This is a genomic window from Dactylosporangium sp. NPDC051541, assembly GCF_044454505.1.
Taxonomy (GTDB): Bacteria; Actinomycetota; Actinomycetes; order Mycobacteriales; family Micromonosporaceae; genus Dactylosporangium.
Window position 1 is genome coordinate 762723 of record NZ_JBITDU010000003.1, and the last position, 53831, is coordinate 816553.

Genomic DNA, 53831 nt, shown 5'->3' on the forward strand with positions numbered 1-53831 from the left:
TCGACCCGGACTTCTACCCGTACAGCTCCCGGCACGTGATGACCGAGGGCCTGGTCGTCTTCGACGACGTGTTCGTCCCCAACGAGCGGCTCTTCCTGGCCGGGGAGCTCGAGCACTCGGCGACGTTCGTGCACTCGCTCGGCCTGTGGGAGCGGCTCGGCAGCGTCGGCAGCTACGTGCGCCTGGCGGACACCCTGGTCGGCCTCGCGCAGCTGATCTCCGAGGCCAACGGCCTGACCCGGATCGGGCACATCAAGGACAAGATCGCCGAGATGATCATCTACGCGACGCTGATCCGGGCCGGCTTCGAGGCCGCGATGACCCACGCCACGTTCACGCCCGAGGGCTGGGCGTCGCCGGACGAGCTGTTCACCAACGCCGCGAAGTACCACGCGGCCGCGCAGTTCAGCACCATGGTGCGCAACCTGCACGACATCGCCGGCGGCTCGATCCTGACCGCGCCCTCCCTGCGCGACCTGAGCAACCCGGAGACGGAGGCCGACCTGCGCAAGTACATGCGCACCATGGACGGCGTCGACGCCGACTACCGGATGCGGCTGTTCCACACGATCCGCGACTTCACGGCCGACGCCTACGGCGGCTGGAAACACGTGACAGTCATCCAGGCCGGCGGCGGGCTCTACGCGCAGAAGGTGGTCGTCACCAACCACTTCGACATGGACACGGCGAAGGCCCTGGCCCGCGAGACGGCCGGCATCACCGAATCCGGCGAGGTCCTCTCCGGCCTGCACCGCTTCGGCCCGCACGGCTTCGGCGCATGAACTACGAGGACAACACCTTCGCCTGGGTGGACACGTCCGATGCGGTGCCGCCCGCGGCGCTCACGCGGCTGCTCTTCGAGGCTGACGACGGCGTCGCCACAGTGACGCTGAACCGGCCCGACAAGCTCAACGCGGTCGACGCCGTCCTGCGCCACGAACTCAGCGCCGTGCTGCGCTGGTGCGACGCCGCCGATGAGGTCCGGGCGGTCGTGCTCACCGGCGCCGGAAGGGCCTTCTGCGCCGGCTCGGAAATGACCCAGAGCGGCTTCGGGGGTACTGCCAACGCCCGCGCGGAGCCCGAATGGATCGCGCCGTACCAGGTCCGCAAGCCGGTCGTCGCCGCGATCCAGGGTGCCGCGGTGGGGCTCGGGCTCACCCTGGCCATGCAGTGCGACGTCCGGTTCGTCGCCTACGACGCCGTGCTGTCGCTGCCGTTCGTGCGCCTCGGCGTGACCGCGGAGCTGATGGGGCACTGGAACCTCGTCCGGCACGTCGGGCTGGGCCGGGCACAGGAGCTGCTGCTCACCGGGCGCCGCTTCACCGGGGCCGAGGCCGCGATGTGGGGGCTGGCCGTCTCGGCGCTGCCGACGGAGCAGGTCCTCCCGCGGGCGACGGCGCTGGCCCGGGAGATCGTCGAGCACGCCGCGCCCGTCGCGGTCGCCACGACCAAGCGCCTGCTGTGGGAGACCGGGGACCTGGGGCCGTTCGAGCACGCCCGCCGGGAGCGCCTCGTCATGGAGCGGCTCCTGGACCGCCCGGACGCCCACGAGGGAGTCACGGCGTTCCTGGAGAAGCGCACGCCCGCCTGGACCGGCCGCCCCTCGACCGACCTGCCCGCCTTTGGAGAGGACTCCGCGTGACAAGCATCGAGCAAGAGTTCATCGGGGTCCCCTCGCCGGCCGTGGGCCGGGCCGGCGCCGGTGGCCACCCGCTGCAGGGCAACTACTACACCCCGGCCGGGCGGCGGCCGCGCACGGCGTTCATCGCCGCGCACTACAACGTCGACTTCAGCGAGCACTACATGGCGACCCGGCTGGCCGAGCGGGGCTACGGGTTCCTCGGGTGGAACACGCGGTTCCGCGGGGCCGAGCACCTCTTCAGCCTCGACCACGCCCTCGCCGAGATCGGGGTCGGCGTGCGGTTGCTCCGCGACCGGGGCGTCGAGACGGTGGTGCTGCTCGGGAACTCGGGCGGCGGTTCGCTGATGGCGGCGTACCACTCCCAGTCCCGGGAACCGAACATCCGCCCCTCCTACGGCCGCTCGCAGGTGTTCGAGCCGGCCCTGCACCTGCCGCCCGGCGACCTCATGGTGTTCCTGGCCGCGCACCCCGGCCGCCCCGAGTGGATCACCCGGACCATGGACCCGTCGGTGACCGACGAGGCCGACCCGAACTCGATCGGTGTCGATCCGGGCCTGAACATGTACGACCCGAGCCACGGCGGGGTGTACTCGCCGGAGTTCCTGGAGCGGTACCGGGCCGCCCAGATCGAGCGCAACCACCGCCTGACCGCGTGGTGCAAGGCGAGCCTGGACGCGGCGCGGGACAAGCCGGCCCGCGACCGCATCTTCACGATGGCCCGCACGTGGGCCGACCCGCGGTACGTCGACGCCAGCATCGACCCGTCGAAGCGCCCCACGCCGCTGTGCTACTTCGGCGACCCGAAACGGGCCAACTACGGCATCCTGGGCGTCGGCATGGTGAACACGATGCGCACCTGGCTCAACATGTTCAGCCTGACGGAGTCCGACTGCGTCGCCGCGCCGCACCTGGCCCGCCTGGACCTGCCCACCCTCGTGATCCAGCCGGACGCGGACAGCGGCGTGTTCCCGGCCGACGCCCAGGGCCTCTACGACGGCGCGGCGACGACGGACAAGGAGTTCGTGACACTCCCCGGCGACCACTACTTCGCCGAGCCCGCGGACGCCCGCGACACGGTCGCCGACACCATCGCGGCCTGGATGTCCGGCCGCGGCTGAGCGGGTTGCCTGAAGGCCGAGATCGCCGCGGTCCTGCACGTCGAGCCCCGCACGGTGCGCCGATGGATCGCCCGGCATCACGGCTCCTGGGCACGCCGAAGGCCTGGACCACCGCCCGCATCCGGCGGGCGCTCGGGCGCCCGCCGCTGAGCCTGCGCACCGCCTACCCCCGGGTTCGGGAACAGGCCCGCTGGTCCCAAGCGCGACTGATCGCCACGAGCGACCCTGACCACGAGCAGATCTGCGCCGGCATCCAGGACCGGATCGCCGCCTGCCCGCCAGGGCGCTCGTCCTCACCGAGGACGAAACCCACCTCGACCCCCTCGCCCGCGTCCCTGCCGGCCGGATGGCGACCGGCCTGCACCACCAGATGATGACCCCGGCAAAAACCTCCGCCGCACCATCCACAGCGCTCATCGAAGGCGCCCACCGGGTCCGGCAAGCCCACGCGTTCCTCCACCACCGCACCAACAACCACAACCACACCACCGCCGCGCACTGGACCTCACCCTGACTCCCCGAGGGTTACGGACACGACTTCAGGCAGGGCGCTCAGCCTTCGCGGGCTTACCGGAGGCGGCATTCGCGTGCTGGCGCCTGACCGGTGGCCGTTCGGTGATGGTCACGGCGATCCGGCGGGCGTTCGACGACTCATGGTTCGTGCGGGCGGCCAACGGGCTGACGACGGCCGTCGGCGCTGCGGCCGCACCCCGGTCCCGGTCGCCAGGCAGGACCAGCACCGTCCGTCCGGCGAGCTGCTCCACCGGGTCGCCCTCCGGCAGCCACGGTGCGATCCCGACCACGCCGGTCACCGACGGGTCGCCCGCCTCCCAGCACGCGGCCCGCCCGCCCAGCGAATTGCCGACCAGTACGACCGGCACCGCGCCGTCATCGCCGAACCGGAACTGGCGGAGCTGCTCGGGTTGCGGCGGCCGGACGACGCGCCGCCCATGGTGCACCGGGGGCAGCTGCCCGTGAAGGACCCGCCGCCGCCTACGCCCGCAACCGCACGTCATGGCGTGGCGCGACGAAGCGGCGAGCGGCGAGCGGTGAGCGGCGGGCGCGGCGCTGGGCTGAGGGCACGGGCCGGTGCGGGCGGGGTCTGGCTATTCGCCGGACGGGGCCCGGGCGCTCAGCCCGAACCCGGCCACCAGCAGCACGTTGACCAGGACGGCCAGCCAGGCGATGTCGGCGATGTGGGCGACCGGCCACGCCAGGCCGGCCACGCCGACCAGGGCTGCGGCCACCGGCTGGAGCCGGCGCAGGGCCCAGGCGATGAGCAGCAGCGTCAGCGGGAACAGCAGGCCCAGCGGCTTGATGATGGTCGCCGCGCCCGTGGCGTCCACCAGGTCGGTGTCGCCGAGGGAGACGTGAATGGTGTTGAAGCCGTAGCCGACGTTGCCGGCCAGGCCGAGCACCCCTACGACCAGCAGGACGGCGCGGAGGACGCCGCCGGTCCAGGCGAGCGACCGGATCAGCAGGAGCCCGTAGGCGGTGGCGCCCAGGACGTGGACGGCGCCGGCGACCGGGTCGGCCCAGCCGTTGACGGCGTAGAGGACGTCCGCGAGGAGGTACAGCACCGGCGCGAAGTACAGCGACGCGTTGAGCACGCGGTCGGCAGGAGTCATGTCCTCCACGGTCGTGGCCGATGCCGAAGCGCGCATCGGGGCAGGCCCGGCCGTCGTCTGAGGGTCTGCACTGTTCCGGACGGCGGGACGCGGTGCGAGCATGGCGGGATGGGCAGGGTCTTGGCGGCGGTCACCGGGGTGGTGGTGGCGCTGCTGGTCGCCGGGGGAGCGGTTCTCGGCCTCCACGTCGGCAACCTGCACAACGGGCTCATCGCGGTGTCGTTCACGGCGGTCGGGCTGTATGTGGTGCGGCGGCTGCCGGGGCATCGCGAGGGGTGGCTGTTCGTGGCGACCGGGGCGGCCCATGCCGTCATGTACTTCGGGCGCCAGTACGGGCTCTACGAGCGGTCGCTGCCCGGCGCGGCCTGGGTCGGCTGGCTCGGGGTGTGGCCGTTGCCGCTGGTCCTGGTGCTCGTCGGGGTCACCATCATGGGCTTTCCCGACGGGCGGCTGCCGGGGCGGGGCTGGACGGCGATCGTCGCCGGGCTCACGGGCGGCGCCGCCGGGCTCGCCGTGGTGTCGGCCCTGTGGCCCGTGGAGTACACCCGGATCGGTTTGAACCAGCACCCGATCGACCTGCCGGGGCGCGAGGGCGCGATGGCGGTCTTCACCGTCGGGCGGGCCGTGCTGTATCCGGCGATCCAGGTCGTGTGGGCGGTTTGCGTGATCCTCCGGCTCCGCCGGGCCGAGGGGGACGAGGCCCGGCAGATCCGCGGGTTCGTGGCGGTGGTCGCGCTGACCGCGCTCGGGATGGTCGTCGGCGTCGCCGGGTGGGGCACGCCGGTGCCGGGGACGTTGATGGCGCCGCTGGTCGCGCTGGCGGCGGGGGCGGAGATCCTGCGCCATCGGCTGTACGACCTCGACCCGGTCATCAACAAGGCCCTGGTCTTCGGCGTGCTCGCGGGGCTGGTCACGGCCGGGTACGCGGCGATCGTCGTCGGGGTCGGGACCCTGCTCGGCGGGCATCAGACGGTGCTCGCGCTGCTCGCCGTGGCCGCCGTCGCGGTCGCGTTCGAGCCGGTCCGGCGGCTCGCGCAGCGGTGGGCCGACCGGCTGGTACACGGGCACCGGGCCACCCCGTACGAGTCGCTGGCCCGGATGTCGGCGTCGGCCAGCGCCGCCGGGCTCTGCACGACGATCGCGGAGGCGGTCGGGGCCCGCGAGGTCGTGCTGTGGCCGGCCACCGCGGAGCCGCCCGAGCCCGGGTTCCCGATCGTGCACAACGGGCAGCACCTGGGCGCGCTGACCGTGCACAAGGCGCCGGGGGAGCGGCTCAGCGCGGCCGAGCGGCGGCTCGTCGTCGACCTCGCCGCGCAGGCCGGGCTGATCCTGGCCCTGCAGGCCTCGGCCCAGCGCCTCGTGGCGGCCGGGGACGAGGCCCGGCGGCGACTCGAGCGCGACCTGCACGACGGGGCCCAGCAGCGGCTCGTCACGGTGGCCCTGGAGCTGGGCGGGCTCATTCGCCTCGCGGCGGGGCGGCCGGAGCTGGCCGAGCGGGCCGAGGCGGTGCGGGCCGAGCTGCTGCGGGCGACCGCCGAGCTGCGGGAGACGGCCCGCGGCATCCACCCCGCGGTCCTGACCCAGGACGGGCTCGAGGCCGCGCTCGGGTTTCTGGCCGACCGCTCGCCGATCCCGGTGCGGGTGCGGGTGCACGTCGGGCGCCGGCCCCCGGCCGAGGTCGAGTCGACGGCCTACTTCCTGGTCAGCGAGGCGCTGACGAACGCCGCGAAGCACTCCGGGGCGACCCTCGTCGAGGTCTGCTGCGCCCTGACCGACGACGGCCTCGACCTCGCAGTCGTCGACAACGGCGGCGGGGGTACTGCCCTGTCGCCCGGCGGCGGCCTGGAAGGCCTCGCGGACCGGCTCACCATGCTCGGCGCCCGCCTGGCCGTGGAGAGCTCGGCGGCCGGGACGACCCTGCGGACGGTGATCCCATGCGCGTGATGCTGGCCGACGACGGGCTGCTGTTCCGGGAGGGCATGGCCCGCATCCTGACCGAGGCCGGGTTCGCGGTGACGGCGGTGGCCGCGAACGGCGTCGAACTGCTGCACCAGGTCCGGGCCGACCCGCCCGACGCCGCCGTGCTGGACCTGCGGATGCCGCCGTCGTTCTCGGCCGAGGGCATCGAGGCGGCCGCGGCGATCCGGGCGTTCGCGCCGCGGGTCGGGCTGCTGCTGCTCTCGCAGTATGTGGAGGTGCATCACGCGCTGCGGCTGCTGACCGAGTTCGACGGCGGCGTCGGCTACCTGCTCAAGGACCGGGTTTCGGACCTGGCCGCGTTCGGCGGGGACATCCGCAAGGTTGCCGCCGGTGCGACCGTCATCGATCCGGAGCTGGTGACCCGCCTGGTCGCCCGCCGCCGGGAACACGATCCGTTGCAGGCGCTCACCGAACGGGAGCGGTCGGTCCTCGCGCTGATGGCGCAGGGCCGGTCCAACGCCGCCGTCGCGGCCGAGCTCCGGCTGGCCCTGAAGACGGTCGAGGCGCACGTCCGCGCGATCTTCCTGAAGCTGGACCTGCAGCCGGACGACCGCGAGCACCGCCGGGTCCGGGCCGTCCTGGCCTTCCTCAGGGCTTGAACTCCTAGCCGTCGACCGTCGCCTTGGCCGGGCAGCCGTTCTTGTTCTGCCAGGTCTGCAGCTCGGCGACCGGGGACTTCTCCTTGCCGGCCTTCCACGCGTCCAGGTAGGACCACGGCCAGATCACGCCGCGGCGGGTCCACCAGTCGCCGGTCTTCGCGCAGGCGGGGGAGAGGCCGAAGTGGATGTGGCAGGCGCTCGCGTCGCCGGTCCGGCCGACCTTCGCCACCGGCTGGCCGGCCGCGACCTTGGTGCCGGCCGCGATGCCGTCGTCGATCGACGCGAAGTGGGACATGTAGTAGCGGGCGCCGTCGTCGCCGAGGATCGACACGGACAGGCCGCCGCGGGAGGAGCCCTCGTTGACCTTCGCGGTCCAGGTGTCGGTCTTCTGGACCTCCAGGACGGTGCCGTCCACGGGGGAGAGGGCGTTGAGGCCGCAGTTGGCGATGATGTCGCTCGCCGGGTAGTCGTGGTGGTCGTGCGAGTAGGACCCCTTGCCCTGCAGCGGGAAGGCGTGCTTCGCGGTCCCGGCGGGCGCGGCCGCGGCGGAGGTGCCCGGGGCCAGGCCGGCGGCGTTGTCCGGACCGGCGGCCGACGGGTCGGTGCTCTGGACCTGGCGGCCCTGGGAGGTCTGCGGGGCCGGGGCCTGGGCCGCGGGGGCCGAGCCGTCGCCGCAGCCGGCCGCCGCGAGGGTGGCCAGGAGCGCGAACCCGAGGAGACTCACACGCATCGCGGACATCGCCCGCCACCCTACGCCGGTCAGTAGCGGGCGGCGTACCTGGTTGGCGGCTCACCGAACATGTTGGTGAAGTCGCGGGTCAAGTGGGCCTGATCGGCGTAGCCGAGGTCGGCCGCGAGTACCGCCCAGTCGACGGCCGAACGGGTGGCCAGGCGCTCGGTGACCTCGTGGAGGCGGAACCGGCGCAGCACCCACTTCGGGCCGACGCCGACGTGCTCGGCGAAGAGTCGCTGCAGGTGGCGTTCGCTGACGTTGTACCGGCTGGTCAGCTGGTCAACCCGCCGCAGTTCGCGGGTCGCGGTGATGTCGTCGACCCAGCCGGCCACTTCGTCGCCGACGGGGTCCTCATGTCCGATAAAGCTCGACAAAAGGGTATCCAGGGCGGCCGTGGACTCGGGTACGGGCAGTGCGGCGAAGATGCTGGCCGCCGGCACCGACAGGTCGGTGATCGAGTCGACCGGCGCGCCCAGGAACCGGCGGAAGACGCCCGGCCGGAAGGCCACGCCGAGGACCGAGTCCCGGCCGGACAGCGTGCGCGTCACCCGGCCCCGGCTCACGCCCCGGACCCAGCCGGTGCCGTCCGTGAACGTCAGCTGGACGTTCGGGTACGGCACCATCAGCTGCACGTAGTCCGGCTGGCCGCGCAGGTCCCAGCGGGCCCACCAGTAGCGCGACACCAGGGGGCGCAGCGCGGGCGCGGGCTCGGCGAACCCGTGGCTCTGGAACGAGGCCCAGGCCCCGGCCAGCGAGCGTCGGTCGCGCATGCACCGGATGATGCCACGCCACCGATGGGGGACTGTCGTCGCGATTTGTCCGAATTGAGCGAGATGTTGGGTTTTACTGATCCGGTCACGAGAACGACGCGGTGCCACCGCGATAACGGGGGACGGTGGAGGCCGCGGAGCGGCGGGTCCGGTCGGCAACGGCGCCGACCGGACCCGTTTCTGTACAGTTCCCTCCGTGACCGCGCACGACCCCGCAATCGACGGTATCGACCCCGAACGGCTGGCCATCTGCCTGGCCGTGTTCGAGGAGCTGCAGGACCTGCCACCCGAGCACCCCGACGTGCAGCGGGTCCGCCGCGCCACCTCGCACCTCTACAAGCACGTCAAGCGGCAGCGGCGCAGCGAGCGCCGGGCCGCCGTCACCGAGGCCGACCGCCAGGTGACCGCGGCCACCGCCACCGGCGCGCCCGGCCGCATCGACGACGAGACGCAGGGCATCCCCCTGGTGTCGCCGACCGACGGGGCGAGCGCGGGGACGCTGCGGCGGGCCCGGTCCTGCTACACGTGCAAGGACCGCTACGTCGACGTCGACGCGTTCTACCACCAGCTCTGCCCGCGCTGCGCGAAGCTCAACCGGGAGCGCCGCGACCAGCGCACCGACCTGACCGGGCGGCGGGCCCTGCTCACCGGCGGCCGCGCCAAGATCGGCATGTACATCGCGCTGCGGCTGCTGCGCGACGGCGCCCACACCACCATCACCACCCGGTTCCCTAACGACGCCGTGCGCCGGTTCGCGTCGATGCCCGACAGCGCCGACTGGCTGCACCGGCTGCGGATCGTCGGCATCGACCTGCGGGACCCGGGTCAGGTGGTGGCCCTCGCCGACGACATGGTCGCCCAGGGCCCGCTCGACATCCTGATCAACAACGCCGCCCAGACGGTGAAGCGGGCCGCCGGCTCCTACGCCCACCTGGTCGCGGCCGAGTCGGCGCCGCTCGTGCTGGACGGGCCGATGCCCGAGGTGGTGACGTTCCACAAAGCCGAGGAGAACCTGATCCTCGAGGCCGCCCGCACCCCGTCGCTGATCACGCCCGAGGTCCTCTCGGCGATGTCGCTCACCAGCCGCAACACGACGGCGGAGAAGGTCGCGGCGCTCGCCGCCATCGACGCCGGCGGCCTGGTCCCCGACCTCGCGCACACCAACAGCTGGGTGCAGACGGTCGAGGAGGTCGACCCGGTCGAGCTGCTCGAGGTGCAGCTGTGCAACGCGACCGCGCCGTTCATCCTGGTCTCGCGGCTGCGCTCGGCCATGAAGCGCTCCACCGCCCGGCGCAAGTACGTCGTGAACGTCTCCGCCATGGAGGGCCAGTTCAGCCGCCGGTACAAGGGCCCCGGGCACCCGCACACCAACATGGCGAAGGCCGCGCTCAACATGCTGACCCGCACGTCGGCCGAGGAGATGCTGACCGACGGCATCCTGATGACCGCGGTCGACACCGGCTGGATCACCGACGAGCGGCCCCACCCGCAGAAGATGCGCCTGCACGAGGAGGGGTTCCACGCCCCGCTGGATCTCTCCGACGGGGCGGCCCGCGTCTACGACCCGATCGTCCGCGGCGAGCGCGGCGAGGACCTGTACGGCTGCTTCCTGAAGGACTTCGAGCCGTCCGCCTGGTGAAGGTAGGAGCTACCGGAGCTGGTACATGAGCATGAACTTGCCGACCTGGACCTCGTCGCCGTCGTTCAGGTTGGCGCTCTTGACCCGCTCGCCGTTGACGTAGGTGCCGTTGAGGCTGCCCAGGTCCAGCATCGAGTAGCCGAAGCCGCCGCTGTTGCGGTGAAACTCGACGTGCTTGCGCGAGACGGTGTTGTCGTCGAGCACGATCTGGTTGGCCGAGTCGCGGCCGCAGTGCACGACGTCACCGTCGAGGGCGAACTCGGCCCCGGCCTCGGCGCCCTTGCGGATCAGCAGCGTGGCCCGGCCGGACGGCAGCTTCTCCATGTGCGCGGTCAGGTCGAGCGGCTGCGTCGGACCCTCGGGCGCCTGCACGGAGGCGGCGTTGAGCAGCTCTTCGGTCGTCAGGATGGGCACGCCCCAGTGCCGGGCGAGGGCGATCGCCTCCAGCGGGGCCGCCGGCACCCGGATGCCCGGGCCGAGCACCAGCTGGAACGGCCCGTGCGCGGCGACGACCTCGATCGCCCGCAGCGGGGCGTTCAGTGCCGTCAGCGCCCGCTGGAACAGCTCGGCGCTGATCGGTTCGTCCATGCTCCGCGGGCCGCCCTCGACGGGCAGCTGCAGGTGGCGCCCCGTTGGTTCGTCCTTGAGCAGGACCACGGGACGGCTTTGCCAGGTCTGCGCACGCACACCCACCACGACGAGCTCTCGCATGCCCCGCCTCCCGCGTCACTCCGTAGTCGACGGCTGTCAACCCCTGTGCGCCTAACGGTACCGTGCCGGGCGATCGGGGCCCTGGGCCGGTCAGGTGGACGTCTATCGCCGGATCTGCCCGAAGTTTGACGATTTCATCGCGGCCGGAGCGGCAATCGTCGCATCAGGTGGTCGACCTCGGCCGTCCAGTCGACCTTTTCGTCCCGGTTGTAGCGGGTACCAGCCATTTGGTTTACGCGGAGCTCGACAAAATCGGCTCCGGTCGTGAAGCCGACAGCGACCTCGGTGGCGATGTCCTGGTACTGCGGAGCGACCCAGAACTCGAACACCTGCGACACGTCGGCCGAGTGCAACCGGAACCCGAGGGTCTTGAGCGCCTCGAGGGCGGCGGCCTCGGCCGGCAGCGGGTGGATGGCGACGAAGTCCATGTCACCGGGGTCGTGAGCGAAGGCGACCTCGAGCTCGGTGCGCACCCCGACGGCCAGACCCGGGACCCGCTCGCCGTAGACGTGCGTGATCGGGGTCGCGAGCGGGACCTGGAGCTCGAGCGGCAGCTCGCGGGTGGTCGCCGCGGCCAGCCGGAAGTCGCCGGTCAGCTCCTGGCGGCCGAGCTCGCGGGCCGCGACGCCGTCCCGGGTCACCAGCGTCAGCACGATCCGCTCGATCTCGACGTCGCGCTCGCCGCCGGTCAGCCGGACGACACCGGTGATCGCCGCATTCGGGAAGCTCTCAGGATTGTCGAGTACGGTGTCGACGGCCGGACCGCCCACGCCCAGAGCGGCGCGGCGCAGGTTCCGGAAGACCATGGCGGGCACACTAGCACGCGGCACTGTAGGGTTGGGTCTGTGTCAAAGCTGCTGCGGATCGGGGAGCTCGCCAATCTCTCTGGCGTGTCGACCCGCACCGTCGACTTCTACACCGGCCTCGGGCTGATCGAGTCGACGGAGCGGACGGCCGGCAACTTCCGGCTCTACGACGCCTCCTGCATCGAGCGTATCGCCGCCATCAAGGCTCTCGAGGCCAACGGCGTCAGCCTGGCCGACATGGCCGAGGCCCTGGAGCGCGGCGCGGGCGTCGCCGACCTCACCGGGCAGCTCAGCCAGGTGCAGGGCGACATCGAGACCCTGCGCGAGGCCGCCTCCAACGCGGGCCCGGCCGCGCACCAGCTCCTGCTCGCCCTCACGGCGCGGCTCCAGTCGCTGGTGCACACGGCCATCGAGCTGACCCAGAACCTGCCCCCGCTCGGCTAGGCCGGACGGGGCCCAGGACAGGGCCTAAACGCCGGCCCGCACCTTCTGTGCCACCTGGCGGCCGTGGCCGGCGGCGGTCTCGTGGCCGGTCTTCAGCAGGTCCGCGGCGAGCCCGCGCAGCGGCTCCATCGCCGGCGTCACCGCGGCCAGGGTCAGCTCGGCCTCGGCCACGTGGACGTCGAGGTGCAGCACGTCGGCGAGCACCCGCACGATGTACGGGCTGTTGTGGTCCCAGCCGAACTTGGGCGTGCCCTCGCCGTAGCCACCGCCGCGGCTCATCGCGAGCACGGCCGGCCGCCCGGCCAGGGGCCGGCTCCCGTAGCCGCCGAAGTCCTGGTTGAGCAGGACCAGGTCGATCCAGGTCTTGAAGCTCGCGGGCACGCCCCAGTTGTAGAGCGGCACCGCGAAGATGTACGCGTCGGCCTCCAGCAGCTCCGCGGACAGTCGCTCGGTCAGCTCCAGCGCCTCCGGAGCGGCGGGCGCACCCGGTTCGCCGGCCGCCCGGGCCGCCTTCGCCCACAGTTCGGCCGGGAGTGGCTCGAGGCCGATGTCGCGGCGGGTGACGGTCGCGCCCGGGTGCTCGGCGAGCCAGGCCTGCTCGGCGGTGTCGGCGAGCGCGCGGCTCACGGACCCGGTCGTGCGGACGCTCGCGTCAAGACGGAACAGGTGCATGGCAGACCTCCACAGGACGCCGCACGAGGTTGCGCGGCTACGGAGAAAGTCTGCATCGCAGAACATCTGGTGGCAAGAGTGAGTGAGCTGCTTATCATTGCTGTCATGACGCAGGCGGCGCACACCCACGTCGACCACACCGAGCTCCAGGCCGACCTCGGCTGGGCGCTCGGCGTGCTCCTGCGCGGCTACGCCAAAGGGGCCCAGTCGGTGATCGCCGACGTGCCCGGCGGTCCGCGCGGCTACCAGGTCCTCACCTCGGCCGCCGACGGCGCGGCCACCACCCAGCTGGCCCTGGCCAACAAGCTCGGCATCGACCGGACCGTCATGACCTACCTGCTCGACGACCTCGAGAAGGCCGGCCTCATCGAACGCCGCCCCGACCCCGCCGACCGCCGCGCCCGCCACATCCTGGCCACCGACGCCGGCCGCGCGACCCTCTGCGCGCTGCAGCGCAAACTCGCCCACATCGAAGACCGGGTCCTCGGCGCCCTCACCGACGACGACCGCGCCCAGTTCCGCACGATGCTGCGCACGGTCGCCGTCAACATCGACGCCCAGGACCCGCTGCACGACGCCTGCTCCGTGGTCGAGCAGGTGACCGGCGCCGACCCGACCCCACGCCCCCGCCGCCGCCGCGCGACGCCCTAGGGCTTCCAGCCGGGGTCTCGGCCGCTCAGGCCAAGCACGCGGTCGAGCCCGGGCGCGTCCGCGGGCACGACGACCTCGGGGCCGTAGACGCCCATCGCGCGGCCCTGCTCGGCGGAGCGGGCCACCTCGTCGTACATGAGGCGCAGCACGTCGTCGGTGAACGCGATCGGCACGTCGAGCGCCCGGGCGAGATCCCACCCGTGCAGCACGAACTCGCCGAGCACCATCCCGCCGACCAGGTCCGCGGGCAGCTCCATCCCGGCCATGACCGTGCCGCCCACCCAGGCCTCCGGCGCCGACCAGGCCGCGGTGAGGCGCTCGAACTGCGCGTGGAGGTCCTCCGTCACCGCACCGGGCGGCACCGACTCCTTGCGGGCCGCACCCTCCAGCGAAGGGCCCCACTCCAGCAGGTGCGAGGCGAGTTCGCGCACGGTCCACTCGGCGCACGGCGTGGGTCGATCCAGGTCGCCGGGCTGCACGAGGTCGACGACGGCGAGGGTGGTCGGCGCGGCGGCCGGCAGGAGCACGTGGTTCTTCATGCCTGCGAGGGTTTCGTGTCAGTACCCCCGGAGTCTTGGACTTTTCCGCCAGGCGCGTGCCGGGCCACCGGTCGCAGCCACGGCACCGCCAGCAGGATGACGACCGGCGACAGGACAAAACCGGCGCGCGTGGACGTGACCGCGTCGAGGATCGCGCCGTCGACCGCCGCGCCCACCGCCGCCCCGACCGAGAATGCGGTGGCGACCCAGGCAAAAGCTTCGGCGGCGGTACCGGCCGGGGCCACGCGATCCACGGTGAGGAAAGCGGCGGTCAGCAGGACCGGCAGGCAGAGTCCGCACAGCACGGCGAGCGGCAGCATCAGCACCGCATTGCCGGGCGTGAGCAGCAGCGGGACATATCCCAGCCCCAGCAGCAGGCCCAACCACGGCAACCGACGCGCGTCAATGTTCAGCCGGGTGTTGGCCAGCCCGCCGATCAGCGCGCCGAACGCCTGCGCGGCCAGCAGCCAGCTGGAGAACGACCGGTGCCCGACCGACTCGGCGTAGTCCAGCATCGCTACCGGCAGCGACCCGACCCCGGCCCCGACCAGCACCACCGCCGTCAGCAGCAGCCGCAGCGCCCTCGACTGCAACGCTCCCGCCCAGTGCCGCTCGGCCCGCTCACCCCGCCACCCCCGCACGACCGGCGTCGTCACGAACCAGACGGTCCCGAGCAGCTGCAGGGCCGCGGTGACGTACACGCCGGCCGCCCCACCCCCGGCCGCGACCGCGAGCCCGGCGACCAGCGGCCCGAAGATGAAGATGAGCTCCTGCACCGCGATGTCCAGCGTGTAGGCCGTCTGGACCTGATCCTCCCTGAGCAGGTCCCGCCACAGCACCCGCAGCCCGGCCTCGAACGGCGGCGCCCCGAGCCCCGCGAACAACACGGCGATGGCGGCGCCCCAGAGCGGGACACCCTGCACGAGCACGATGAACCCGAGCGTGGACAGCGCGGCCCCGCCCAGCATGACCGGCGGCTGCCGAAACCGGTCCGCGATCCGCGCCAGGACCGGCCCACCGACCGCGAGCCCGGCCGTGTAGACCCCGACCAGCAGCCCAGCGGCCGCGATGGACACACTTTCCCGCGCGTACAGCAGCAGGGCCACGGGCGCCGCCCCGAGCGGCAGCCGCCCGACACAACTGGCCGCCAACACCCGCGCGACCTGCGCCGCCCGCAACACCGCGGAGATGGACATGCCGGTGATCATGCCAGCCCCCGCCCGCTCCCGCCGCCGCGCGGGGCCGGGCGGCCACACGCATTAACGAGGGCATAAAGAGGCGTTAGGGCGGATTTGCAAATTGCGAGAGAACTCGTTAAGCGGCGCTCGGATACGTTTCTGACTACCCGAGAGAATGGTTGCCGACAATGCGCAGAACGGTCCTGTACCCGCTGGTCGCCCTCGGTGCCGCGGCCGGTTCGCTCATCTTCGGCGACCCGGCGTCGGCCCACGGATATGTGTCCTCGCCGCCGAGCCGGCAGGCGCTGTGCGCGCAGGGCAAGGTCGCCGACTGTGGCGCCATCCAGTATGAACCGCAGAGCGTCGAAGGGCCGAAAGGCCTCAAGAGCTGCGACGGCGGCAACACGCGGTTCGCCGTGCTCAACGACGACAGCCGCAACTGGCCGGCGACGTCGGTCGGCTCGTCGGTGACGTTCAACTGGGTGCTGACGGCTCGGCACGCGACCAGCACCTGGGAGTACTACATCGGCTCGAAGCAGATCGCCTCGTTCAACGACGGCGGCAAGCAGCCCAACGCCACCGTCTCGCACCAGGTGAACCTGTCCGGCTTCACCGGCCGGCAGAAGGTCCTCGCCGTCTGGAACATCGCGGACACCGTGAACGCGTTCTACAGCTGCGTCGACCTGCAGATCGGCGGCTCGGGCGGCGGCGGCTCCACGCCGACCCCGACGCCGACGGCGACGAAGACCGCGACGCCAACGCCGACCAAGACGGTCGCCCCCACGAAGAGTCCGACCAAGGCGCCGACGACGTCCACGACCACCGCGCCGCCGCCGGTTTCGGGCACCGCCTGGGCCGCGGACACGCTGTATCACGTGGGCGATGTGGTGACGTATGACGGGAAGCGGTACCAATGCCGCCAATCGCATCGTTCGATCTTCACGTGGGAGCCCATCTACACCCTCGCGCTGTGGCTGCCGGTATGAGACGCGTCCTGATCGCCGCCGTGCTGCTGCTCTCGCTCGCGGCCTGCGGCAAGCCGTCGGAGCCCATCCCGCCGCTGACGGCGAGCCAGGGCATCGCGCCGGCGGACGCCGTGACCGCGGCCGGCCCGCACAACGACTTCGACGTGATGTTCCTGCAGATGATGATCGCGCACCAGCAGCAGGGCCGGCAGATGCTGAAGCTGGGCCAGCAGAAGGCCGTCCGCGAGGAGGTCGTCGACATGGCCGGCGCCATCGATGTGGTGGAGGCCGAGGAGGTCCGGTCGATGCAGCGCTGGCTGCAGGCCTGGAACGTCCCGCCGACCGAGATCACGGACCCGGCGCTGCACGCGGCCCACGGCGGCCGCCCGGCCACCGGCCCGGAGGAGATCAAGGCGCTGCAGGACGCCACCGGCGCCGACTTCGAGACGAAGTTCCTCAACCTGCTGATCGCGCACCAGCACAACGCCGTCGAACTGGCCCAGCAGCTGGCCACGACGGGTCAGAACGTGACGGTGAAGCAGCTGGCGGAGCGGGTCCAGCTGTCGCGCACGCAGCAGATCAAGCAGATGCTGGCCCTGGCCGCGGGGTGACGCATAGAGATCCGATGTTCGGCCGGGCCGGACCTGGGGAATCACTCCTGGGTCCGGCTTCTGCCTGAACATCGGAGGTGCACCGCCATGTCGTCAACCGCCACGCAGGCCATCAGCCGCTGCCCGAAGTGCGGCGCCCGCGTCCACGTGAACGCCGGCTCCCCGACCCCGGCCCACCAGCCCGACGGCTCCGGCCCGGGCGCCGGCGAGTGCCCCGGCACCGGCCAGCCGAGCCGCTGACGCCGCCCTTCGCCGGCCCGATCAGGGGCCGGCGAAGGTCCAGTTCGCGGCCTGCACGAGCAGCGTGCGCAGCGGGCTCGAGGCGGGTGCGGCGGACAGGCGGTACCAGGCGAAGTACGTCAGCGGCTCGGTCTTGTGGGCGGTCAGCACGGCCTGGTTGGCCAGGCTGGTGACGAGGACGTCGACGTGGTGGTTCAGCGTCGACACCGAGTCGAAGAACACCGGGGCGCCCGCGTTGAACGTGCCCGCCGGCAGGCCCGCCCCGGACGTGATCGGATGGGCCGGGTCGGTGACGGTGAAGACGTCCTCGGCGGTGTGCTCCTGCTGGGTCTCGCCGATGCCGAAGTCGTCGGCGTAGCCGACGTTGAGCACGATCGCCGGCCGCGCGGCCCGGACGAGCTCGCGGACGTTCCAGGCGCCGTAGAAGTTGCAGATCACCACGCCGTCGTACCGCTCCCACGCGGCGGCGGGCTTGAACGTGGACCGGTCCGGCTCGTTGAACGCCCACTGGTGCACCAGCTGCGCCGAGTACCCGGCCGCGTTGAGCACGTCACGGACCACGACCGCGTCCGTGGTCAGGGCCGACGTCGGGTCGAGGTCGTACGACACCACGGCGATGTCTTTGGGCATGGTTTCAGCACCTCTCCGGGATCGTCCGCGCACCGCTGCGGCACGCCATATGCGGAGGCGTTCCTTCGCGTTCCGTTGCCACGCCGGGTCGGCTTCCCGACGGTGCCGGCCGGGGCGGGGCAGTGTGGCGGGCGGCACACGGGCATGATGGTGGCGTGCGGTACGTGGCGATCGGGGACAGTTTCACCGAGGGTATGGGCGACGAGCGGGCGGACGGCACCCCGCGCGGCTGGGCCGACCTCGTCGCGGCCGGGGTCGCGGCGGCGACCGGGGAGCCGGTGCAATACGCCAACCTCGCCATCCGCGGGCGGCTGCTCGGGCCGATCCTCGACGAGCAGCTCGACGTCGCCCTGGGTCTGGACCCGGCACCGACGATGCTGTCGCTCAACGGCGGTGGCAACGACATGATGCGGCGCGGGACCGACATGGACCGGCTGCTGGAGCTGACCGAGGTCGCACTGCGCAAAACCAATGCGGCGGGGGTACGGATGCTGCTGCTCAGCGGGGCCGACCCGTCCGAGCATCTGCCGTTCGGGCACGTCATCCAGCGCAAAGGGGCGATGCTGTCGGCGGCCGTCACGGAGCTCGCCGGCAAGTACGACGCGCTCTTCGTGAACGTCTTCGGCGACCAGGAGATCCGCCGCGCGCCCTACTGGTCCGGCGACCGCCTCCACCTCAACGCCAACGGCCACCAGCGGGTCGCCGGCCTCGTCCTGACCGCACTGGGCTACCCGACGGCGGCGCACCAGGTCGACCCGGGCTCGGCGCCGAGCCGCGGCCTGCTCGCCGAGGCGAAGTACTACCGCGAGCACGTCCTGCCCTGGGTGACCCGCCGCCTGCGCGGCCGCTCGTCCGGCGACGGCCGCGCCCCGAAATACCCCGCCTGGACAGCCGTAGGCGCTTAAGTGCTGACCGCCGACGCCGCCCTCGCGACGCTTGCGGCGTTCCCGGAGCCGCCCGCGCCGAGCCACGACCCCGAGCCCCGGATGCGCTGGCTGGCGGCGCGCTTCGACGCCGGCGACACCGCGGGCGCCGCCGAGCTGACTCTCGCGGAGCTGGTCGGCTGCCTGCACCGGTCGTTCGCGGACGACGGGGCGCGGGTGCTCAGGAGCCTCGGTCCGGAGCGGGCCCTCCAGGCGATCCTGGGCTCCGGGAAGCTGCTGGACCGGTGGCCGAGCAGCAGCGGCGACCGATATGAGGACCATGTCGCCGCGGCCCTGGCCCCGGCGGTGGCCGGGCTCGCCGACGCCGAGGACGTAGTGCTGCGCGCCGTGCTGGAGCCGATCCGGGCCGACGCCCGGGCCCCGGAGGTGCTCGCCCGCAGCGTCCGGATCTCCGCCACCATCGCCGCTTTTTCCGGGGTGTACCCCTCCGACGCCGCCGAACCCGTCGACCGCTGGGCGGCCGTCCTGGCCGCGAGCCCCTCCGGCGACACGCCGAGCCTCGCGGCCGCCGCCCGGCAGCTCGCCCCGCTCGGACTCGCCGCGATCGACGCCCGCTGCGGCCGGGTCGCCGACCACGACGGCCCGGCCCTCGTCGAAGCCCTCGGCGCGCACGGCAACGTCGGCGACGCCCTGAAGCTGGCCGCCCGCCTGGGTGTCAAGGCCCGCCAGGACGCCCTTCTGCGGCTGGCCGACGCGACCGGCCCCGACGCCGCCGACCGGGTCATCGCCGCGTTCCGCAAGTGCCCGAAGGTGAGCCAGAAAACCCCCGACAAGCAGCGCTGGCAGGAGCGCCTCGGCGGCATCCAGCTCGGCTACGGCCGCATCGACGACGCCTTCGCCACGCTCGCCGAGATGCGGGGCAGCAAGTACGTCGGCTACGGCCCGGCGCTGCTGGTCGGGCGCATGCTGCGCGACCTCGACCCGGCCGAGCTCACCGAGGAGCGCATCCGCACGCTGCTGGCGACCCTGCTGTCGGCCGAGGTCACCACCCAGGACCTGGTCGGCCTGGCCACGGAGGCGCTCATGGTGCTCTACTCGGCCGCCGACGCCGCCCTGCGCGCCGAGCTCCTCGCCGTCCACGCCGAGCGGTGGCTCGTGCGCCTGCGGGGGCAGCCGCGGGAGATGGTCGCCGCCGGGTTCGCCCTCGCCGGTGCCCACCCCGACTCCGGCGACCCGACCTCCTGGATCTGGCAGTCGCCGGTGGTCGTGGCGGCCACCGTGGCCGCCGGGTGGCCCGCGGCCCGCCCCGAGTCCTACGCCCGCGCCGCCGCCCGCCTGCTGTCCAGCCCGGCGTCGGGCACGGCGGGCCGCCGGATGCGGCAGTTGCTGCCGGCGATTCCGGCCGGGCCCCTGGCCGCCGCCCTGGCCGCGCTGCCGGACGACGAGCACCGGGCGAAGGCCGCGACCGGCCTCGCGGCCGCCGCCGGTGACGACCTCGCACTGCTCGGGCTCGCCCTGGCCGCCGCACCGGACGCGGCGAGCGCGCACGCCGTCGCCCGCCACGCCACCGCGGCCCTGGCCCGCAACGGCGACCTCGACGGTGCCGTCCGCCTGGCCGGGGTCTGTTTCTAGAGGACGAGCTCGGCGGTCTGCTCGGCGATCGCGTGCTCCTCGTCCGTGGGGACCACGCAGACCGCGACCCGCGCGCCGTCCGGGCTGATGACGCGCTCGTTCGCCGCGTTGCGGGCCGGGTCGACGGCGATGCCCCAGGTCTCCAGACCGGACAGGGACTCGGCTCGTACCGCGGGCGCGTGCTCGCCCACGCCGGCCGTGAAGACGATCGCGTCGAGGCGGCCCAGGACGGCGTGGAAGGCGCCGACGTACTTGCGGATCCGGTGGCAGTACACGTCGAACGCCAGGGCCGCGGCCTCGTCACCGGCGTCGCGGCGCTCCAGGACGGTCCGCATGTCGTTGACGCCGGCGAGGCCGAGGAGGCCGGCGTGGCGCTGGAGCGTGTCGTCGACGGCGGCGAAGTCCATCCCCGCGACCCGGTTCAGGTAGGCGGGGACGGCCGGGTCCAGGTCGCCCGAGCGGGTACCCATGACCAGGCCTTCCAGGGGTGTCAGCCCCATGGACGTGTCGACGCTGCGCCCGCCGCGCACGGCGGTGGCGCTGGCGCCGTTGCCCAGGTGCAGGACGATGCAGTTGAGGTCTTCGAGGGGCCGGTCGAGCAGGGTGGCGGCGCGGCCGGCCACATAGCCGCACGAGGTTCCATGAAAACCGAAGCGGCGGATATCGTACTGCCGGGCCAGCGCCCGATCGATGGCGTACGTGGCCGCGGCCGGCGGGATCGTCGCGTGGAACGCCGTGTCGAAGACGGCGACGTGGGGCACGTCGGGCAGCTTGGCCCGGGCCGCCTCGATGCCGGTGATGCCGCCGGGGTTGTGCAGGGGCGCCAGGGGCACGAGGTCCCGCAGCGTCTCGAGGACCGCGTCGTCGACGACCGCCGGCGCGTTGAACCGCGACCCGCCGTGCACGATCCGGTGCCCGACCGCCTCGATCGGCACTGCACCGAGCCCGTCGAGCACCTGTTCGAGCGCGGCGGCGTGGTCGGGTACCCCGCCCGGCTCTCCGATCTTTTCAATCAGGCCGCGCTGACCCGCGCCCGGATCGCCGAGATCCACGACACGAAACTTCACCGACGACGAGCCGCTGTTGAGCACCAGGATCATGCCAGGCAGACTAACGCTGTGGCCCGCATCGTGTACCTGGTCGAGCACGGACCCGACTCCGGCAAGTCGGCCGTCGCCCTCGGACTCGCCGAACTGCTGTCCCGTAAGGTGCCGCGGATCGGTGTTTTCCGGCCCGTCGCCCCGGCGTCGGAGGACGTTCTGCTGGAGTTGCTGCGTTCGCGATACGACATCGGCGACGAACGGCTCTACGGGGTGACCTATCCGGAGGCGTCGGCGATGCTCGCCGCAGGCCGGTCCGAGGAGCTCGTCAGCCAGGTCGTCGAGCACTTCCGGACGGTGTCCCAGCACCACGAGGCGGTCGTCGTCATCGGCACCGACATCGACGACGATCTCGCCTTCAACGCCCGGCTGGCCAACGAGTTCGGCGCGGTCGTCGTCTCCGTCGTCAACGGCACCGGGGCCGACGAGTCCACATTGGAGTCAATGGCCCGGCAGGCCTACCACGCCCTGGCCGACCTGGACGCGACGGTCGCCGCCGTCGTTGTGAACAAGACGCCGGATTCGGTACCGCCGCCAAAACTCCCCGTGCCCTGTTTCGTGATTCCGGAGGTCCCCACGATCGGGGCCCCCACCGTGGCCGAAGTCGCCGCCCAGCTCGGCGCCAGCGTCGTCACGGCCGGCGCGGACCGGGACACCGCCCTGGGCCGCGACGTCCTCGACTACGTCGTCGGGGCCGCGCAGGTGCCGGCGGTCCTGTCCCACCTGACGCCCGACTGCCTGCTCATCACCCCCGGCGACCGGGCCGACCTGCTCGTGGCCGCGGGGGCGGCGCACGCGTCGGGCCTGGTGCCCCTGGCCGGGATCGTGCTCACCCTCGGCATCGCGCCCGACCCGGCCGCGCTGTCGCTCTTCGAGCGGCTCAACCCGGGCCTCGCCGTGCTGTCGGTGCCCCGGGCCAGCTACGACACCATCGCGTCGTCGACCCGCATGGAGCACCGCCTCAGCACGGCCAACCCCCGCAAGGTCGAGGCCGCTCTGGGCGCGTTCGAGTCCAATGTGGACACGACGGCCCTGGCCGACGTGCTGGAGCTGACCGCCTCGTCCCGGGTCACGCCGCTGATGTTCGAATACGACCTGATCGACCGGGCCCGGGCCGACCGGCGGCGATTGGTACTGCCGGAAGGTACCGAGGAACGCATTCTGCGGGCGGCCGACATCCTGCTGCGCCGCGGCGTTGCCGATCTGGTTCTGCTGGGTGATCCCGCCGTGATCCGGGCCAAGGCGAGGGACCTGAGCCTCGACCTCGGGGCGGCCTCCATCGTGGACCCGGTCAGCAGCCCGCTGCGCGACGAGTTCGCGGCCACCTACCGCGACCTGCGGGCCCACAAGGGCGTCACGTTCGACCTCGCCCACGACGTCGTCGCCGACGTGTCCTACTTCGGCACCCTCATGGTGCAGCTCGGCCACGCCGACGGCATGGTCTCCGGGGCCACGCACACGACGGCGGCGACGATCCGGCCTGCCTTCGAGATCATCAAGACGGTCCCGGGCCTGAGCGTCGCCTCCAGCGTCTTCTTCATGCTGCTGCCCGACCGGGTCCTCGTCTACGGCGACTGCGCGGTCAACCCCGACCCCGACGCCGGGCAGCTCGCCGACATCGCCCTGTCCTCGGCCGACACGGCCGCCCGCTTCGGCGTCACCCCGCGCGTGGCAATGCTGTCCTACTCGACCGGCACCTCGGGCTCCGGCGCCGACGTCACGAAGGTGGCCGAGGCGACCGCGATCGTCCGATCCCGCCGCCCCGACCTGCCGGTGGAGGGCCCGATCCAGTACGACGCGGCCATCGACCCGGCCGTCGCCGCCACGAAACTGCCCGGCAGCCCGGTCGCCGGGCAGGCCACGGTCTTCGTGTTCCCGGACCTCAACACGGGCAACAACACGTACAAGGCGGTCCAGCGCTCGGCCGGCGCGGTCGCCGTCGGCCCGGTCATGCAGGGCCTGCGCAAGCCGGTCAACGACCTGTCCCGCGGCGCCACGGTGAAGGACATCGTCAACACGGTCGCCATCACCGCGATCCAGTCCCAGGGCGCTTAGGTCCTGTTTCAGAAATGAGGCAGGGCTGCGGCGGGCCCAGATCCCGCCTGCGCACACATCGCGAAAGGCCGGATACAACCCCGGTATCCGACCTCCCGCGCTGCGCACGCAGACGAAATCTGGACTCCGCCTCGCACCTACCCCACTTCTGAAATAGGACCTAGGCCTCGGCCGTGCGGCCTCTGGCGCGACCTCGGTGCGGCCCTTTGGGCGGTTTTTTGTCGTACCCATGGGGCACGATGGGGGGATGATTGCTCGTCTTTCGGCAGTGGTGCTCGACACGTCCGACCCGCACACCCTCGCGCGGTTCTATTCGGAGCTGCTCGACCTGCCCATAACCAAGGTCGACGGCGACTGGATCGACATCGGCGACGGCGCCAGCCGGATCAGCTTCCAGCACGCCCCCAACCACATCCCGCCGCAGTGGCCCGACCCCAACTACCCCCAGCAGCTCCACCTCGACATCTGGGTCGACGACATCGACGCCGCCGAGGCCAAGGTCCTGCGGATGGGCGCGCAGCTGCTCTCGACGAAGGAGTCCGGCTTCCGCGTCTACTCCGACCCGGCCGGCCACCCCTTCTGCCTCGAGTACAACTGACCCCGCCGACACCGCGGGCCCGCGCGGTTCGACGCGCGGCGGGCCGGCGCGGCTTGACGCGGCGAGTCGTCCGAGCGCTGCTGGTGGGCCACGCCGACGGAGGCCGGCGCGGCTACGCGCCGCGTAGCAGGGCCGCCATGGCCGGAAGCTTGAAGAACTCCGCGGTGGCCACCGCCGAGGGCGCGCCACCGCCGGGGTCCGCCCCGGCCGCGAGCAGGGCCCCGACCGTCTCGACGTTCTGCCGGAAGACCGCCGCCGCGAGCGCCGACTGCCCCCGATCGTTGACCCGGTCGGGGTCCGCCCCCTGCTCCAGCAGCGCCGCCACCGTCTCCGGATGATCGTGGTACGCCGCGAGAATCAACAGCGTGTCACCCTTGTCATTGGTGAGATTGACCGGCAGCCCCGCCACGACATTGCCGACGAGCTCGTCCGTGCCACCGGAGCGCGCCAGGTCAAACATCCGATGCGCGAACGCGATCGTCTCCTCATCCAGTTCCGCCACGCTGGGCCTTTACCCACCCCTGGGCCACGGAACCGGCCGAACGCACAGATCGCTGACGGAAAACCGAGCAAGACCGGCGCGTCCGCCCGCCCGCCTGGCACCCACGGCGATCACGACCGCGTCGAGTGTGTGGCATCGCCTGGTCGGGTCCTTCTGCGCCGGGGAGCATGAGGCCCGGATCGTGGACGTGTCCGGAAACGATGAGCGGCTCCGACGTCTCCCGGGAACGACCGCTGCCGGTCCTGAGGAGCCGGGCCGGCCGGCAAGTGAAGGAGCGAATGAGATGGCCAAAGTAGTCCTGCAGGCCGTGGTTTCGGTGGACGGCTACATCGCCTATCCGGACGACGCGGTCGGGCCGCTGTTCGACTGGTACGGCAACGGTGACGTCACGATCCAGGCCAACGGTCAGTGGGCGTTCAGCGTCAGCCGCGCCTCCGCCGACTACGTGCGGCCCTTCTGGGACGCGGTGAAGGTCACCGTCATCGGCCGTCACCTGTTCGACATCACCGACGGCTGGGCGGGTGTGCCCGCCGCCGGGGACGTCGTCATCGTCGTCACGCACCGGCCGCTGCCCGCCGAGTGGCTCGCCCGGTTCCCCGACGCACCGTTCCGCACCGCCGGCTCGGTGGAGGCCGCCATCGCGCTGGCCAAGGAGATCGCCGGTGCCGGCCTGGTCTGCGTGACCGCCGGCGACGTCGGCGGGCAAGCATTCTCGGCCGCCCTCGTCGACGAAGTCGCGATGGACGTCGTCCCGGTGGTCCTGGGCGCGGGCAAACGGTTCTTCGGCAGCCACACCGGCACCGTCCCGCTCAACGACCCGGACATGATCGTCCAAGGCGACCGCGTGCTGCACCTCCACTACACCATCAACCACGACCGGGCCCCCGAAATCCCCGGCCGTCGTTTCTGAACTCGCTGCGCCGTTCGCGATAGCCTTGCCGTCGCTTATGCCGCACCTGCGCGTCCTGGAGAACGCGGGACTGGTCACGTCGCACGAGCATGGACGCGTCCGCACCGTGAGCTTGCGGCCCGGCGCCCTCGACGTCCTGCACCTGTGGCTCGACGAGCAACGAACCCCCGCAGAACGCCAGGCCGACCAGCTCGGCATCCACCTGACCCGCATCGGCGCGAAAGGCACCTGACATGACCCGCCGGCTTGGCCACCACGGTCTGCAGAGGCGCGGATCGCGGCACGTGCGCATTGACGAGGCACGTTACGCTGACCGTGCGACCTCGGGTGGTCCGATCTCGACGTCTCGTCGCCTGCTCGTAGGTTCACGGACGGTGCCCGGCGTTCTTGGCCAGGCGTGCACTGGAGGTGCGGTGATGGGGCTTTCCAGCTACCGGTGTGAGAGCTGTGAACGTCGGGTCAAGGAACCCTTGCAGAAGAGCATCCTCGGCCGGAACGTCTGCGCCGCGTGCGTTCGAGCTACGGCGCTGGGCGCGGGCGTGACAGTGATCACCGGCAATCCGGGAGCCGGTGCCGGCGTGTGGTCGATGCTGATGCGCAAACTCCGTCGTGGTGGCCGCGTGTAGGCCGAGCCGGCGCACGTCGGTCAGGACTGTGCCCGCTCGGCGTGCTCGATGACGTCGGACTCAGTACCGGCGGGTCACGAGGACGAGAACATATGTCTCGGCGAGGGCCGAAAAGGCCCAGAAACCCAGGCTGAGGGCGGCGAGCGGGGCGGGTTCGTGCAGTACGTTGAACGGTCCCATGAACTCGGCGAACGCGGTGGCGAGCCACACGATGATCGCGAGTCGCAGGGAATGCCGATGCAGGCCCCGCTGCCATGCGGTGGCGATCGATCGGTACAGGAATGCGTAGCCGATGCCGAACATGAGCAGGCCGGCGAGGATGAGGGCCGGTGTTTCGATGATGCGTGGGAGCGGTTCGAGCGTCTTCCATACGGTGATGACCTTCGGGTGCTGTGTGTCCGGATCGAACAACAGCCCTTGCTGGCCGCGCCGGGAACCGCCGAGCACTCCGAACGTCAGCACGTTGCTGACGATGAACGCGAGCCCGCCCGCGACACCGGCGATCACCGTGCGGGTGCGTGGTGTCGTGGTGGTCGCCGGGTTCCCGTCGATCGTGCCCGCGTCTGCGAGGCGGATCCGGCCCGTCACGGACGACCGGCTTGGGCGGACCGGTGGGTGAGCTGCTCGGGATCGGTCTCGGCGATCTCTTGCAGCAGGCTGCGAGCTATCTCGACGCGGGCCTCGTCGAATCGTTCGAAGATGCGGCTTGTGACCAGGTCGATCCGGTCCCGCAGCCCGGCGTGTCGAGCGGCGCCGGCGGTGGTCAGCAATACGACGCCGTCACGCACCTCGACGAGTCCCGCGCGGTCCAGGGTGGTCAGGAGTTCCTGGACAGCTGCCGGGTCCAGACCATTGGTGGCGAGCAGGTTCGACAGAACCTGAGTCGAGGTCGAGCCACGCAATCCGAGCGCGTTGAGGGTGAACCACTGCGGCATGGTCACGTTTTCGGTATCGAGTGCCGCCGAGAGCGACGCGGTCAGAACGCGTTGGGCGAGCGCGAGTGCCGTACCGAAGGGCAGGCTGCTTGCGTGTGTCATCATCATCCTCCAGGGTTGGACAGGCGCCTGTCCAACTTACAAACTAGACAGAAGGCTGTCAATTGTGTCGGTGGATGAAGCCGCTGTGCCCCTCATCGGACTCTTGCTCCGCCTCGCCGCGCAGCAGTGGGGAACCGACATGGACGCCGCACTGCAGGCTCATGGGGTCTCGGGTCTCACCCCTGCGCACGCGAACGTCATTCCGTTCGTCCCGCCGCAAGGCATCCAGATCGGTGAGCTGGCGCAACTGGCCAGGGTGCGCAAACAGTCGATGGCAAACTCAGTCGAGCTGTTAACCGCCTCGGGCTACGTGGCACGGCGCCCCAATCCCAGCGACGGGCGAGCCAGTTTGATCTTCCTTACCGATAAGGGCCGCGCACTTCTGCCGGCCTCACGCACGGCCGGCGAGCGGGTCGAGGAAGCCTGGGGAGACATCGTGGGCCGCGACAACATCGAACACCTACGACAGACGCTGACCCGGCTACTGCAACCCGATGCCACCCATTGACGGCGACGAGCGGGCGCCCGCTCATCGGCGGTGGTGATGCGGCTCGGTGCGCTCTGAGGGCGATCCAATCCGGCCCGGCGCCGAAGGCGGCGATCGTGCGGGGGTGCGGGTGGAGGCGAAGCCTTCCCCGCCGCGAGCGGAGCGAGCCAGAATTACCGCCAGCCCCGGGGGTGGTTGGCGGCCCGTGAGCCGCTGCCGCGCAGTGACCCGCCCGCGGCCTCGGCGAAGGTGTCGGCCAAGGCCTCGTAATCGTCGCGGATCAGGCCGGCGGTGATGCGGACGTGGTCGCTGTCCAGGTGGGTCACCTCGAACGGGGCGCCCGGGGCCACCGCGATGCCGTGCGCGGCCAAGGTCAGCAGCGCGACCTGCTGGTTGGCCACGGGCATCCAGATGTTGATGCCGTCGGCGCCGGTGGCGGTGACTCCGCGGGCGGCCAGGGCGTCGAGCAGGGCTGTGCGGCGGCCGGCGTACTCGTCGCGGGCGTGGGCCACCTGCAGTACCGTCGCGGGGTTTTGCAGGAGATCGAGCAGCACGGCCTGCAGGAGGCGGGACGACCAGCCTGGCCCTAGGAGGCGGCGGTCGGTTACGGCGGTGACGATCGTGGCCGGGCCGCCGATCGCGGCCAGGCGCAGGTCGGGGCCGTGGCTTTTGGAGAAGCTGACGACGTGGACGGTGCGGTCGGGCAGGCGGGTGCCGAGGCTGACCGGGGGTGCGGTGGCGATCGCGCCGGCGTGGTCGTCCTCGATGATCGTGATGCCGGGGTGGCGGGCCAGGATGCGGGCCAGTTTGTCGGCCCGGGAGACGGTCATGCTGGTGCCGGTCGGGTTGTGGGCCCGTGGCTGCAGGAAGAGCGCCACCGGGTCGTAGGTGCCGAGGGCGGCGGTCAGGGCTTCGGGGCGTAGGCCCTGGTCGTCCAGGCCGACGCCCACCACCGTGGCGCCCACCGTCTCCAGGAGGTCCAAGGTCGGCGGGAACGCGGGATCTTCGACCAGGACGTGGTCGCCGAAGCGGACCACGACGCCGGTGATGCGGTCCAGGGCGTCCATGGCGCCGTCCACGACCGTGATCTGCTCCGGCGAGAACGGCCAGCGGGCGCGGAGGGCCTCCTCCAGGGCCGGCAGGACGGCGCCGTCCAGGTAGGACGTGGTCAGGCGGGCGTCGCCGATGCGTTTGAGGGCCTCCGTGAGGCTCGGCAGGAGGTCGTAGTCGGGGATGCCGGTGGAGAAGTCGCGGAGCAGGCCGCCGCCTCGGGTCTCGCTCACGCGGCGGCCGAGCTGGGCGTATCGCAATCGTTGCCGGGGGACCGGCGGGGCGGCCACGAACGTGCCGGAGCGGCCCCTGGTCTGGATGGCGCCGGCGCGGGCCAGGCTGCGCCACGCCTCGCTGACCGTCGTCGGGCTGATGCCGAGCTCGCGGGCGACGTCGCGGACGGTCGGCAGGCGGGTGCCGGCGGGCAGCGTCCCGGCCGTGACCAGGCGGCTGACGGCCGCCGCGATACCGCGGGCGCTGCGGTCGTCGACCGCACCCGTGATCAGCGCGAGCAAATTACATCTCCGAAACATTCTGTAACGGTGGGACCATTGTCCGCCTAGATTTGTGTCGTTAGTGTCCTACGGCATCCGACCCGAGATCAAGGTTGGCCCGCTGCCGGACACAACCCCGCTACCGGCCTTTATGTGGACCGACCAGAGAGGGGCAGCCATGTCAGTCGTCCGCGCCGCCATCGTCCAGACCAACTGGACGGGCGACAAGGAGTCGATGATCAAGGCGCACGAGGACTACGCCCGCCAGGCCGCCGCCCAGGGCGCCCGGGTGATCTGCTTCCAGGAGCTGTTCTACGGCCCGTACTTCTGCCAGGTGCAGGACTCCGCCTACTACGAGTATGCCGAGTCGATCCCCGGCCCGACCACCGAGCGCTTCCAGGCCCTCGCCGCCGAGCTCGGGATGGTCATGGTCCTGCCGATGTACGAGCAGGAGCAGCCCGGCGTCCTGTACAACACCGCGGCCGTCGTCGACGCCGACGGCACGTATCTCGGCAAGTACCGCAAGAACCACATCCCGCAGGTCAAGGGCTTCTGGGAGAAGTTCTACTTCCGGCCCGGCAACCTCGGCTACCCCGTCTTCGACACCGCCGTCGGCAAGGTCGGCGTCTACATCTGCTACGACCGGCACTTCCCGGAGGGGTGGCGGGCGCTGGGGCTCAACGGCGCGCAGATCGTGTTCAACCCGTCGGCGACGTCGCGGGGGCTGTCGGCCTACCTGTGGCAGCTGGAGCAGCCGGCGTCGGCGGTGGCCAACGAGTACTTCATCGGCGCCATCAACCGCACCGGCATCGAGGACCTGGGCGAGAACGACTTCTACGGGACCAGCTACTTCGTGGACCCCGAGGGCAAGTTCGTCGGCGAGGTCGGCGACTCGCACAACCCCGAGCTCATCGTGCGCGACCTGGACCTGGATCTGCTGGCCACGGTACGGGACCGGTGGCAGTTCTATCGCGATCGGCGCCCGGACGCCTATGGGGAGCTGGTCCAGCCGTGACCGGACTGCTGATCAAAGGCGGGACGGTGGTCGGGCCGCAGGGCCCCATCGCCGCGGACGTGCTCGTCGTCGGCGAGAAGGTATCCGCGCTGTTCATGCCCGGCGACGGGCCGGTCGAGGGCGACTTCGAGACCCTCGACGCGACCGGCAAGTACGTCATCCCGGGCGCCGTCGACGCGCACACGCACATGGAGATGCCGTTCGGCGGGACCAAGGCCAGTGACACCTTCGACACCGGCACCAGGGCCGCGGCGTTCGGCGGCACGACGACGATCATCGACTTCGCCATCCAGCGCTACGGCGAGGTCGTCGAGGACGGCCTGGCCGCGTGGCACGCCAAGACCGAGGGCGAGTGCCACATCGACTACGCCTTCCACATGATCATCGGCGGGGTCGACGACGACTCGCTCAAGGCCATGGACCAGCTGGTCGCGAGTGAAGGCATCACGAGCTTCAAGCTGTTCATGGCCTACCCCGGCGTCTTCTACAGCGACGACGGGCAGATCCTGCGGGCCATGCAGAAGGCCCGGGACAACGGCGCCATGATCATGATGCACGCCGAGAACGGGCCGGCCATCGACGTGCTCGTCAAGCAGGCCCTCGAGCGGGGTGAGACCGACCCGCTGTATCACGGCCTCACCCGCCCGCAGGAGCTCGAGGCCGAGGCCACCAGCCGGGCGATCTGGCTGGCCAGCGTCGCCGCCGACTGCCCGCTCTACATCGTGCACCTGTCCGCGTCCAAGGCCCTCGAGCAGGTCGCCGCGGCCCGCGACCTGGGCCGCAACGTGTTCGCCGAGACCTGCCCGCAGTACCTCTACCTCACCCTGGAGGACCAGCTCGGCGCCGACGGGTTCGAGGGCGCCAAGTGGGTCTGCTCCACCCCGCTGCGCAGCAAGCACGAGCCGCACCGGGCCGACCTGTGGAAGGGCCTGCGCAGCAACGATCTCTCCGTCGTCTCCACCGACCACTGCCCCTTCTGCTTCAAGGACCAGAAGGAGATGGGCATCGGCGACTTCTCGAAGATCCCCAACGGCATCGGCAGCGTCGAGCACCGCGTCGACCTGCTGTACCAAGGGGTCGTCGACGGGAAGCTGTCCCTGGCCCGCTGGGTCGAGACGATCGCCACCACGCCGGCCCGGATGTTCGGCCTCTTCCCGCAGAAGGGCATCATCGCGCCCGGCTCCGACGCCGACATCGTCCTCTACGACCCCGCGGCCCGCACCCGCATCGGCGTGGAGACGCACCACATGAACATGGACTACTCGGCCTGGGAGGGCTTCGAGGTCGCCGGCAAGGTCGACACCGTCATCTCCCGCGGCACCGTGATCGTGTCCGAGGACACCTACCACGGCACCAAGGGCCACGGACGGTTCGTCCGCCGCGGACTGTCGGACTACCTCCTTTAGGGGCTGAGCACATGCGAGAGATCAAGCACTGGCTCGACGGGCAGGCCGTCGCCGGCACCAGTGGCCGGCAGCTGCCGGTCTGGGACCCGGCCACCGGCGAGCAGCAGGCCTACGTCGTCGCCGCGACCGCCGCCGAGACCGACACCGCGGTGGCGAGCGCGCTCGCCGCGTTCCCGGCCTGGCGGGCCGCCTCACTGTCCCGCCGGGCCGAGGTCATGTTCCGGTTCCGGGAGCTCGTCGACGCCAACCGCAAGGAGATCGCCGCGCTGGTCTCGGCCGAGCACGGCAAGACCGTCGCCGACGCCGAGGGTGAGCTGGCCCGCGGCCTGGAGAACATCGAGTTCGCCACCGGCGCCCCGCACCTGCTCAAGGGCGGCTACAGCGAGCAGGCCAGCACCGGCGTCGACGTCTACTCGATCCGCCAGCCGCTGGGTGTCGTCGCCGGCATCACGCCGTTCAACTTCCCGGCGATGGTACCGATGTGGATGTTCTGCAACGCGCTCGTCTGCGGCAACACCTTCGTGCTCAAGCCCAGCGAGAAGGACCCGTCGCCGTCGCTGCTGCTGGCCGACCTGCTGCGCCAGGCCGGCCTGCCCGACGGCTGCTTCAACGTCGTGCAGGGGGACCGGGAGGCCGTCGAGCGGCTCCTCGTCCACCCCGATGTGCAGGCGCTGAGCTTCGTCGGCTCCACGCCCATCGCCAAGGCCGTCTATGAAGCCGGCACCAGAGCCGGGAAACGGGTCCAAGCGTTGGGAGGAGCCAAAAATCATATGGTGGTACTCCCAGACGCCGACATCGCCGCGGCCGCCGACGCCGCCGTTTCGGCCGGCTACGGTTCGGCGGGCGAACGGTGCATGGCGGTCTCGGTCGTCGTCGCCGTCGGTGCCGTCGCCGACCCCCTCGTCGCCGCGATCAGTGAGCGCATCGGCCGGATCGCGGTCGGCCCGGCCACGGACCCCGCCGCCGAGATGGGGCCGCTCATCACCCGCGAGCACCGCGACAAGGTGGCCGGCTATCTCGCCGATCCGGGTGCGGCCGAGGTCGTCGTCGACGGCCGCGACGCGCCCGTCAGCAGCGGCCCCGGGTTCTTCCTGGGCGCCTCCCTGGTGGACAAGGTGACGACGGACTCGCCGCTGTACAAGGACGAGATCTTCGGGCCGCTGCTGTCCGTGGTCCGGGCCGACTCCTATGAAGAGGCCCTGCAGATGGTCAACGACAACGAGTACGGCAACGGCACCGCGATCTTCACCCGCGACGGCGGTGCCGCCCGGCAGTTCCAGTACGACGTGGTCTGCGGCATGGTCGGCGTCAACGTCCCCGTGCCGGTCCCGGTCGCCTACTACAGCTTCGGCGGCTGGAAGTCCTCGCTCTTCGGCGACCTGCACATGTACGGCCCCGAAGGCATCCAGTTCTACACGCGCAGCAAGGTGGTCACTTCGAGGTGGCCGGACCCGGCGACCTCCAAGGTGGACCTCGGATTCCCGAAGGTGCGGTGACAGCATGGACGTAGGGGTGGTGCTGCAGTGCGATCCGCCCGCCATGGGCGTGGTCGAGCTGGCGAAGCGGGCCGAGGCGGCCGGGTTCAGCCACGTGTGGACGTTCGACTCGCACGTGCTGTGGCAGGAGCCGTTCGTCATCTACAGCAAGATCCTCGCCGACACCGAGCGGGTCGTCGTCGGCCCGATGGTGACCAACCCGGGGACCCGGGACTGGACGGTCACCGCGTCGCTGTTCGCCACCCTCAACGAGATGTACGGCAACCGCACGGTCTGCGGCATCGGCCGCGGCGACTCCGCGGTCCGGGTCCTCGGCTCGCGGCCGACCACCCTCGCGGAGCTGCGGGAGTGCGTGCAGGTCATCCGCGAGCTCGGCAACGGACGGGCAGTACACCTGCGGGATCGGGATCTGCAGTTCGCCTGGGCCCCGGATTCGCGGCTCGAGGTGTGGGTCGCGGCCTATGGGCCGAAGGCGCTCGCGCTCACCGGTGAGGTCGGCGACGGATACATCCTGCAGCTGGCCGATCCCGACATCGCGGCGTGGATGATCGCGGCGGTGCGCAAAGCGGCGGAGCGGGCCGGGCGCGATCCGGCGGCGATCAAGTTCTGCGTCGCCGCGCCCGCGTACGTCGGCGACGACCTGGCCCACCAGCGGGAGCAGACCCGCTGGTTCGGCGGCATGGTCGGCAACCACGTCGCCGACATCGTCGAACGCTACGGCGCCGGCGGGGCCGTGCCGACCGTGCTCACCGACTACATCCAGGGCCGCAAGGGCTACGACTACGCCGAGCACGGCCGGGCCGGCAACACCCACACCGACTTCGTCCCCGACGAGGTCGTCGACCGGTTCTGCATCCTCGGCCCGGTCGAGCACCATCTCAAGCGCCTGGCCGAGCTCAAGGAGCTCGGCGTGGACCAGTTCGCCCTGTACCTGCAGCACGACGCGAAGGAGTCCACGCTCGCCGCCTACGGCGAGCACATCATCCCGGTCGTCACATGAAACGAATCCTCGGAGCCCTCGCCGGCCTGGCCGTCTTCGTCCTCCTCTGGGAGGGCTACAAGGCGGTCGGGGACGACGAGGGCACCGTCCTCTTCGGTGTGCGCATCCTCCCGCGCGCCGACGATCTTTCCATGCCGCACCTGTACTCCGTGCTCGATCGACTGTCCCGACCGGAGCTCACCGGCGGGCGGCCCATCTGGCGGGTCGTGCTCGACGCGTGCCTGTTCACCCTCGGCGTCACCGCGGTCGGCTTCGCCGCCGGTGTCCTCATCGGCTTCGTCCTGGCCGCGCTCATGCAGCGCTTCCGGGTCGTCGAGCGCGGCCTCCTGCCGTACGTGGTCCTGTCCCAGACGGTCCCCCTGGTGGCCCTGGCGCCGCTGGTCGCCGGCTGGAGCGGCGCGCTGTCGTTCGGGCCGTACCCGTGGCAGGACTGGATGACGGTGTCCGTGATCGCCGCCTACCTCGCGTTCTTCCCGGTCGCCGTGGGCCTCCTGCGTGGCCTGCAGTCACCGTCGGCGGCCGGGGTCGAGCTGATGCGCAGCTACGCCGCCGGCTGGTGGCGCACGTTCGTCAAGCTGCGGCTGCCCGCGGCGCTGCCGTTCCTGTTCCCGGCGCTGCGGCTGGCCGGGGCGGCGGCGGTCGTCGGCGCGGTCGTCGGTGAGATCTCCACCGGCACGCGCGGCGGCATCGGCCGGCTCGTCATCGAGTACTCCCGCGAGGCCACCTCCGACCCCGCCAAGGTCTACACCGCCATGCTCGGCGCCGCGCTGCTCGGTCTGTGCGTCGCCGGGTTCGTGAGCCTGCTCGAGATCCCTCTCATGCGTCATCGCCGTCGAGTTGAGGTGAACGTGATATGACCGCGGTGTCGATCGCGGGTGTCACCAAGGTGTTCAATGAAGGTCGTCCCGACGAAGTGACGGCACTGTCCGATGTAGACCTGACCGTCGAGAGCGGGCAGTTCGTGTCGCTCATCGGCCCGTCCGGGTGCGGCAAGTCCACGCTGCTGCGGCTCATCGCCGACCTCATCGCGCCGACCCTCGGCGACGTGCGGGTGGCCGGGAAACCGGCGGATCAGGCGCGGCGGGACCAGGAGTACGGCATCGCGTTCCAGCAGGCCGGGCTCTTCGAGTGGCGGACCGTGCGGCGCAACGTCGAGCTGCCGCTGGAGCTGCGGAAGATCCCGCGCCAGCAGCGGCGGACCCGGGCCGAGGAGATGCTCGCGCTGGTCGGGCTCGGGGACTTCGGCGGGCACTACCCGGCGCAGCTCTCCGGTGGCATGCAGCAGCGCGTGGCGATCGCACGGGCGCTGGCCGTACACCCGAATCTGCTGTTGATGGACGAACCGTTCGGCGCCCTCGACGAGATGACCCGGGAACGCCTGCAGGCCGAGCTGCTCCAGATCTGTTCGAAGATGCACACTTCCACCGTCTTCGTCACCCACTCGATCTCCGAGGCGGTGTTCCTGTCCGACAAGGTCGTCGTGATGTCGGCCCGCCCCGGCCGCATCACCACCACCATCGACATCGAGCTCGGCGAGCGCAACGAGGCGGTTCGCCAGTCGACGGCCTACTTCGACCACGTCACGGCCGTGCGCAAGGCGTTGCGGTCATGAGGAAGGTCTTCCCTCCGCTCCTGGTCGGGCTGCTCGGCCTGGGTCTGTGGGAGGTCATCGTCAAGGCCGGGCGGATCGCGCCGTTCATCCTGCCGGCGCCGTCGGCGATCTGGGCCGAGCTCGTCGAGCAGCGCACCAACGTCCTCGACGCGGCCCTGGCCAGCGGGGCCAACGCCCTCGTCGGCCTGATCGGCGGGTCCGTCGTCGCGGTCCTGGCCGCCCTCGCCACCAGCCGCGTCCGGCTGCTCAGCGAGATCTCCGTGCCGTTCGCGGCCGTGCTCAACGCGCTGCCGATCATCGCCCTCGCGCCGATCCTCAACAACATGTTCGAGTCCACCAGCAGCGTCCCCCGCCGGCTGGTCGCCGGGATCATCGTGTTCTTCCCGGTCTTCATCAACACGCTGCGCGGCCTGCGGGAGGTCGACCCGACCCACCGCGAGCTCATGGACAGCTACGCGGCGGGGTCCTGGACGTTCGCCCGGCTCGTGCGGCTGCCGGGCGCGCTGCCGTACCTCTTCACCGGCCTGCGACAGGCATCGTCCCTCGCGGTCATCGCCGCGGTCGTCGCGGAGTACTTCGGGGGTCTCCAGGACGGCCTCGGCGCGCGGATCACGTCCGCGGCCGCGTTCACCGCATATCCCCGGGCGTGGGCGTTCGTCTTCGGCGCCTGCGTCCTCGGCCTGGTCTTCTACCTGACCACGCTCCTGCTCGAACGCCTTGCGATGCCTTGGAAGTCTCGACTCTGAGGAGTTCCCCCTGTGAAGAAGAAGTTCGCGTTCATCGTGGCGGCCGGCCTGGTCCTCTCGGGCTGTGGCACCGCTGATTCGACCTCACCGACCACCACCGGCAGCGGCGGCGTGACCACCGTGAAGCTGCAGCTGCAGTGGTTCTACCAGGCCCAGTTCGCCGGCTACATCGCCGCCGTCGACAAGGGCTTCTACAAGGAGCAGGGCCTCGACGTCCAGCTCCTCGAAGGCGGCGTCGACATCGTGCCGCAGACCGTCCTGGCCACCGGCAAGGCCGACTACGCGGTCGCGTGGGTGCCCAAGGCCCTCGCCTCCCGTGAGCAGGGCGCCGGCATCACCGACGTCGGGCAGATCTTCGCCCGCTCCGGCACCTACCAGGTCGCGTTCGCCAGCTCCAACATCAAGTCCCCGGCCGACTTCAAGGGCAAGAAGGTCGGCAACTGGGGCTTCGGCAACGAGTACGAGCTCTTCGCCGGCATGACCAAGGCCGGCCTCAACCCCGGCAAGGACGTCACCCTCGTCCAGCAGCAGTTCGACATGCAGGCGCTGCTGAAGAAGGAGATCGACGTCGCACAGGCCATGTCCTACAACGAGTACGCGCAGCTGCTCGAGGCCACCAACCCGGCCACCGGCCAGCTGTACAAGCCCGAGGACTTCCAGATCATCGACTGGAAGACCGTCGGCTCGTCCATGCTGCAGGACGCGGTGTGGGCCAACACCGAGAAGCTCAAGGACAAGGCGTATCAGGACCAGACGGTGAGGTTCCTGACCGCCACCGTCAAGGGCTGGGCCTACTGCCGCGACCACGCCGAGGAGTGCCGCGACCTGGTCGTCGCCAAGGGCTCGAAGCTCGGCAAGACCCACCAGCTGTGGCAGATGAACGAGGTCAACAAGCTGATCTGGCCGTCGGCGAAGGGCATCGGGCTGGTCGACGAGGCCGACTGGAGCCGGACGGTCGACATCTCCCAGACGACCAAGAACCAGACCGGCGACACGGTACTGAAGAAGAAGCCCGAGGGTCTCGCCTACACCAACGACTACATGCAGAAGGCCCTCGACGCCGCCAAGGCCGCCGGCGTCGACATTACCGGCTCGTCGTTCGCGCCGACCCCGGTCACGCTGACCGCCGGCGGCGCCTGAGGCTTCGGGGCGGCCGTCCGATCGCGGACGGCCGCCCCGAACCAGGTATCAGCTCACGTACCACGCCTGGAGCCAGTTGTCGTCGACCGGCCGCGTGAACACCCACTCGTCGGCGGCGTCCAGACGCTCGTTGTTGCGGCGGTTGGTCAGCTCGAGGGTGTTGCCGGAGAGGTCGGCAATCCAGTCGCGCGTGCCCATCATGCACAGCGTGGACTGGATCGGGAACTGGCCCGGGATGCTGGAGATGCACATGTAGGTCGCGGCGTTCTCGATCGTGCCGGTCGGCTGGACGTACCAACGCTGGTAGCGACTGCCGTTGCACGGCGCCATGTACACCGCGGCGGTGTTGTTGTACCGGATCGGGCCGCCGGTCAGGCACGCCCCGGTGTCGGCGTTCTGGAGCTGCACCGGGCCGAGTGTCGAGGAGATGACCCCGGCCGATGCGGGCTCGCCCAGGACGGCGATGGCGGCGGTCACGGTGGCGGCCAGCGCGACGAGCTTGGTTCGTGCGGACATGCTTCGATCTCCTCTGTCTCCGTTGTGATGACGGGGGAGTAGACGGCCCGGCGCCCCCTGAGATACGAGTGTCGATTTCCGGACAGGCCCTCGGGAAACGGGGCGGACGGTCACCCGGCGATGCCGTATGGTCGGCGCCGTGCGTCGACCCTGGCTACCCCTGATCCTCTCCGCGGCCCTGCTCACGTCCGCGTGCACCGGCAGCGATCCCGAGCCGAAGACCACCGGCAGCGCGGCCCCGAGCGCGTCCCCGAGCGCGGCCGGGCCGGACTACAGCGCGTGGGCCGCGGGCAAGTCGACGCCGGTCGCCGACCCGATGTACCCCGGCTACGGCAACGCCGCGGTCGACGTGCTGCACTACGGGCTCGACCTGGACTGGAAGCCGGACACGAAGACGCTTACCGGGACCGCGACCCTCCAGCTGCGGGCGGCGGCCGACCTCACCGAGGTGAAGCTCGACTTCTCGAAGGCCTACACGCTCGACGGCGTCACCCTCAACGGCTCAGCGGTCACCGGTACCGTCGCCGACACGAAACTCGCGGTGCCCGGCACCCTCGCCAAGGACGCGTTCGCCACCCTCGTCGTCAAGTATCACGGGACGCCGGCGACGGTACCGATGCCATCGCACCGATCCGACGTCGAACCCCTCGGCCTGACCGTGACCAAGGACGGCGGCCTGTGGACGATGCAGGAGCCCTACGGCGCCGGCACCTGGTATCCGGCGAACGACCAGCCGTCGGACAAGGCCCTCTACGACATCGCGGTCACCGTGCCGGACGGCTGGTCCGCGATCGCCGGTGGGTCGCCGAAGACCAAGGACGGCAACACGTTCAAGTACACCTCGGCGCAGCCGGTCGCCAGCTATCTGACGACCCTGGCCGTCGGGCAGTACAAGCAGGAGACGGCGGCCGGACCGCACGGGGTTCCGCTGACCTACTGGTACCGCGCGGGCGCCGACGACAAGGCGCTGCCGTATGTGCGCAAGTCGCCGCAGTACCTGCAGTGGCTGGAGGCGCACTTCGGCCCCTACCCGTTCGACAGCGCGGGCGTGCTCATGGTGCCGTCGGCCTCCGGCATGGAGACCCAGCAGATGATCACGATGGGCCTGCCCGACTACGGCTCCGACGCCGACTTCAAGACCGGCTTCGACGCCGACCTGCTGCACGAGTATGCCCACCAGTGGTTCGGCGACGCGGTCACCCCGACGAACTGGAACGACCTGTGGCTCAACGAGGGCTGGGCCACCTACGCCCAGCACCTCTACACCAACGAGCGCGACAAGGTGACGGCGAAGCAGTGGGAGGACTGGGCCCGCGGTGTCGACGCGCGGCTGCGCAAGAACCTCGGCCCGCCCGGCCACCCCAAGGCCGACAGCTTCGCCGAGAGCAACGTCTACATGTGCCCGGCCCTGATGCTGCACCAGATCCACCAGCAGATCGGCGACACCGCGTTCTTCTCCCTCGCGACCGACTGGGCCCAGAAGAACCGCGGCACGACCCAGGACCGGGCCTCGTTCATCGCGTTCGTCAACCAGCACACCGGCAAGGACTTCACCGCCCTGATCAACACCTGGCTGGACTCACCGACCACGCCGAAGTAGTCGTCATGGGACCTCGCTGAGCCGCTCGGCCGCCAGCCGGATCGTCGGCGCATGGCGGCCGGGCGTGTAGGCCCCGGTGTGCCCGGTCAGCCCGACCACCCCCACGACCGTGCCCGCGGCGTCGCGGACGGGCGCGGCCAGGCAGCTCCAGCCGAGGCGAAACTGCTCGTCCTCGGCGGCGACCCCGGTGTCCCGCACCCGGCGGAGCTCCACCGCCAGCTGCCGCCGCGACGACAGGGCGTGCGGCGTGGCCCGCCGGATCGGCAACCGCTCGAACCGTTCGGCGATCTCCGGCCGATGCGCGAGCACGATCCGTCCGGTGGCGGTGCCGAGATACCCCTCCAGCTTCTGCGCGTGCGGCCACGGATAGGCGCCGTTGGGCGGCGCCAGCGGCCCGTGCACGGCGTCGAACATGAGCACGTCGTCGCCGTCGATGAGGCTGAGCCAGGCTGACTGCCCGGTGCGCCGGTTGAGCTCCAGCAGCAGCGGCCCCGACGTGCGGCGCAGCGCGTCGTCCCGGGTGATCCGCAGCGCCAGCCGCTCCAGGTCGGTGCCGGCCGTGTAGCCCTCCGGTGTCCGGGCCAGCATCCCCCGCCGGGCCAGGTCGTTGGCGATCCGCCGGACCGTCGGCTTGGGCACCCCGGTCACCTGCGTCAGACGCGCGAGTGTGATCGGCCCCTGCCGGGCCACGGTGGCGAGCACGAGCAGGACCCGCCCGGTGACGGTGCCGTCATCCATGCCGCGATGGTAAGGCTTTTGTGTGTCACTCACTGACACGTTTGTGGCACGCGCGGTGTCCGGCCCTCATCCTCGGCAGGCGTGAAGACTCTGGGTCAGGTGCTGTTGTCGCTCGTCGTCCTCGCACTGCTCGGCACCGTGCTGAACCGGGTGCTCGGCGACGGCTGGTATCACGATCTCCCCGGTGGAGACGGGGTCGACCCGCCACCGGCCGCGACGAACGGCGGGGGCGGCGGGAACGGCGGGGGCGGGGCCAAGTGCCGGCAGCCGAGCGCCGAGACCACCGGGAAGCTGCCGAAGCTGGGCGGCGACTACAACGCCACGATCAACCCGTGCCTGTCGTTCGCCGACGTGCTGGCCCAGCTGAACGACCTGGTCCCCGAGCGCGATGCGAAGGTGCCCGGCGGCGAGGGCTCGCCGGACGCGGTGCGGCCCCAGCGGGAGAAGTTCCACCGGGGCGTGGCCGCGGCCCGCAAGCGCATCGGCACCCTGGTCACCGCGAAGGACGCCGTGCAGTGTGGCTACGCCACCGACCACCTGGCGATCGGGCTCTATCAGGCCAAGAGCCCCAAGTGGTCGGCGGGCGTCGTCGCGGTGCTGCGCGGCGATCTCGACGCGGTCACCGAGACGGCCGTGTGCACCCTGCTGCGCCAGATCCCCGGCCTCGGCGACGGCGAGCAGGACGAGCAGCCCCCGCCGCGGGTGTCGTTCTGCTTCGACCACAAACGGCAGGGTGAGTTCACCTGGATGTGGCTCGGCTCCAGTGACGTCGTCTGTTCGCTGTTCGCCGGCAAGCTCGGCGGCGCCGGGACCGGCGACCCGGAGGCCGTCCTGGTGTGGGCCGACCCGCTGAGCAAGCGGACCGGCCCGCGCCTCGCCGACCAGGAGGTGGCCAAGTTGCCGTTCGGCACGCCCGTCGCCGTCGAGTGCCAGTTTCTGGACGGCGACGCGGTCACCGGGCTGTCCGGCCGGCCCGACAAGCGGTGGGTCCGGCTCAAGGACGGCAAGTATGTCTCCCGGGCCTTCCTGACCCGGCGGGACCGGCAGGAGCTGCTCATCGACGACTGTCAGCCGCAGTAGGCGTCGGCGGCCTCCAGGGCGTCGTCGAGGGCGTCGATGCCGCGCAGCAGGTCGTCCTCGGAGATGATCAGGGGCGGGACGACGTGGACGCGGTTGAAGTGGGTGAAGGGCCAGACGCCGCGGGCCTTGCACGCGGCGATGACGTCGGCCATGGGCTTGGCGGCGGGGCCGGAGGCGTTGTAGGGGACCAGCATCTCGCGGGTCTCCTTGGAGCGGACCAGCTCGATCGCCCAGAACAGGCCGAGGCCGCGCACGTCGCCGACGCACGGGTGGCGGTCGCGGAGCTTCTCCAGGCGGGGGCGCACGACGCGCTCGCCGAGGTCGCGCACGCGCTCGGGGATCCGCTCGTCGCGCATCACCTCGATGGTGGCCACGGCGGCCGCGCAGGCCAGGGGGTGGCCGGAGTAGGTCAGGCCGCCGGGGAACGGGCGCTCGGCGAAGGTCTCGTAGACGCGCTCGCCGAGGATGACGCCGCCGAGGGGGACGTAGCCGGAGTTGACGCCCTTCGCGAAGGTGATCAGGTCAGGGGTGACATCCCAGTGGTCGACCGCGAACCACTCGCCGCACCGGCCGAAGCCGCTCATGACCTCGTCGGCGATGAGCAGGGCGCCGTGGCGGTCGCAGAGGGCGCGGACCCCGGCCAGGTAGCCGGGCGGAGGGACGAGGATGCCGTTGGTGCCGACGACCGGCTCCAGGATGACGGCCGCGATCGTCTGCGGTCCCTCCAGGGTGAAGACCTCGTCGAGGTGGGCGAGGGCGCGCTCGGTCTCCTGCTCCGGGGTGTCGGCGTGGAAGGGGGAGCGGTACGGATACGGCCCGAAGAACCGCGCGACACCCGGCATCGCGGGCTCGTTGGCCCAGCGGCGGGGGTCGCCGGTGAGCGTGATCGAGCCGGTGGTCGCGCCGTGGTAGGAGCGGTAGGCGGCGAGGATCTTGTGCCGGCCGGTGGTGCCGCGGGCCATCCGGATCGCGTGCTCGTTGGCCTCGGTGCCGCCGTTGGTGAAGAACACGTGCCGCAGGTCGCCCGGTGCGGCCTCGGCGATCAGGCGGGCGGCTTCGCTGCGGGCGGCGTTGCCGAACGTCGGCGCGACCGTGCACAGCTTCGCGGCCTGCTCCTGGATGGCGGCGACGACCCGCGGGTGCTGGTGGCCGAGGTTGAGGTTGACCAGCTGCGAGGAGAAGTCGAGGTAGCGGGTCCCGGCCTCGTCCCAGAACGTGGCACCGAGGCCGCCCTCGATCACGACCGGGTCGAGTGCCCGCTGGGCGGACCAGGAGTGGAAGACGTGTGCGCGGTCGTCGCGGTAGGCGTCGGAGCGTTGTCCGGTCATCCTGTGACGCTAATCGCACAGCAGCGACCGTACAATAACCGGTCTGTTTCAAAGTGTTCTCAGGCGTAGCCTGGCGTCCATGCAGATCACTTCGGTATCGGAGCTGGAGGACCTGCTCGGCGCACCGATGCCCCGGGCCGTGAGCAAGGAACGCGACCGCCTCTGCCAGACCGACCGCGACTGGCTGGCACTCTCCCCGTTCGTCCTGGTCGGCACCGCCGACGCGGACGGCAACTGCGACGTCTCACCCAAGGGCGACCCGCCGGGGTTCGTCCACGTCGTCGACGACCGCACGATCGCGGTCCCCGAGCGCCCCGGCAACCGGCGCGCCGACGGCTTCCACAACATCCTGGCCAACCCGCACGTCGGCCTGATCTTCCTGGTGCCGGGCCGCCGCGAGACGCTGCGCATCAACGGCCGGGCCCGGCTGCTCACCGATGCGCCGTGGTTCGAGGACCTGGTCGTCGAGGGGCACCAGCCGATCCTGGCCATGGTGGTCGACATCGACACGATCTTCTTCCACTGCCAGAAGGCGTTCATGCGCTCGAAGCTGTGGAAGCCCGAGACGTGGACGCCGGACGTCCTGCCGACGCACGCGAAGCTCGTCAAGAGCGTCCAGGACACGGCGGAGTCGGTGGAGGAGCTCGAGGCCTACTACGCCGAGGACAACTACAGCCGCGGGCTTTACGCCCACTGAAGTTAGGGGTCTAGCCCCACTGTGCTCGACGTTCAGCCGGACCAGAATGGCGTCATGAAGCTGTGGCCGTTCGTGCGCCGGGGGCTGATCAGTGCCGCCCGGGTGGTGCTCATCGGCGTCCTCAGCGTGCCCGTCCACATCGTCCTCATCATCCTCACCGTGCTCTCGTTCGTCTTCACCGTGCTCGGGGTCGGCCTGGTGCTCGCGCCGCTCGTGCAGCTGCTCGTGCGGCGCTACGCCGACCTGCGGCGGTGGATGGCCCGGGAGTGGGGCGGGGTCGACATCCCGCGGCCCTACCGGCCGCCGCCGGCCGGGGCGTGGATCGGCTCGCCGCGGCGCTGGCTGTGGCTGGTGCGCGACCCGGCGACCTGGCGGGACCTGCTGTGGCTGCTGGGCGGGGCGCCGATCGGGTTCGCCTCGGGGCTCGCGACGCTCGTCATGTTCGTCTACGGCGCCCTGGGCGTGTTGCTGATCCCGGTCGTGGACAACCTGGCGTCCGGGGGCGACAGCGGCTACGGGGTCACGTGGCCGCTCAACCCGGTCAGCTACCTCACCGTGCCGTTCCAGGGCGCCCTGGTCGTGGCGGCCGTGCTCTACGGGGCGCCGTGGCTGCTGTGGGGGATCGCGAAGTACGACCACAGCCTCCTCGGCCCGACCAGCTCGGCCGTGCTGGCCCAGCGGGTTGACCGGCTCACCGAGACCCGGACCCAGGTCGTCGACGCGCAGGCGGCCGAGCTGCGGCGGATCGAGCGGGACCTGCACGACGGGGCGCAGGCGCGGATCGTGGCGCTCGGGATGAGCCTCGGGATGGCCGAGGACCTGGTCGTGCGCGACCCGGCCGCGGCCCAGCAGCTTATCGCCGAGGCGCGGGAGGCCAGTGGGATGGCCCTGGCCGAGCTGCGCCAGCTGGTGCGGGGCATCCACCCGCCGGTGCTGGCCGAGCGGGGCCTGACCGGCGGCCTGTCGGCGCTCGCGCTGACCCTGCCGCTGCCGGTCGCGGTCGAGGGTGAGCTGCCCGGGCGGCCCGCGGCGCCGGTCGAGTCGGCGCTCTACTTCGCCGTCGCCGAGGCCCTCGCCAACGTCGTCAAGCACAGCGGCGCCACCGAGGCCTGGCTGTCGTTGTCCTATCTGGGCGGCGCCATATACTGCACCGTCGGCGACGACGGGGTCGGCGGCGCCGCACCGCGGACCGGCTCCGGCCTGGCCGGGGTCGAGCGGCGGCTGGCCGCGTTCGACGGCGCACTGCGGGTCGACAGCCCGCCCGGAGGACCGACCGTGCTGACGATGGAGCTGCCGTGCGTGTTGTCATCGCCGAAGACCACGCCCTCCTCCGCGACGGGCTGATCCGCCTCCTCGGCGCCTACGGGTTCCAGGTCGTCCAGGCCGTCGACAACGGCACGGACCTGCGCACCGCCCTGCTGCACCACCGCCCCGACGTGGCCGTCGTCGACGTGCGCCTCCCGCCGACGTTCACCGACGAGGGCCTGCGCGCGGCGATCTCGGCCCGGGCCGAGGTCCCCGGCCTGCCCGTGCTCGTCCTGTCGCAGCACGTCGAGCAGCTCTACGCCCGGGAGCTGCTCTCCGACCGCAACGGCGGCGTCGGATACCTGCTGAAGGACCGCGTCTCCACCGTCGGCGAGTTCGTCGACGCGGTCCGCCGGGTCGCCGGTGGCGGCACCGCGATGGACCCGGAGGTCGTCTCCCAGCTCCTCGCCCGCAACGCCGGCGCGCCGACCCGCGCCCTCACGCCCCGCGAGCGCGAGGTCCTGGGGCTGATGGCCGAGGGCCGCTCCAACACGGCGATCGCCGGCCGGCTCTTCGTCACCGAGAAGGCGATCGGCAAGCACATCAACAACATCTTCGCCAAGCTGGCCCTGCCACCGTCCGAGGACGACAACCGCCGCGTCCTCGCCGTCCTCGCATACCTCAACGCATGAGGCGGCCATGGACCGCGGGTGCGGGCATGAGCGCCGCGGCACTGGTGCACCGGCTGCGGGCGGCCGGGTGCGTGTTCGCCGAGGAGGAGGCCGAGCGCCTGCTGGCCGCCGCGCCCTCGGCGGAGGCACTGGAGTCGATGGTCGCGCGCCGCGTCGAGGGGTTCCCGCTCGAGCACGTCCTCGGTTTCGCTGATTTCGCGGGGGTACGCGTCGAGGTCGCCGACACCGTGTTCGTGCCCCGGCACCGCACGGAGCTGCTCACGTCGACGGCCCGCACGATGCTGCGCGACGGCGGTGTGGTGCTGGACCTCTGCTGCGGCACGGGTGCCCTAGGCCTCGTCGTAGTGCGAGGATTTTCGGGGGTACGTCTTGTCGCCTCCGACATCGATCCCGCCGCCGTCGCCTGCGCCCGCCGCAACTTAACCGGTTCACCTTCCGCGGAGTTCACCGCCGAGGTCTTCCAGGGCGACCTGTTCTCGGCGGTGCCGGTGGACCTGCGCGGCCGCGTCGACGTGCTCCTCGCGAACGTGCCCTACGTGCCGACCGCCGAGATCGCCTACCTGCCCGAGGAGTTCCGGGTGCACGAGGCCCGGGCGGCGCTGGACGGCGGCGACGACGGCCTCGACGTGCTCCGCCGGGTCGCCGCCGAGGCCGCGGGCTGGCTGGCCCCGGGCGGCGCGCTGCTCACCGAGGCCGGCGCCGAGCAGCTGGCGACCGCCCACGCGCTGCTGCGCGCGGGCGGCCTGCGACCGCGCACGGTCACCGACGAGGAGACCGAGACCCACGTCGTGGTGGCCGTCGCCTAGCCGGCTCAGATGTGCATGGCGACCCGCTGGCCGAGCTCGTGGCTGATCCGCTCGAACGTGCCCGCGTTCTCCTGCTGCTGCACCAGGTTGGTGCGCAGGAGCTGCGCGCACTGCACCTCGCCCATGAGCAGGGCCTTGTCGATCAGGCCCTGGTAGCCGGCGATGCCCAGGTGGGCCAGGCGGTTCTCGGCGTCGACGGTGAAGATCTCCATCGCCTCCATCGCCGGCTCCTGGGCCGCGAACTGCTGAAACTCGGCGCGCATGCCGTCGATGGCCAGGCTCGGCACGTCGTCGGGCTCGGTCTCCATCATCGCGAAGCACGTCTCCAGGTTCTGGATCTTCTGCTGGCCCTGCTGCTGCTGGGCGCGCAGCACCTGGGCGAGCGGGCTCTGCTCGGTGCGGCCGAGGATCTCGCCGACGAGCTGGTTGCTCCGGCGTTCGGCGTCGTACATGCCCGACAGCTCGTAGAGGAACAGGTCGGCGGGGTTGTCGAGAGGCATGCGTCAGCTCCCTGGTTCTCGGGTCGTTCCTTCGGGGTCGGTGCTGGCACTACCCGTAAATTTCACGGACTCCGCGCTGGTGGCGGGGTGGTACGAGGGTGGTTCGTTGACCGGTTACTGAACCGGTTAATACGTTGTCGCGCAACAAGAAGGGAGGCTCGGTATGAGATTGAGAAGCCAGATCACCCTGGCCGCCACCGCGGTGCTGGCCGTCGTCGTCTCCGTGCTGGTGGCCGTCCAGCCGGCGTCGGCGGCGGCCGGGTTCACGGTCAGCAACGGGCGGCTGTACGACGCCAACGGCAACGAGTTCGTGATGCGCGGGGTCAGCCACGCCCACACCTGGTATCAGTCGCAGACCAGCTCGTTCGCGAACATCAAGGCCCTCGGCGCCAACACCGTGCGGGTCGTGCTGGCCACCGGCGACCAGTGGGCCAAGAACGACACCGCCGACGTCGCCAACGTCGTGTCGCTGTGCAAGGCCAACAAGCTCATCTGCGTGCTCGAGGCCCACGACACCACCGGCTACGGCGAGGCCGGCGCGGCGGTGTCGCTGGACAAGGCGGTCGACTACTGGCTGAGCATCAAGAGCTCGCTCGTGGGCCAGGAGAAGTACGTCATCGTCAACATCGGCAACGAGCCGTACGGCAACAACGCGGCCACCGTCGCCAACTGGACCACCGACACCGCCAACGCCGTGAAGCGCCTGCGCGCCAACGGCTTCGAGCACACCATCATGGTCGACGCCCCGAACTGGGGCCAGGACTGGACGTTCACGATGCGCGACAACGCGGCCACCGTCTTCGCCGCCGACCCGCAGAAGAACACCGTGTTCTCCATCCACATGTACGGCGTCTTCGACACGGCCGCCGAGATCAACGACTACCTGAACCGGTTCGTCACCGCGAAGCTGCCGATCGTCGTCGGCGAGTTCGGGTTCAACCACTCCGACGGCAACCCCGACGAGGACACCATCATGGCGACGACCACGTCGCTGAAGATCGGCTACCTCGGCTGGTCGTGGAGCGGCAACGGCGGCGGCGTCGAATACCTCGACATGGTCACCAACTTCAACCCGGCCCAGCTGACCAGCTGGGGTGAGCGCATCTTCAACGGTGCCAACGGCATCAGGGCCACGTCGAAGGAGGCGTCGGTCTACGGCGGCCAGACGTCCCCGTCGCCGTCGCGGACGTCCGTGTCCCCGTCGCCGTCGCGCTCGTCGGCCTCGCCGTCCCCGTCCCGCTCGGTCACCATGTCCGACCCGGTGCTCGGGGCGTGCAAGGTGACGTACACGGTCGTCGGCCAGTGGCCCGGCGGCTTCCAGGGCGAGGTGAAGGTGGCCAACACCGGCACCGTCCCGGTCAGCGCCTGGAAGCTCACCTGGAACTTCGTCAACGGCCAGGCGATCAACCAGATGTGGGGCGGCACCTACACGCAGTCCGGTGGTGCCGTCGCCGTCACCAACGCCAGTTACACGGCCCCGATCCCGGCCGGCGGCTCCGTGAGCTTCGGCTTCCTGTCGAGCTGGACGAGTACCAATGCCGCACCTTCGTCCTTCATCCTGAATGGACAGTGGTGCTCCTAGGGCCCGGCGGGCCAGCTGCGTTCGATCGCGTCCAGGACGTCCTTCGTCGGTTTGCCGTTCAGCCAGTCGATCATGCCGGTCCAGAACGTGCCGGTGCCGACGGCCGCGGGCATCATGTCGGAGGCGTCGAAGCGGAAGACCGTGTCCGGGTCGGTGAGCAGCTCGGCCGACAGCCGCTCGATCGGTGAGCGCAGTGCGGTCCGGTCGATGGCCTGGTTGGCGCTGACCGCACCGCCGAGCCGGGCGCGGCGGTCGGCCCACTGCGGCGTGGACAGGTAGGCCGCGACGGCCTGCACCTCGGGGCGGGTGGCGAAGGCACCGACGAACTCGCCCGCCCCGAGGACCACCCGGGCCCGGTCCGGGTCCATCGGCGGCAGGTAGAACGCGTACACGTCGCCGTCGGGGCCGATCCTGGTCCCGTCCGGCCACTCGTTGGCGTAGAACGACGCCTGGCGGTGCATGGCGCACGTCTGCTGCAGGATCGGCAGGCCGCCCTCCGACATCGCCACCGTGGCGATCGACTGCACGCCGCCGTAGCCGCCGTTGACGTACCGCGGGTCGCGCAGGATCGCACCGACCTTGTCGAGCGCGTCGACGATCCGGGCGTCGTTGAACGGGATCTTGTGCGCGACCCACGCGTCGTAGACGTCCGGACCGGCGGTGCGCAGCAGGACGTCCTCGAGCCAGTCGGTGATCGGGAAGCCGCTCGCCGCGCCCGACTCGGCGCCGGCGCACCAGGGCTTCACCCCGTCGGCCGCGATCCGCTCGGTGAGCCGCAGCATCTCGTCCCAGGTGGCCGGGGTCTGGTAGCCGTGCTTCGCGAAGAACGACGGGGAGTACCAGACGAGAGATTTGATGTTCGCGTTCAGCGGCGCCGCGTAGAGCTCGCCGTCGACGGTGCCGTACGTCTGCCACGCGGCCGAGTACCACCGCTGCACGTTCGCCCGCACGTCCGCGGAGACGGGCCGCAGGCCGTGCCCGTGTGCCATGTCGGCGATCAGGCCGGGCTGCGGGAAGAGCGCGAGGTCCGGCGGGTGCCCGGTGTCGGCGCGGTCCTTGAGGTCCTGCTCGAACGCGGCGATCCCGCTGTAGTCGACGGTGATGCCGGTGCAGTCCTCGAACTCGCCCCAGGAGCGCAGAAGCTTGTCCGCTTCGGCGTTACGGATCGGCCCGGTGATCGTGACGGTGGTGTTGTCGTGCCGGCCATAGCGGGTGTACTGCGAGCACGCGTCCGAGGCCCGATCCGCCGGCGTGCCGGCCCCGCCGCACCCGGTCAGGGCCAGCGTGAGGGCGAGGGTCGCGGCGATCCGAAGCTTCATGACACAGTTGATCTTAGGCTGCGAGCACCGGTCCGGGTGCGGGGTCGGCGACAACGACCCGGCCTTTCCCGGCCGCCTTCGCCGCGTACATCGCCTGGTCGGCGTCCTGGAAGAACGCGTCGACATCGGCGTGCCCGCGCCACCCGGTGACGCCGATGCTGGCCCGCGGCGCCAGCCGCACGGACCCGAACGTCACCGGCTGCTGGATGGCGGCGAGCACCCGCTCGGCCACCGCCAGGGGGTCGTCGGCCCCGGCGAGCAGCACCGCGAACTCGTCGCCGCCGAGCCGGGCCGGGGTGTCGGCGCCGCGCACCAGGTCCCGCAGCCGGTCCGCCACCGCGACCAGCAGGTGGTCACCGGCCGCGTGCCCGTACTCGTCGTTGACCTGCTTGAACCCGTCGAGGTCGATCAGCAGCAGGGCCACCGGCGCCCCCTGCGCGGCCGCGTGCAGGGCCTGCGCGGCCCGCTCGTGCAGCCGGGCGCGGTTGGGCAGCCCGGTCAGCCCGTCGTGGTACGCGCGGTGGTTGAGCTGGTCGAACGCGTCCCGCAGCACCCCGACCGTGTTGTTGAGGGAGCGGCTCATCTGCCCCACCTCGTCCCGGGAATGCTGCTCCAGCTCCTGGTGGAAGTCGCCGGCCGCCACCGCCGTCAGCACCGCCACGGCCCGCCGCAGGGGCCGGCTGAGCTGCCGCGCGGCCAGGGTCGCGACCCCGGCGGCCACGATCCCGCCGACGACGAGCAGGATCGTCACGTTGCGGCTGGTCTGGGCGGTCCGCTCGCGGATCTGCCGGTTGCCGGTGGCGACCGCGTCGACGAGCTGCTGCAGGAACTCGTCGGCCCGGGTCTTGACCGCGTGCGCGACCGCCTCGGAGCGCACGAGCACGATCGAGACGGCGTTGTCCCGGTCGCCGCGGCGGCTGGCGGCGAGGCCGGTGTCGCGGGCCGTGCGGTACTGCCCGATGACCTTCTCCAGCAGCCCGAGCTCGCGCAGTTCGGCCTTGGTGAGCCCGATCGTGGCCAGCGCGGCGAAGTGCCCGTCGATCTGCCGGTCGGTGTCGGCGATCTCGGCCTCGTACCGGTCCCGGTAGAACCCCGGCTGGGACAGCAGGTGCGACTGCACCGCCTCCATCTGCAGCCCGACGGCCGAGCGCACGGCGACCATGTGCGTCATCGCCACCACGTCACGGCGATACTGCACGTCCTGCCGGGCCGCCACCTCGCGCAGGTTGACCAGGCCATACACGGCGATGCCGGCGAAGATGGAGGCGACCAGCAGCGCGATCCCCACGATCTTCGTGGCGATGCTGCGGTCGCGGACCCAGGCTGGCACGTCGTTGCTCATCGACCGCCGGCGGTTGCCGTGGAGTGCTTCGAGGTTGCAACCTGGGCGGGTGGATCCGGTGGTGATTGTCGGGGCGGGCCCGGTGGGGGTGACGGCCGCCATCCTGCTCGCCCAGCGCGGCGTCCCCTGTGTCGTCCTGGAGCGGTTCCCGCAGATGTACCCGCTGCCGCGCGCCGTCCACGTCGACGACGAGGTCGTGCGCATCCTGGAGGCGGCCGGCGTGGCCGAGGAGTTCCTGAAGGTCAGCCGCCCCGGCCTGGGCCTGCGCCTGCTGGACGCGAAGCACCGGGTGATGGCCACGTTCGCCCGCGACCCCGGCGGTTCCCGGCACGGCTACCCGCAGGCGAACATGTTCGACCAGCCCGACCTGGAACGGCTGCTGCGCGACCGGCTGCTGTCCCTGCCGGCGGTGGACTTCGTCGGCGGCGCGACGGTGTTCCAGGTGACGTCGTCGTCGGTCCGCTACCGCCGCGACGGCGAGGAACATGAGGTACGCGCTTCGGCCGTGCTCGGCTGCGACGGCGCCAACAGCACCGTCCGCGGCCTGATCGGGGCGACCCTGGTCGACCTGCGCTTCGCCGAGCGGTGGCTGGTCGTCGACGGCGTGTGCGAATCCGACCTGGACGCGTGGGGCGGCGTGCACCAGGTGTGCAACCGCCGCCGGGCCGCGACGTTCATGCAGCTCGGCCCGCGCCGATACCGCTGGGAGTTCCGGCTCCTGCCCGGCGAGGTCGCAACCGAACTGCCGCTGGAGCCGCTGCTGGCCCCGTGGCTCGGCGACACCCCGGTCACCATCGTGCGCCGCGCGGAGTACACCTTCCGCGCCAACGTGGCCTCGACCTGGCGCGCCGGCCGAGTCTTCCTCCTGGGCGACGCCGCCCACCAGACCCCGCCCTTCATCGGTCAAGGCTTGGGCGCGGGCCTGCGCGACGCGTACAACCTGGCCTGGAAACTGGCAGACGACCTGCACACACCGGACGGCAATCCCACCCTCCTGGACACATACGAACGCGAACGCAAACCGCACGTCCGCGCCCAGATCCGCCTCGCGATCGTGGCCGGCTGGGCAATGACGGGCGGCCAGGTGCGCGGCTCGATCTGGCGCCTACCCGGCATGAAAACCTTGGCCCTGCGCTCCACGTCCCCTCCGCTACGAGGCCTGGGCGCCGGCCGCCGGGCCGGCACGGTAGCTCCCGTGAGGGGCCTGGACGAGGCCTTGGGCGACGGCTGGTCGGTCCTGTACCTGGGCGGCGAGCCAGCCGGCTTCGGCGAAGCAACCCTGGTCAAGGTCACCGAAGAGCTGGACCCGTCCGGCGCGTTGCGAACCTGGATGCGCAACCAAACTTTCCTACTCCGCCCAGACCGAGTGGTGCACGCCTCTTTCCCGAGGTAGAAAGCTCTTTCCGGCACCCTTCCAAAAAATCGCACACTCTCTCAAGCCGAAGGCCAACGAATCGCAACCACCGAAAGACGACCACGGCGGACCGCGCACCGACCTCGAACCGCGACCAACAAACCGCAACCAACCTACGGTCCGGACCACGCCACTCGGTAGTACCCATCGGCCGAGCTCACATATGCGGTGCCCCTCCAAGCGGGCGATACAACCCCGGCGACTCTCAGACTTCTCGACCGGCGCCGGCTCTTCGGGCCGCTCCGGCTCTTCGGGCCGCTCCGGCTCTTCGGGCCGCTCCGGCTCTTCGGGCCGCTCCGGCTCTTCGGGCCGCTCCGGCTCTTCGGGCCGCGCTGGGGGCTCGGGCCGCTCCGGCTCTTCGGGCTGTGCTGGGGGCTCGGGCCGCTCCGGCTCTTCGGGCTGTGCTGGGGGCTCGGGCGGGGTCGGCGGTTCGGCGAGCTGGGCCTGCCGGGCCGCCCAGGCCTGCCGCCAGTCCTTGTCGGTGACCGGCACGTTGTCGCCGTAGATTCGGCGGAGTTTGGCCGCGTACCGTTGTTGGAGGCCCCAGTCGCGCTGCCTTTTGTGCTCGCGGCGGAACTCTTCGCCTATCGGGCTGTATTTGCGCGATCCGGTTCGATCGCGCATTTTTGCCGTTTCGCTGCCGCTGAAAAGGCCTATCTGCCCCCGCATGTATTCATTATCCCGCACTCTGTTTCTGTCTGCTATTGTCACTATTTCAGATAGCGCACCCGGCTGCTTTGTCTGCGGTTGGAGGGGCACCGCAAATGTGAGCTCGGCCGATGGGAACTACCGGATTGGCGTGGTCCGTACCGTAGTTTGGGTGCGGTTTGTTGGTTGCGGTTCGTCTGTCGCTGCGCGGTCCGTTGTGGTCGTCTTTCGGTGGTCGCGATTCGCGCGCTTTGCAAAGATGAATTTCTATACTACTTGATCGTTTGGGTTGGCGTTTGCCCGATTTGTGAAGTATGCGGCCCCTTCTTTTTGTCGTTGCGCTGGGGGGCCGGCTGGCTTATGTTGTTCTCAGTTCGAGTAAGACTCACGTCGAGAAAGACTCCACCTGAGAAGGACTGGCGCCGTGGCTGACTCCGAAGCCGACTTCCTGGCCAACTACGACCCCTCGCGGTATCCGGCCGTCGCGGTGACCGTCGACGTCGTCGCCTTCACCATCCGCGAGGGGCGGCTGCACGTGCTGCTCGTGCGGCGCGCCTGTCCGCCCATGAAGGACATGTGGGCGCTGCCCGGCGGGTTCGTGGGGGAGTGGGAGGACCTGCCGACGGCGGCCGCGCGGGAGCTGGCCGAGGAGACCGGGGTCGCGACCGCGCACCGGCGGCTGCACCTGGAGCAGCTCGGCACCTACGGCGCGCCGGACCGGGACCCGCGGATGCGGGTGTTCTCGGTGGCCTACCTGGCCTTCGCCCCGCATCTGCCCGACCCCGTGTCGGGCTCGGACGCGCGGGAGGCGGCCTGGATGGCGATGGACGAGCGGCCCGCGACGCTCGCGTTCGATCACACCACGATCCTCGCGGACGGGCTCGAACGGGCCCGGTCGAAGCTCGAATACTCGCCGCTGGCGACCAGGTTTGTCGACGAGGAGTTCACCATCGCCGACCTGCGGGCCGTCTACGAGAC

57 protein-coding genes and 1 pseudogene (2 of these 58 cut by a window edge) are annotated in these 53831 nt (G+C 71.2%); 37 read left to right on the forward strand and 21 right to left on the reverse strand.

Annotated elements, in window-relative coordinates; genetic code table 11:
- From ACIA8L_RS17675 to ACIA8L_RS17690, 4 genes and pseudogenes are all read left to right on the forward strand, one after another.
- A protein-coding gene (locus tag ACIA8L_RS17675; protein WP_395905528.1) for a 4-hydroxyphenylacetate 3-hydroxylase N-terminal domain-containing protein crosses the window boundary here: on the forward strand, positions 1–782 show its 3' portion. Its footprint begins 652 nt before the window's first position; 782 of the gene's 1434 nt are visible here — the last part of the coding sequence; its start codon lies off the left edge, out of view; it ends in the stop codon at positions 780–782.
- The gene (locus tag ACIA8L_RS17680) at positions 779–1642 is read left to right on the forward strand and encodes an enoyl-CoA hydratase/isomerase family protein (protein ID WP_395905530.1); all 864 of its coding nucleotides are present in this window, start codon (positions 779–781) and stop codon (positions 1640–1642) included. Before ACIA8L_RS17675 ends, ACIA8L_RS17680 begins: the two co-directional genes overlap by 4 nt.
- Positions 1639–2760: a hypothetical protein gene (locus ACIA8L_RS17685; protein WP_395905532.1), complete on the forward strand. Its 1122-nt coding sequence runs from the start codon at positions 1639–1641 to the stop codon at positions 2758–2760. Before ACIA8L_RS17680 ends, ACIA8L_RS17685 begins: the two co-directional genes overlap by 4 nt.
- A pseudogene (locus tag ACIA8L_RS17690) lies at positions 2761–3274 on the forward strand (IS630 family transposase); the annotation flags it as partial.
- 25 nt (positions 3275–3299) lie between these two features.
- Here the strand turns inward: ACIA8L_RS17690 and ACIA8L_RS17695 are convergent.
- Positions 3300–3719 carry a hypothetical protein gene (locus tag ACIA8L_RS17695; protein ID WP_395905534.1) on the reverse strand — a complete coding sequence of 140 codons (420 nt, stop codon included), beginning with the start codon at positions 3717–3719 and terminating at the stop codon, positions 3300–3302.
- Between the two features lie 147 nt (positions 3720–3866).
- Positions 3867–4388, reverse strand: coding sequence for a hypothetical protein (locus ACIA8L_RS17700; RefSeq protein WP_395905536.1), 522 nt, complete (start codon positions 4386–4388; stop codon positions 3867–3869).
- A gap of 108 nt (positions 4389–4496) precedes the next feature.
- Between ACIA8L_RS17700 and ACIA8L_RS17705 the strand changes: the two genes are divergently transcribed.
- Both ACIA8L_RS17705 and ACIA8L_RS17710 read left to right on the forward strand, forming a co-directional pair.
- On the forward strand, positions 4497–6332 hold the full coding sequence (locus ACIA8L_RS17705) for a sensor histidine kinase (protein ID WP_395905538.1): 1836 nt from the start codon (positions 4497–4499) through the stop codon (positions 6330–6332).
- Complete coding sequence (locus tag ACIA8L_RS17710; protein ID WP_395905540.1) at positions 6323–6967, forward strand: response regulator transcription factor; 645 nt, start codon at positions 6323–6325, stop codon at positions 6965–6967. Before ACIA8L_RS17705 ends, ACIA8L_RS17710 begins: the two co-directional genes overlap by 10 nt.
- Positions 6968–6971: 4 nt before the next feature.
- Here ACIA8L_RS17710 and ACIA8L_RS17715 read toward each other — a convergent pair whose 3' ends face one another.
- Together ACIA8L_RS17715 and ACIA8L_RS17720 are read right to left on the reverse strand one after the other, a co-directional pair.
- Positions 6972–7706, reverse strand: coding sequence for a M23 family metallopeptidase (locus ACIA8L_RS17715; RefSeq protein ID WP_395905541.1), 735 nt, complete (start codon positions 7704–7706; stop codon positions 6972–6974).
- 20 nt (positions 7707–7726) lie between these two features.
- Entirely contained in the window at positions 7727–8470 is a 744-nt protein-coding gene (locus tag ACIA8L_RS17720; protein WP_395905543.1) for a DUF6597 domain-containing transcriptional factor, read from the reverse strand.
- A gap of 196 nt (positions 8471–8666) precedes the next feature.
- On the opposite strand from ACIA8L_RS17720, the gene ACIA8L_RS17725 reads away from it, so the two are divergent.
- Complete coding sequence (locus ACIA8L_RS17725) at positions 8667–10109, forward strand: SDR family NAD(P)-dependent oxidoreductase (RefSeq protein ID WP_395905545.1); 1443 nt, start codon at positions 8667–8669, stop codon at positions 10107–10109.
- Between the two features lie 9 nt (positions 10110–10118).
- On the opposite strand, the gene ACIA8L_RS17730 is transcribed toward ACIA8L_RS17725, so the two are convergent.
- Together ACIA8L_RS17730 and ACIA8L_RS17735 are read right to left on the reverse strand one after the other, a co-directional pair.
- A complete protein-coding gene (locus ACIA8L_RS17730; RefSeq protein WP_395905547.1) occupies positions 10119–10820 on the reverse strand; it encodes a bifunctional nuclease domain-containing protein in 702 nt (233 codons plus the stop codon).
- 134 nt (positions 10821–10954) lie between these two features.
- Positions 10955–11626 (reverse strand): sporulation protein, encoded by a 672-nt coding sequence (locus ACIA8L_RS17735; RefSeq protein ID WP_395905549.1) that lies wholly within the window; start codon positions 11624–11626, stop codon positions 10955–10957.
- Between the two features lie 39 nt (positions 11627–11665).
- On the opposite strand from ACIA8L_RS17735, the gene ACIA8L_RS17740 reads away from it, so the two are divergent.
- Positions 11666–12070: a MerR family transcriptional regulator gene (locus tag ACIA8L_RS17740; RefSeq protein WP_395905551.1), complete on the forward strand. Its 405-nt coding sequence runs from the start codon at positions 11666–11668 to the stop codon at positions 12068–12070.
- A 24-nt stretch (positions 12071–12094) separates the two neighbouring features.
- Here ACIA8L_RS17740 and ACIA8L_RS17745 read toward each other — a convergent pair whose 3' ends face one another.
- Positions 12095–12742 (reverse strand): FMN-dependent NADH-azoreductase, encoded by a 648-nt coding sequence (locus ACIA8L_RS17745; RefSeq protein WP_395905552.1) that lies wholly within the window; start codon positions 12740–12742, stop codon positions 12095–12097.
- Positions 12743–12847: 105 nt separating this feature from the next.
- Here ACIA8L_RS17745 and ACIA8L_RS17750 point away from each other — a divergent pair, with 105 nt between their 5' ends.
- Positions 12848–13393: a MarR family winged helix-turn-helix transcriptional regulator gene (locus tag ACIA8L_RS17750; protein ID WP_395905553.1), complete on the forward strand. Its 546-nt coding sequence runs from the start codon at positions 12848–12850 to the stop codon at positions 13391–13393.
- Here ACIA8L_RS17750 and ACIA8L_RS17755 read toward each other — a convergent pair.
- Positions 13390–13932, reverse strand: coding sequence for a TIGR03086 family metal-binding protein (locus ACIA8L_RS17755; protein ID WP_395905555.1), 543 nt, complete (start codon positions 13930–13932; stop codon positions 13390–13392). The genes ACIA8L_RS17750 and ACIA8L_RS17755 overlap by 4 nt on opposite strands.
- Positions 13929–15128: an MFS transporter gene (locus ACIA8L_RS17760; protein WP_395905557.1), complete on the reverse strand. Its 1200-nt coding sequence runs from the start codon at positions 15126–15128 to the stop codon at positions 13929–13931. Before ACIA8L_RS17760 ends, ACIA8L_RS17755 begins: the two co-directional genes overlap by 4 nt.
- Positions 15129–15298: 170 nt before the next feature.
- Between ACIA8L_RS17760 and ACIA8L_RS17765 the strand changes: the two genes are divergently transcribed.
- The 3 genes from ACIA8L_RS17765 (at position 15299) to ACIA8L_RS17775 (ending at position 16926) form a co-directional block, all read left to right on the forward strand.
- The gene (locus ACIA8L_RS17765) at positions 15299–16096 is read left to right on the forward strand and encodes a lytic polysaccharide monooxygenase (RefSeq protein WP_395905559.1); all 798 of its coding nucleotides are present in this window, start codon (positions 15299–15301) and stop codon (positions 16094–16096) included.
- Positions 16093–16686 (forward strand): DUF305 domain-containing protein, encoded by a 594-nt coding sequence (locus ACIA8L_RS17770; protein ID WP_395905561.1) that lies wholly within the window; start codon positions 16093–16095, stop codon positions 16684–16686. The genes ACIA8L_RS17765 and ACIA8L_RS17770 overlap by 4 nt, the downstream gene beginning before the upstream one ends.
- An 87-nt stretch (positions 16687–16773) precedes the next feature.
- Entirely contained in the window at positions 16774–16926 is a 153-nt protein-coding gene (locus ACIA8L_RS17775; protein WP_395905563.1) for a hypothetical protein, read from the forward strand.
- A 21-nt stretch (positions 16927–16947) separates the two neighbouring features.
- On the opposite strand, the gene ACIA8L_RS17780 is transcribed toward ACIA8L_RS17775, so the two are convergent.
- Entirely contained in the window at positions 16948–17556 is a 609-nt protein-coding gene (locus ACIA8L_RS17780; protein WP_395905565.1) for a hypothetical protein, read from the reverse strand.
- A gap of 155 nt (positions 17557–17711) precedes the next feature.
- On the opposite strand from ACIA8L_RS17780, the gene ACIA8L_RS17785 reads away from it, so the two are divergent.
- Together ACIA8L_RS17785 and ACIA8L_RS17790 are read left to right on the forward strand one after the other, a co-directional pair.
- Positions 17712–18461, forward strand: a complete 750-nt coding sequence (locus tag ACIA8L_RS17785; protein ID WP_395905567.1) for an SGNH/GDSL hydrolase family protein — start codon at positions 17712–17714, stop codon at positions 18459–18461.
- Positions 18462–20072: a hypothetical protein gene (locus ACIA8L_RS17790; RefSeq protein ID WP_395905569.1), complete on the forward strand. Its 1611-nt coding sequence runs from the start codon at positions 18462–18464 to the stop codon at positions 20070–20072. It begins immediately after the preceding gene.
- Here ACIA8L_RS17790 and ACIA8L_RS17795 read toward each other — a convergent pair.
- On the reverse strand, positions 20069–21172 hold the full coding sequence (locus ACIA8L_RS17795; protein WP_395905571.1) for an acetate/propionate family kinase: 1104 nt from the start codon (positions 21170–21172) through the stop codon (positions 20069–20071). The two genes, ACIA8L_RS17790 and ACIA8L_RS17795, sit on opposite strands and share 4 nt — an antisense overlap.
- 18 nt (positions 21173–21190) lie before the next feature.
- On the opposite strand from ACIA8L_RS17795, the gene pta reads away from it, so the two are divergent.
- Positions 21191–23227: a phosphate acetyltransferase gene (pta, locus tag ACIA8L_RS17800; RefSeq protein WP_395905573.1), complete on the forward strand. Its 2037-nt coding sequence runs from the start codon at positions 21191–21193 to the stop codon at positions 23225–23227.
- Between the two features lie 247 nt (positions 23228–23474).
- A complete protein-coding gene (locus ACIA8L_RS17805; protein WP_395905575.1) occupies positions 23475–23825 on the forward strand; it encodes a VOC family protein in 351 nt (116 codons plus the stop codon).
- A gap of 112 nt (positions 23826–23937) precedes the next feature.
- Here ACIA8L_RS17805 and ACIA8L_RS17810 read toward each other — a convergent pair whose 3' ends face one another.
- Entirely contained in the window at positions 23938–24285 is a 348-nt protein-coding gene (locus ACIA8L_RS17810; protein ID WP_395906318.1) for an ankyrin repeat domain-containing protein, read from the reverse strand.
- A gap of 325 nt (positions 24286–24610) precedes the next feature.
- Here ACIA8L_RS17810 and ACIA8L_RS17815 point away from each other — a divergent pair, with 325 nt between their 5' ends.
- The 3 genes from ACIA8L_RS17815 to ACIA8L_RS17825 all read left to right on the forward strand — a co-directional run bounded on the left by ACIA8L_RS17815 (position 24611) and on the right by ACIA8L_RS17825 (position 25863).
- Positions 24611–25237: a dihydrofolate reductase family protein gene (locus tag ACIA8L_RS17815; RefSeq protein WP_395905577.1), complete on the forward strand. Its 627-nt coding sequence runs from the start codon at positions 24611–24613 to the stop codon at positions 25235–25237.
- A 37-nt stretch (positions 25238–25274) separates the two neighbouring features.
- On the forward strand, positions 25275–25469 hold the full coding sequence (locus tag ACIA8L_RS17820; RefSeq protein ID WP_395905579.1) for a hypothetical protein: 195 nt from the start codon (positions 25275–25277) through the stop codon (positions 25467–25469).
- A 184-nt stretch (positions 25470–25653) separates the two neighbouring features.
- On the forward strand, positions 25654–25863 hold the full coding sequence (locus ACIA8L_RS17825; protein ID WP_395905581.1) for a hypothetical protein: 210 nt from the start codon (positions 25654–25656) through the stop codon (positions 25861–25863).
- Positions 25864–25923: 60 nt separating this feature from the next.
- On the opposite strand, the gene ACIA8L_RS17830 is transcribed toward ACIA8L_RS17825, so the two are convergent.
- Both ACIA8L_RS17830 and ACIA8L_RS17835 read right to left on the reverse strand, forming a co-directional pair.
- On the reverse strand, positions 25924–26451 hold the full coding sequence (locus ACIA8L_RS17830) for a hypothetical protein (protein ID WP_395905583.1): 528 nt from the start codon (positions 26449–26451) through the stop codon (positions 25924–25926).
- A complete protein-coding gene (locus tag ACIA8L_RS17835; RefSeq protein ID WP_395905585.1) occupies positions 26448–26906 on the reverse strand; it encodes a MarR family winged helix-turn-helix transcriptional regulator in 459 nt (152 codons plus the stop codon). The genes ACIA8L_RS17830 and ACIA8L_RS17835 overlap by 4 nt, the downstream gene beginning before the upstream one ends.
- Before the next feature lie 58 nt (positions 26907–26964).
- Between ACIA8L_RS17835 and ACIA8L_RS17840 the strand changes: the two genes are divergently transcribed.
- Positions 26965–27408, forward strand: coding sequence for a MarR family winged helix-turn-helix transcriptional regulator (locus tag ACIA8L_RS17840; RefSeq protein ID WP_395905587.1), 444 nt, complete (start codon positions 26965–26967; stop codon positions 27406–27408).
- 152 nt (positions 27409–27560) lie between these two features.
- Here the strand turns inward: ACIA8L_RS17840 and ACIA8L_RS17845 are convergent, their stop codons facing one another.
- Positions 27561–28952: a PLP-dependent aminotransferase family protein gene (locus ACIA8L_RS17845; RefSeq protein ID WP_395905589.1), complete on the reverse strand. Its 1392-nt coding sequence runs from the start codon at positions 28950–28952 to the stop codon at positions 27561–27563.
- Between the two features lie 157 nt (positions 28953–29109).
- On the opposite strand from ACIA8L_RS17845, the gene ACIA8L_RS17850 reads away from it, so the two are divergent.
- The 8 genes from ACIA8L_RS17850 to ACIA8L_RS17885 are packed head-to-tail and all read left to right on the forward strand — an operon-like array spanning position 29110 to position 37346.
- Positions 29110–29946 carry a nitrilase-related carbon-nitrogen hydrolase gene (locus ACIA8L_RS17850; RefSeq protein ID WP_395905591.1) on the forward strand — a complete coding sequence of 279 codons (837 nt, stop codon included), beginning with the start codon at positions 29110–29112 and terminating at the stop codon, positions 29944–29946.
- Positions 29943–31352 carry a dihydropyrimidinase gene (gene hydA / locus ACIA8L_RS17855; RefSeq protein WP_395905593.1) on the forward strand — a complete coding sequence of 470 codons (1410 nt, stop codon included), beginning with the start codon at positions 29943–29945 and terminating at the stop codon, positions 31350–31352. The genes ACIA8L_RS17850 and hydA overlap by 4 nt, the downstream gene beginning before the upstream one ends.
- 11 nt (positions 31353–31363) lie before the next feature.
- Positions 31364–32848: a CoA-acylating methylmalonate-semialdehyde dehydrogenase gene (locus tag ACIA8L_RS17860; RefSeq protein WP_395905595.1), complete on the forward strand. Its 1485-nt coding sequence runs from the start codon at positions 31364–31366 to the stop codon at positions 32846–32848.
- A 4-nt stretch (positions 32849–32852) separates the two neighbouring features.
- Positions 32853–33848: a TIGR03842 family LLM class F420-dependent oxidoreductase gene (locus tag ACIA8L_RS17865; RefSeq protein ID WP_395905597.1), complete on the forward strand. Its 996-nt coding sequence runs from the start codon at positions 32853–32855 to the stop codon at positions 33846–33848.
- Complete coding sequence (locus tag ACIA8L_RS17870) at positions 33845–34705, forward strand: ABC transporter permease (RefSeq protein ID WP_395905599.1); 861 nt, start codon at positions 33845–33847, stop codon at positions 34703–34705. Before ACIA8L_RS17865 ends, ACIA8L_RS17870 begins: the two co-directional genes overlap by 4 nt.
- Positions 34702–35460: an ABC transporter ATP-binding protein gene (locus tag ACIA8L_RS17875; protein ID WP_395905601.1), complete on the forward strand. Its 759-nt coding sequence runs from the start codon at positions 34702–34704 to the stop codon at positions 35458–35460. The genes ACIA8L_RS17870 and ACIA8L_RS17875 overlap by 4 nt, the downstream gene beginning before the upstream one ends.
- Positions 35457–36206 carry an ABC transporter permease gene (locus ACIA8L_RS17880; RefSeq protein WP_395905603.1) on the forward strand — a complete coding sequence of 250 codons (750 nt, stop codon included), beginning with the start codon at positions 35457–35459 and terminating at the stop codon, positions 36204–36206. Before ACIA8L_RS17875 ends, ACIA8L_RS17880 begins: the two co-directional genes overlap by 4 nt.
- Positions 36207–36218: 12 nt before the next feature.
- Positions 36219–37346: an ABC transporter substrate-binding protein gene (locus tag ACIA8L_RS17885; protein WP_395905605.1), complete on the forward strand. Its 1128-nt coding sequence runs from the start codon at positions 36219–36221 to the stop codon at positions 37344–37346.
- A gap of 48 nt (positions 37347–37394) precedes the next feature.
- Here the strand turns inward: ACIA8L_RS17885 and ACIA8L_RS17890 are convergent, their stop codons facing one another.
- Positions 37395–37862 (reverse strand): RICIN domain-containing protein, encoded by a 468-nt coding sequence (locus ACIA8L_RS17890; protein ID WP_395905607.1) that lies wholly within the window; start codon positions 37860–37862, stop codon positions 37395–37397.
- A 139-nt stretch (positions 37863–38001) separates the two neighbouring features.
- On the opposite strand from ACIA8L_RS17890, the gene ACIA8L_RS17895 reads away from it, so the two are divergent.
- Positions 38002–39462: a M1 family metallopeptidase gene (locus ACIA8L_RS17895; protein WP_395905609.1), complete on the forward strand. Its 1461-nt coding sequence runs from the start codon at positions 38002–38004 to the stop codon at positions 39460–39462.
- Between the two features lie 3 nt (positions 39463–39465).
- On the opposite strand, the gene ACIA8L_RS17900 is transcribed toward ACIA8L_RS17895, so the two are convergent.
- Positions 39466–40200, reverse strand: a complete 735-nt coding sequence (locus ACIA8L_RS17900) for an IclR family transcriptional regulator (RefSeq protein WP_395905611.1) — start codon at positions 40198–40200, stop codon at positions 39466–39468.
- Between the two features lie 81 nt (positions 40201–40281).
- On the opposite strand from ACIA8L_RS17900, the gene ACIA8L_RS17905 reads away from it, so the two are divergent.
- Positions 40282–41280, forward strand: coding sequence for a hypothetical protein (locus ACIA8L_RS17905; protein ID WP_395905613.1), 999 nt, complete (start codon positions 40282–40284; stop codon positions 41278–41280).
- Here the strand turns inward: ACIA8L_RS17905 and ACIA8L_RS17910 are convergent.
- Positions 41268–42608 carry an aspartate aminotransferase family protein gene (locus ACIA8L_RS17910; RefSeq protein ID WP_395905615.1) on the reverse strand — a complete coding sequence of 447 codons (1341 nt, stop codon included), beginning with the start codon at positions 42606–42608 and terminating at the stop codon, positions 41268–41270. The genes ACIA8L_RS17905 and ACIA8L_RS17910 overlap by 13 nt on opposite strands.
- A 79-nt stretch (positions 42609–42687) precedes the next feature.
- Here ACIA8L_RS17910 and ACIA8L_RS17915 point away from each other — a divergent pair, with 79 nt between their 5' ends.
- From ACIA8L_RS17915 to ACIA8L_RS17930, 4 genes are read left to right on the forward strand one after another with little or no spacing between them, the layout of a single operon-like run.
- The gene (locus ACIA8L_RS17915) at positions 42688–43305 is read left to right on the forward strand and encodes a pyridoxamine 5'-phosphate oxidase family protein (protein WP_395905617.1); all 618 of its coding nucleotides are present in this window, start codon (positions 42688–42690) and stop codon (positions 43303–43305) included.
- A 54-nt stretch (positions 43306–43359) separates the two neighbouring features.
- On the forward strand, positions 43360–44649 hold the full coding sequence (locus ACIA8L_RS17920) for a sensor histidine kinase (RefSeq protein WP_395905619.1): 1290 nt from the start codon (positions 43360–43362) through the stop codon (positions 44647–44649).
- The gene (locus tag ACIA8L_RS17925; RefSeq protein ID WP_395905621.1) at positions 44601–45242 is read left to right on the forward strand and encodes a response regulator; all 642 of its coding nucleotides are present in this window, start codon (positions 44601–44603) and stop codon (positions 45240–45242) included. Before ACIA8L_RS17920 ends, ACIA8L_RS17925 begins: the two co-directional genes overlap by 49 nt.
- A 26-nt stretch (positions 45243–45268) precedes the next feature.
- Positions 45269–46048, forward strand: coding sequence for a putative protein N(5)-glutamine methyltransferase (locus ACIA8L_RS17930; protein WP_395905623.1), 780 nt, complete (start codon positions 45269–45271; stop codon positions 46046–46048).
- A 5-nt stretch (positions 46049–46053) separates the two neighbouring features.
- Here the strand turns inward: ACIA8L_RS17930 and ACIA8L_RS17935 are convergent, their stop codons facing one another.
- The gene (locus ACIA8L_RS17935; protein WP_395905625.1) at positions 46054–46548 is read right to left on the reverse strand and encodes a DUF892 family protein; all 495 of its coding nucleotides are present in this window, start codon (positions 46546–46548) and stop codon (positions 46054–46056) included.
- A gap of 169 nt (positions 46549–46717) precedes the next feature.
- On the opposite strand from ACIA8L_RS17935, the gene ACIA8L_RS17940 reads away from it, so the two are divergent.
- On the forward strand, positions 46718–48130 hold the full coding sequence (locus ACIA8L_RS17940) for a cellulase family glycosylhydrolase (RefSeq protein WP_395906320.1): 1413 nt from the start codon (positions 46718–46720) through the stop codon (positions 48128–48130).
- On the opposite strand, the gene ACIA8L_RS17945 is transcribed toward ACIA8L_RS17940, so the two are convergent.
- Both ACIA8L_RS17945 and ACIA8L_RS17950 read right to left on the reverse strand, forming a co-directional pair.
- Positions 48127–49449 carry an ABC transporter substrate-binding protein gene (locus ACIA8L_RS17945; protein ID WP_395905627.1) on the reverse strand — a complete coding sequence of 441 codons (1323 nt, stop codon included), beginning with the start codon at positions 49447–49449 and terminating at the stop codon, positions 48127–48129. The two genes, ACIA8L_RS17940 and ACIA8L_RS17945, sit on opposite strands and share 4 nt — an antisense overlap.
- Positions 49450–49462: 13 nt before the next feature.
- The gene (locus ACIA8L_RS17950) at positions 49463–50779 is read right to left on the reverse strand and encodes a diguanylate cyclase domain-containing protein (RefSeq protein WP_395905629.1); all 1317 of its coding nucleotides are present in this window, start codon (positions 50777–50779) and stop codon (positions 49463–49465) included.
- A gap of 61 nt (positions 50780–50840) precedes the next feature.
- On the opposite strand from ACIA8L_RS17950, the gene ACIA8L_RS17955 reads away from it, so the two are divergent.
- Together ACIA8L_RS17955 and ACIA8L_RS17960 are read left to right on the forward strand one after the other, a co-directional pair.
- Positions 50841–52184, forward strand: a complete 1344-nt coding sequence (locus tag ACIA8L_RS17955; RefSeq protein WP_395905631.1) for a bifunctional 3-(3-hydroxy-phenyl)propionate/3-hydroxycinnamic acid hydroxylase — start codon at positions 50841–50843, stop codon at positions 52182–52184.
- Between the two features lie 1093 nt (positions 52185–53277).
- Positions 53278–53831, forward strand: the 5' portion of a protein-coding gene (locus tag ACIA8L_RS17960) for an NUDIX domain-containing protein (RefSeq protein ID WP_395905633.1). It continues 199 nt past the right edge of the window; only the first 554 of its 753 coding nucleotides appear in the window; the start codon lies at positions 53278–53280; its stop codon lies off the right edge, out of view.

What these genes read in the sequence shown, in the direction of transcription:
- ACIA8L_RS17805 (WP_395905575.1), top strand. Translation starts at nt 23,475, where the DNA reads ATGATTGCTCGTCTTTCGGCAGTGGTGCTCGACACGTCCGACCCGCAC.
- ACIA8L_RS17795 (WP_395905571.1), bottom strand. Translation starts at nt 21,172, where the DNA reads ATGATCCTGGTGCTCAACAGCGGCTCGTCGTCGGTGAAGTTTCGTGTC.
- ACIA8L_RS17910 (WP_395905615.1), bottom strand. Translation starts at nt 42,608, where the DNA reads ATGACCGGACAACGCTCCGACGCCTACCGCGACGACCGCGCACACGTC.
- ACIA8L_RS17770 (WP_395905561.1), top strand. Translation starts at nt 16,093, where the DNA reads ATGAGACGCGTCCTGATCGCCGCCGTGCTGCTGCTCTCGCTCGCGGCC.
- ACIA8L_RS17705 (WP_395905538.1), top strand. Translation starts at nt 4,497, where the DNA reads ATGGGCAGGGTCTTGGCGGCGGTCACCGGGGTGGTGGTGGCGCTGCTG.
- ACIA8L_RS17700 (WP_395905536.1), bottom strand. Translation starts at nt 4,388, where the DNA reads ATGACTCCTGCCGACCGCGTGCTCAACGCGTCGCTGTACTTCGCGCCG.
- ACIA8L_RS17765 (WP_395905559.1), top strand. Translation starts at nt 15,299, where the DNA reads ATGCGCAGAACGGTCCTGTACCCGCTGGTCGCCCTCGGTGCCGCGGCC.
- ACIA8L_RS17710 (WP_395905540.1), top strand. Translation starts at nt 6,323, where the DNA reads ATGCGCGTGATGCTGGCCGACGACGGGCTGCTGTTCCGGGAGGGCATG.
- ACIA8L_RS17870 (WP_395905599.1), top strand. Translation starts at nt 33,845, where the DNA reads ATGAAACGAATCCTCGGAGCCCTCGCCGGCCTGGCCGTCTTCGTCCTC.
- ACIA8L_RS17935 (WP_395905625.1), bottom strand. Translation starts at nt 46,548, where the DNA reads ATGCCTCTCGACAACCCCGCCGACCTGTTCCTCTACGAGCTGTCGGGC.
- ACIA8L_RS17680 (WP_395905530.1), top strand. Translation starts at nt 779, where the DNA reads ATGAACTACGAGGACAACACCTTCGCCTGGGTGGACACGTCCGATGCG.
- ACIA8L_RS17890 (WP_395905607.1), bottom strand. Translation starts at nt 37,862, where the DNA reads ATGTCCGCACGAACCAAGCTCGTCGCGCTGGCCGCCACCGTGACCGCC.
- ACIA8L_RS17730 (WP_395905547.1), bottom strand. Translation starts at nt 10,820, where the DNA reads ATGCGAGAGCTCGTCGTGGTGGGTGTGCGTGCGCAGACCTGGCAAAGC.
- ACIA8L_RS17820 (WP_395905579.1), top strand. Translation starts at nt 25,275, where the DNA reads ATGCCGCACCTGCGCGTCCTGGAGAACGCGGGACTGGTCACGTCGCAC.
- ACIA8L_RS17755 (WP_395905555.1), bottom strand. Translation starts at nt 13,932, where the DNA reads ATGAAGAACCACGTGCTCCTGCCGGCCGCCGCGCCGACCACCCTCGCC.
- ACIA8L_RS17900 (WP_395905611.1), bottom strand. Translation starts at nt 40,200, where the DNA reads ATGGATGACGGCACCGTCACCGGGCGGGTCCTGCTCGTGCTCGCCACC.
- ACIA8L_RS17880 (WP_395905603.1), top strand. Translation starts at nt 35,457, where the DNA reads ATGAGGAAGGTCTTCCCTCCGCTCCTGGTCGGGCTGCTCGGCCTGGGT.
- ACIA8L_RS17780 (WP_395905565.1), bottom strand. Translation starts at nt 17,556, where the DNA reads ATGCCCAAAGACATCGCCGTGGTGTCGTACGACCTCGACCCGACGTCG.
- ACIA8L_RS17720 (WP_395905543.1), bottom strand. Translation starts at nt 8,470, where the DNA reads ATGCGCGACCGACGCTCGCTGGCCGGGGCCTGGGCCTCGTTCCAGAGC.
- ACIA8L_RS17815 (WP_395905577.1), top strand. Translation starts at nt 24,611, where the DNA reads ATGGCCAAAGTAGTCCTGCAGGCCGTGGTTTCGGTGGACGGCTACATC.
- ACIA8L_RS17735 (WP_395905549.1), bottom strand. Translation starts at nt 11,626, where the DNA reads ATGGTCTTCCGGAACCTGCGCCGCGCCGCTCTGGGCGTGGGCGGTCCG.
- ACIA8L_RS17930 (WP_395905623.1), top strand. Translation starts at nt 45,269, where the DNA reads ATGAGCGCCGCGGCACTGGTGCACCGGCTGCGGGCGGCCGGGTGCGTG.
- ACIA8L_RS17825 (WP_395905581.1), top strand. Translation starts at nt 25,654, where the DNA reads ATGGGGCTTTCCAGCTACCGGTGTGAGAGCTGTGAACGTCGGGTCAAG.
- ACIA8L_RS17810 (WP_395906318.1), bottom strand. Translation starts at nt 24,285, where the DNA reads ATGTTTGACCTGGCGCGCTCCGGTGGCACGGACGAGCTCGTCGGCAAT.
- ACIA8L_RS17715 (WP_395905541.1), bottom strand. Translation starts at nt 7,706, where the DNA reads ATGTCCGCGATGCGTGTGAGTCTCCTCGGGTTCGCGCTCCTGGCCACC.
- ACIA8L_RS17860 (WP_395905595.1), top strand. Translation starts at nt 31,364, where the DNA reads ATGCGAGAGATCAAGCACTGGCTCGACGGGCAGGCCGTCGCCGGCACC.
- ACIA8L_RS17745 (WP_395905552.1), bottom strand. Translation starts at nt 12,742, where the DNA reads ATGCACCTGTTCCGTCTTGACGCGAGCGTCCGCACGACCGGGTCCGTG.
- ACIA8L_RS17945 (WP_395905627.1), bottom strand. Translation starts at nt 49,449, where the DNA reads ATGAAGCTTCGGATCGCCGCGACCCTCGCCCTCACGCTGGCCCTGACC.
- ACIA8L_RS17920 (WP_395905619.1), top strand. Translation starts at nt 43,360, where the DNA reads ATGAAGCTGTGGCCGTTCGTGCGCCGGGGGCTGATCAGTGCCGCCCGG.
- ACIA8L_RS17865 (WP_395905597.1), top strand. Translation starts at nt 32,853, where the DNA reads ATGGACGTAGGGGTGGTGCTGCAGTGCGATCCGCCCGCCATGGGCGTG.
- ACIA8L_RS17915 (WP_395905617.1), top strand. Translation starts at nt 42,688, where the DNA reads ATGCAGATCACTTCGGTATCGGAGCTGGAGGACCTGCTCGGCGCACCG.
- ACIA8L_RS17850 (WP_395905591.1), top strand. Translation starts at nt 29,110, where the DNA reads ATGTCAGTCGTCCGCGCCGCCATCGTCCAGACCAACTGGACGGGCGAC.
- ACIA8L_RS17775 (WP_395905563.1), top strand. Translation starts at nt 16,774, where the DNA reads ATGTCGTCAACCGCCACGCAGGCCATCAGCCGCTGCCCGAAGTGCGGC.
- ACIA8L_RS17750 (WP_395905553.1), top strand. Translation starts at nt 12,848, where the DNA reads ATGACGCAGGCGGCGCACACCCACGTCGACCACACCGAGCTCCAGGCC.
- ACIA8L_RS17875 (WP_395905601.1), top strand. Translation starts at nt 34,702, where the DNA reads ATGACCGCGGTGTCGATCGCGGGTGTCACCAAGGTGTTCAATGAAGGT.
- ACIA8L_RS17760 (WP_395905557.1), bottom strand. Translation starts at nt 15,128, where the DNA reads ATGTCCATCTCCGCGGTGTTGCGGGCGGCGCAGGTCGCGCGGGTGTTG.
- ACIA8L_RS17835 (WP_395905585.1), bottom strand. Translation starts at nt 26,906, where the DNA reads ATGATGATGACACACGCAAGCAGCCTGCCCTTCGGTACGGCACTCGCG.